At 63.7% G+C, this 49,074-nt stretch carries 46 protein-coding genes and 1 pseudogene; 12 read left to right on the forward strand and 35 right to left on the reverse strand.

What is annotated here, in order from left to right; genetic code table 11:
* A partial coding sequence (locus tag VFJ08_RS06515) for an NAD(P)/FAD-dependent oxidoreductase (protein ID WP_324996386.1) occupies window positions 1–886 on the reverse strand: 886 nt, incomplete at its 3' end.
* Between the two features lie 263 nt (window positions 887–1,149).
* Between VFJ08_RS06515 and VFJ08_RS06520 the strand changes: the two genes are divergently transcribed.
* Entirely contained in the window at window positions 1,150–2,316 is a 1,167-nt protein-coding gene (locus VFJ08_RS06520; protein WP_324996387.1) for a zinc-dependent alcohol dehydrogenase, read from the forward strand.
* A 42-nt stretch (window positions 2,317–2,358) separates the two neighbouring features.
* Window positions 2,359–2,568, forward strand: coding sequence for a hypothetical protein (locus VFJ08_RS06525; protein WP_324996388.1), 210 nt, complete (start codon window positions 2,359–2,361; stop codon window positions 2,566–2,568).
* Window positions 2,569–2,858: 290 nt separating this feature from the next.
* On the opposite strand, the gene VFJ08_RS06530 is transcribed toward VFJ08_RS06525, so the two are convergent.
* The 4 genes from VFJ08_RS06530 to katE all read right to left on the reverse strand — a co-directional run bounded on the left by VFJ08_RS06530 (window position 2,859) and on the right by katE (window position 7,529).
* Window positions 2,859–3,359, reverse strand: coding sequence for a ferritin-like domain-containing protein (locus VFJ08_RS06530; RefSeq protein ID WP_324996389.1), 501 nt, complete (start codon window positions 3,357–3,359; stop codon window positions 2,859–2,861).
* A gap of 148 nt (window positions 3,360–3,507) precedes the next feature.
* Window positions 3,508–4,839 (reverse strand): glycosyltransferase, encoded by a 1,332-nt coding sequence (locus VFJ08_RS06535; RefSeq protein ID WP_324996390.1) that lies wholly within the window; start codon window positions 4,837–4,839, stop codon window positions 3,508–3,510.
* Between the two features lie 193 nt (window positions 4,840–5,032).
* On the reverse strand, window positions 5,033–5,281 hold the full coding sequence (locus VFJ08_RS06540; RefSeq protein ID WP_324996391.1) for a DUF7218 family protein: 249 nt from the start codon (window positions 5,279–5,281) through the stop codon (window positions 5,033–5,035).
* Between the two features lie 103 nt (window positions 5,282–5,384).
* The gene (gene katE / locus VFJ08_RS06545; protein ID WP_324996392.1) at window positions 5,385–7,529 is read right to left on the reverse strand and encodes a catalase HPII; all 2,145 of its coding nucleotides are present in this window, start codon (window positions 7,527–7,529) and stop codon (window positions 5,385–5,387) included.
* A gap of 267 nt (window positions 7,530–7,796) precedes the next feature.
* On the opposite strand from katE, the gene VFJ08_RS06550 reads away from it, so the two are divergent.
* Window positions 7,797–8,939, forward strand: a complete 1,143-nt coding sequence (locus tag VFJ08_RS06550) for an ATP-binding protein (RefSeq protein ID WP_324996393.1) — start codon at window positions 7,797–7,799, stop codon at window positions 8,937–8,939.
* A gap of 17 nt (window positions 8,940–8,956) precedes the next feature.
* On the opposite strand, the gene VFJ08_RS06555 is transcribed toward VFJ08_RS06550, so the two are convergent.
* Window positions 8,957–9,604, reverse strand: coding sequence for a response regulator transcription factor (locus VFJ08_RS06555; protein WP_324996394.1), 648 nt, complete (start codon window positions 9,602–9,604; stop codon window positions 8,957–8,959).
* 183 nt (window positions 9,605–9,787) lie between these two features.
* Between VFJ08_RS06555 and VFJ08_RS06560 the strand changes: the two genes are divergently transcribed.
* The gene (locus tag VFJ08_RS06560) at window positions 9,788–11,566 is read left to right on the forward strand and encodes a thiamine pyrophosphate-requiring protein (protein WP_324996395.1); all 1,779 of its coding nucleotides are present in this window, start codon (window positions 9,788–9,790) and stop codon (window positions 11,564–11,566) included.
* Window positions 11,567–11,617: 51 nt separating this feature from the next.
* Here VFJ08_RS06560 and VFJ08_RS06565 read toward each other — a convergent pair whose 3' ends face one another.
* The 6 genes from VFJ08_RS06565 to VFJ08_RS06590 form a co-directional block, all read right to left on the reverse strand.
* The gene (locus tag VFJ08_RS06565; protein ID WP_324996396.1) at window positions 11,618–14,677 is read right to left on the reverse strand and encodes a type I restriction endonuclease subunit R; all 3,060 of its coding nucleotides are present in this window, start codon (window positions 14,675–14,677) and stop codon (window positions 11,618–11,620) included.
* Window positions 14,667–15,446 carry an HIRAN domain-containing protein gene (locus tag VFJ08_RS06570; protein ID WP_324996397.1) on the reverse strand — a complete coding sequence of 260 codons (780 nt, stop codon included), beginning with the start codon at window positions 15,444–15,446 and terminating at the stop codon, window positions 14,667–14,669. The genes VFJ08_RS06565 and VFJ08_RS06570 overlap by 11 nt, the downstream gene beginning before the upstream one ends.
* On the reverse strand, window positions 15,443–16,357 hold the full coding sequence (locus VFJ08_RS06575; RefSeq protein ID WP_324996398.1) for a hypothetical protein: 915 nt from the start codon (window positions 16,355–16,357) through the stop codon (window positions 15,443–15,445). The genes VFJ08_RS06570 and VFJ08_RS06575 overlap by 4 nt, the downstream gene beginning before the upstream one ends.
* A 2-nt stretch (window positions 16,358–16,359) precedes the next feature.
* The gene (locus VFJ08_RS06580; protein WP_324996399.1) at window positions 16,360–17,589 is read right to left on the reverse strand and encodes a hypothetical protein; all 1,230 of its coding nucleotides are present in this window, start codon (window positions 17,587–17,589) and stop codon (window positions 16,360–16,362) included.
* Window positions 17,582–19,264 carry a class I SAM-dependent DNA methyltransferase gene (locus tag VFJ08_RS06585; RefSeq protein WP_324996400.1) on the reverse strand — a complete coding sequence of 561 codons (1,683 nt, stop codon included), beginning with the start codon at window positions 19,262–19,264 and terminating at the stop codon, window positions 17,582–17,584. Before VFJ08_RS06585 ends, VFJ08_RS06580 begins: the two co-directional genes overlap by 8 nt.
* Window positions 19,265–19,618: 354 nt before the next feature.
* A complete protein-coding gene (locus tag VFJ08_RS06590; protein WP_324996401.1) occupies window positions 19,619–20,803 on the reverse strand; it encodes an FUSC family protein in 1,185 nt (394 codons plus the stop codon).
* A gap of 371 nt (window positions 20,804–21,174) precedes the next feature.
* Between VFJ08_RS06590 and VFJ08_RS06595 the strand changes: the two genes are divergently transcribed.
* Entirely contained in the window at window positions 21,175–21,576 is a 402-nt protein-coding gene (locus tag VFJ08_RS06595; RefSeq protein WP_324996402.1) for an ectoine synthase, read from the forward strand.
* Window positions 21,577–21,614: 38 nt separating this feature from the next.
* Here VFJ08_RS06595 and mdoH read toward each other — a convergent pair whose 3' ends face one another.
* The 14 genes from mdoH to VFJ08_RS06665 form a co-directional block, all read right to left on the reverse strand.
* Window positions 21,615–23,351, reverse strand: a complete 1,737-nt coding sequence (mdoH, locus tag VFJ08_RS06600) for a glucans biosynthesis glucosyltransferase MdoH (RefSeq protein WP_324996403.1) — start codon at window positions 23,349–23,351, stop codon at window positions 21,615–21,617.
* Between the two features lie 103 nt (window positions 23,352–23,454).
* Window positions 23,455–24,507, reverse strand: coding sequence for an EscU/YscU/HrcU family type III secretion system export apparatus switch protein (locus VFJ08_RS06605; protein WP_324996404.1), 1,053 nt, complete (start codon window positions 24,505–24,507; stop codon window positions 23,455–23,457).
* A 4-nt stretch (window positions 24,508–24,511) separates the two neighbouring features.
* The gene (sctT, locus tag VFJ08_RS06610; RefSeq protein ID WP_324996405.1) at window positions 24,512–25,318 is read right to left on the reverse strand and encodes a type III secretion system export apparatus subunit SctT; all 807 of its coding nucleotides are present in this window, start codon (window positions 25,316–25,318) and stop codon (window positions 24,512–24,514) included.
* A 22-nt stretch (window positions 25,319–25,340) separates the two neighbouring features.
* Window positions 25,341–25,610 carry an EscS/YscS/HrcS family type III secretion system export apparatus protein gene (locus VFJ08_RS06615; protein WP_324996406.1) on the reverse strand — a complete coding sequence of 90 codons (270 nt, stop codon included), beginning with the start codon at window positions 25,608–25,610 and terminating at the stop codon, window positions 25,341–25,343.
* Window positions 25,610–26,266, reverse strand: a complete 657-nt coding sequence (sctR, locus tag VFJ08_RS06620; RefSeq protein WP_324996407.1) for a type III secretion system export apparatus subunit SctR — start codon at window positions 26,264–26,266, stop codon at window positions 25,610–25,612. The genes VFJ08_RS06615 and sctR overlap by 1 nt, the downstream gene beginning before the upstream one ends.
* The gene (sctQ, locus tag VFJ08_RS06625; protein WP_324996408.1) at window positions 26,259–27,446 is read right to left on the reverse strand and encodes a type III secretion system cytoplasmic ring protein SctQ; all 1,188 of its coding nucleotides are present in this window, start codon (window positions 27,444–27,446) and stop codon (window positions 26,259–26,261) included. Before sctQ ends, sctR begins: the two co-directional genes overlap by 8 nt.
* The gene (locus VFJ08_RS06630; protein ID WP_324996409.1) at window positions 27,328–27,783 is read right to left on the reverse strand and encodes a hypothetical protein; all 456 of its coding nucleotides are present in this window, start codon (window positions 27,781–27,783) and stop codon (window positions 27,328–27,330) included. The genes sctQ and VFJ08_RS06630 overlap by 119 nt, the downstream gene beginning before the upstream one ends.
* Entirely contained in the window at window positions 27,780–29,147 is a 1,368-nt protein-coding gene (locus VFJ08_RS06635; RefSeq protein ID WP_324996410.1) for a FliI/YscN family ATPase, read from the reverse strand. Before VFJ08_RS06635 ends, VFJ08_RS06630 begins: the two co-directional genes overlap by 4 nt.
* The gene (gene sctL, locus VFJ08_RS06640; protein WP_324996411.1) at window positions 29,144–29,752 is read right to left on the reverse strand and encodes a type III secretion system stator protein SctL; all 609 of its coding nucleotides are present in this window, start codon (window positions 29,750–29,752) and stop codon (window positions 29,144–29,146) included. Before sctL ends, VFJ08_RS06635 begins: the two co-directional genes overlap by 4 nt.
* A complete protein-coding gene (locus VFJ08_RS06645) occupies window positions 29,749–30,417 on the reverse strand; it encodes a hypothetical protein (protein ID WP_324996412.1) in 669 nt (222 codons plus the stop codon). Before VFJ08_RS06645 ends, sctL begins: the two co-directional genes overlap by 4 nt.
* Window positions 30,414–31,241: a type III secretion system inner membrane ring lipoprotein SctJ gene (gene sctJ, locus VFJ08_RS06650; protein WP_324996413.1), complete on the reverse strand. Its 828-nt coding sequence runs from the start codon at window positions 31,239–31,241 to the stop codon at window positions 30,414–30,416. Before sctJ ends, VFJ08_RS06645 begins: the two co-directional genes overlap by 4 nt.
* Window positions 31,238–31,705: a hypothetical protein gene (locus VFJ08_RS06655; protein ID WP_324996414.1), complete on the reverse strand. Its 468-nt coding sequence runs from the start codon at window positions 31,703–31,705 to the stop codon at window positions 31,238–31,240. The genes sctJ and VFJ08_RS06655 overlap by 4 nt, the downstream gene beginning before the upstream one ends.
* A gap of 83 nt (window positions 31,706–31,788) precedes the next feature.
* A complete protein-coding gene (locus VFJ08_RS06660; protein WP_324996415.1) occupies window positions 31,789–32,013 on the reverse strand; it encodes a hypothetical protein in 225 nt (74 codons plus the stop codon).
* Between the two features lie 50 nt (window positions 32,014–32,063).
* Window positions 32,064–32,711 carry a hypothetical protein gene (locus VFJ08_RS06665; RefSeq protein ID WP_324996416.1) on the reverse strand — a complete coding sequence of 216 codons (648 nt, stop codon included), beginning with the start codon at window positions 32,709–32,711 and terminating at the stop codon, window positions 32,064–32,066.
* A gap of 268 nt (window positions 32,712–32,979) precedes the next feature.
* Here VFJ08_RS06665 and VFJ08_RS06670 point away from each other — a divergent pair, with 268 nt between their 5' ends.
* Window positions 32,980–33,696, forward strand: a complete 717-nt coding sequence (locus tag VFJ08_RS06670; protein WP_324996417.1) for a tetratricopeptide repeat protein — start codon at window positions 32,980–32,982, stop codon at window positions 33,694–33,696.
* Window positions 33,697–33,730: 34 nt separating this feature from the next.
* Here the strand turns inward: VFJ08_RS06670 and VFJ08_RS06675 are convergent, their stop codons facing one another.
* The 5 genes from VFJ08_RS06675 to VFJ08_RS06695 all read right to left on the reverse strand — a co-directional run bounded on the left by VFJ08_RS06675 (window position 33,731) and on the right by VFJ08_RS06695 (window position 39,248).
* Window positions 33,731–34,144 carry a CpaD family pilus assembly lipoprotein gene (locus tag VFJ08_RS06675; protein ID WP_324996418.1) on the reverse strand — a complete coding sequence of 138 codons (414 nt, stop codon included), beginning with the start codon at window positions 34,142–34,144 and terminating at the stop codon, window positions 33,731–33,733.
* 181 nt (window positions 34,145–34,325) lie between these two features.
* On the reverse strand, window positions 34,326–35,681 hold the full coding sequence (locus tag VFJ08_RS06680) for a type II and III secretion system protein family protein (protein ID WP_324996419.1): 1,356 nt from the start codon (window positions 35,679–35,681) through the stop codon (window positions 34,326–34,328).
* Window positions 35,682–35,705: 24 nt separating this feature from the next.
* Window positions 35,706–37,859: a type III secretion system export apparatus subunit SctV gene (gene sctV / locus VFJ08_RS06685; RefSeq protein WP_324996420.1), complete on the reverse strand. Its 2,154-nt coding sequence runs from the start codon at window positions 37,857–37,859 to the stop codon at window positions 35,706–35,708.
* A gap of 167 nt (window positions 37,860–38,026) precedes the next feature.
* Complete coding sequence (locus tag VFJ08_RS06690; protein ID WP_324996421.1) at window positions 38,027–38,953, reverse strand: SctD/MshK family protein; 927 nt, start codon at window positions 38,951–38,953, stop codon at window positions 38,027–38,029.
* Between the two features lie 100 nt (window positions 38,954–39,053).
* Complete coding sequence (locus VFJ08_RS06695) at window positions 39,054–39,248, reverse strand: hypothetical protein (protein ID WP_324996422.1); 195 nt, start codon at window positions 39,246–39,248, stop codon at window positions 39,054–39,056.
* Window positions 39,249–40,095: 847 nt separating this feature from the next.
* Here VFJ08_RS06695 and VFJ08_RS06700 point away from each other — a divergent pair.
* The gene (locus tag VFJ08_RS06700; protein WP_324996423.1) at window positions 40,096–40,890 is read left to right on the forward strand and encodes an undecaprenyl-diphosphate phosphatase; all 795 of its coding nucleotides are present in this window, start codon (window positions 40,096–40,098) and stop codon (window positions 40,888–40,890) included.
* 183 nt (window positions 40,891–41,073) lie between these two features.
* Here the strand turns inward: VFJ08_RS06700 and VFJ08_RS06705 are convergent, their stop codons facing one another.
* The 3 genes from VFJ08_RS06705 to VFJ08_RS06715 all read right to left on the reverse strand — a co-directional run bounded on the left by VFJ08_RS06705 (window position 41,074) and on the right by VFJ08_RS06715 (window position 42,891).
* Window positions 41,074–42,018, reverse strand: a complete 945-nt coding sequence (locus VFJ08_RS06705) for an ABC transporter substrate-binding protein (RefSeq protein WP_324996424.1) — start codon at window positions 42,016–42,018, stop codon at window positions 41,074–41,076.
* A 132-nt stretch (window positions 42,019–42,150) separates the two neighbouring features.
* A complete protein-coding gene (locus tag VFJ08_RS06710) occupies window positions 42,151–42,498 on the reverse strand; it encodes a DUF202 domain-containing protein (protein ID WP_324996425.1) in 348 nt (115 codons plus the stop codon).
* Between the two features lie 6 nt (window positions 42,499–42,504).
* Window positions 42,505–42,891 carry a YidH family protein gene (locus tag VFJ08_RS06715; protein ID WP_324996426.1) on the reverse strand — a complete coding sequence of 129 codons (387 nt, stop codon included), beginning with the start codon at window positions 42,889–42,891 and terminating at the stop codon, window positions 42,505–42,507.
* Between the two features lie 446 nt (window positions 42,892–43,337).
* Here VFJ08_RS06715 and VFJ08_RS06720 point away from each other — a divergent pair, with 446 nt between their 5' ends.
* From VFJ08_RS06720 to VFJ08_RS06740, 5 genes are all read left to right on the forward strand, one after another.
* Window positions 43,338–44,327: a ubiquinol oxidase subunit II gene (locus VFJ08_RS06720; RefSeq protein WP_324996427.1), complete on the forward strand. Its 990-nt coding sequence runs from the start codon at window positions 43,338–43,340 to the stop codon at window positions 44,325–44,327.
* A complete protein-coding gene (locus VFJ08_RS06725) occupies window positions 44,327–46,420 on the forward strand; it encodes a cbb3-type cytochrome c oxidase subunit I (RefSeq protein WP_324996428.1) in 2,094 nt (697 codons plus the stop codon). Before VFJ08_RS06720 ends, VFJ08_RS06725 begins: the two co-directional genes overlap by 1 nt.
* Before the next feature lie 10 nt (window positions 46,421–46,430).
* Entirely contained in the window at window positions 46,431–47,066 is a 636-nt protein-coding gene (locus VFJ08_RS06730) for a cytochrome c oxidase subunit 3 (protein WP_324996429.1), read from the forward strand.
* Window positions 47,066–47,410, forward strand: a complete 345-nt coding sequence (locus VFJ08_RS06735; protein WP_324996430.1) for a hypothetical protein — start codon at window positions 47,066–47,068, stop codon at window positions 47,408–47,410. Before VFJ08_RS06730 ends, VFJ08_RS06735 begins: the two co-directional genes overlap by 1 nt.
* Window positions 47,411–47,485: 75 nt before the next feature.
* Complete coding sequence (locus VFJ08_RS06740; RefSeq protein ID WP_324996431.1) at window positions 47,486–48,421, forward strand: ring-cleaving dioxygenase; 936 nt, start codon at window positions 47,486–47,488, stop codon at window positions 48,419–48,421.
* A 199-nt stretch (window positions 48,422–48,620) separates the two neighbouring features.
* Here the strand turns inward: VFJ08_RS06740 and VFJ08_RS06745 are convergent.
* Window positions 48,621–49,074 (reverse strand): annotated as a pseudogene (locus VFJ08_RS06745) (malate synthase G); the annotation flags it as partial.

Consider the following 49,074-nt stretch of genomic DNA (forward strand, 5'->3'; position numbering starts at 1 on the left):
CCCGCCACTGGCGCTTCTTGTTGCTCTCGAGCGCGCTGATCTCGCCGGCTATCGGCGGCCCCACGCGCCCGGTCGCCCATACCGTCAACTGCGAATCGAGCCGCTCGCCGCCCTCGGTTTCGACGTGGTCGGGCGTGACCCGGCTGATCTGGCAGCCGGTGCGGATAGTCACGCCCACATCCTCGAGCCGTTGGCGCACGGCGGCGCGCTCGGGCTCGCCCATCGAGGGCATGAACTCGTCGACCGCCTCCACCAGTGTTACGCGGATCGCCGGGCGGGCATCGCGCGGCGCGACCGCGGCCGGCTGGGCGTCGGTGGCGATATAAGCCGACAGCTCCACACCGGTCAGCCCGGTGCCGACGATGACCACGTCCATGCCCTTGTCGTTGCGGTCGTCGCCGCTGCCGTCGACGGTGGCTTCCAGCGCCGCCAGGGAAAGCCGTTGGAACAGCTTTTCGGCGTCTTCGGCCCGGTCCAGCATGAAGGCATGATCGAGCACGCCCTCGACGCCGAGATCGGGCGTGACGCCGCCCAGCGCGAGCACCAGCACGTCGTATTCCAGATCGCGCGGGTCGACCACGGTCCGCCCCAGGGCATCCGCCATGGCGGTGAGCCGGATACGCTTGGCCTCGGGATCGACGTCGCGCAGGCTGCCCTGCACGAAGGCAAAACCCCAGCGCTCCGCCAGCCCCGCGTATTCCATCTCGTCGACCATGCCGCGCCGCGCGCCGGCCGCCATCTCGTGCAGCCGCGGCTTCCACACATGGGTGGCCGCCTGATCGACCAGGAACACCCGGAGCTCGCGTTCCCGCGACAGCCGGATCGCCAGTTCCAGACCGCCGGCGCCGCCGCCTACAATCACTATGCGTGTCGAAGTCGAACTCATAACCGTGAACTCATTAACCGATTTGCTTTCATCGCAAATACGTCTTGTCGAACATGGTCGCGCACGCACGCCGCCGAGTTGATCCGGGAAAGCACATAGCCGCTTGCGGCGATGACTGCCCCAGCCTGTGCACCGTTATCGCCCGCCGCGCCGGGCAACGGTCCTCTAGGTAAACCCCGTAAGCGCCTCTTCGCACTGCCGTATAGCCGCCGGCCGCGCATTGTCTGAATGCTGGGAGTCGGACTTTGTTTTTAGGAGCCTGTATGCATGCTCTAACCTGGCACGGCACCCATGACGTGCGTGTCGATCGCGTGGCCGATCCGCAAATCCAGGACCCGCGCGACGCCATCGTCAAAGTGAGCGCGACCGCGATCTGCGGCTCCGATTTGCATCTGTACAACGGCGTCATGCCGGGCATGCAGGCCGGCGACGTGCTCGGCCACGAGTTCATGGGCGAGGTGGTCGAAACCGGCGACGGCGTCGCCAATCTGCAAGCCGGCGATCGGGTGGTGGTGCCCTTCACCATCGCCTGCGGCGACTGTTTCTTCTGCAACCGGCGCCTGTACTCGCTCTGCGACGAGTCCAATCCCAATGCCGATCAGGCCGCGCAGGCGATGGGCCACTCGCCCTCGGCGCTGTTCGGTTATTCGCACCTGCTCGGCGGCATTCCCGGTGGCCAGGCGGAGTACGTGCGCGTACCCTATGCCGATGTCGGGCCGCTCAAAATCGAATCCGACTATGCCGACGAACAACTGCTGTTTCTGTCGGACATCTACCCCACCGGCTGGATGGCGGTCGACAACTGCGACGTGCAGCCCGGCGATACCGTCGCCATCTGGGGCTGCGGCCCGGTCGGGCTGTTCGCCATCCGCAGCGCCTGGATGATGGGCGCCGGGCGGGTCATCGCCGTCGACCGCGTGCCCGAGCGCTTGAACCTGGCCGAGCGCAGAGCCGGCGCGGAAGTGATCAACTTCGAACAGGAAGACGTCTACCAGCGGCTACAGGATATGACCCACGGCCGCGGCCCCGACTGCTGCGTCGACGGCGTGGGCGCCGAAGCGCACGGCGCCGGCGATCCCGAAGCGGTCCGGCGCGATCCGGATTCCGGCGAGCCGAATCACCCGGAAGCCGTCAACGAGATGATCAAGTGCTGCCGCAAGGGCGGCCGTCTGTCGCTGGCGGGCGTCTATACCAGCCCGATCGACGGCTTCGCGCTCAATGGCCTGATGAACAAATCGCTGTCGGTCAAGAGCGGGCAGACCCATATGCACGCTTATATGCCGGCGCTGCTGCGCACGATCGAGCAGGGGCTGATCGATCCCTCGTTTATTATCACGCACCGCTACGGGCTGTCCCAGGCCGCCGACGCCTATGCCCAGTTCAACGCCAAGGAAGACGGCTGCGTGAAGGTCGTCCTGACCCCGGATTGATTCTTATTGACCCGATATCAAAACAGCCAATAGGAGCGACTCATGGCTCAATGCGAAACCTGCGGCAACGACTACGAGCACGCCTTCGAAGTCACCCAGAACGGCAAAACCCACACCTTCGACACATTCCAGTGCGCGATCCACGGCATGGCGCCGGCCTGCCCGGCCTGCGGCTGCAAGGTGATCGGCCAAGGCGTCCATCACGGCGACCGGGTCTATTGCTGCAACCACTGCGCCGAACACGCGGCGTGAACCCGGCCCGGGCGGCGCGACCCGCCGCCCGGGCTCTTGTTTGGGCACCGTATCAATGAAAAACCCCGACCCCGCAAGATTCGATTGCGAGATCGGGGTCAAGAAATAATACCAACCGTCACAATGATGTAGCGATAGCCGCTAAGAAAAAGAGCAAGTCCGCAAATAAACGCAATGTACGCAAAATAAAGAAAATTCGTTTTTATTTGCGTTTTTCGCGTTCATTTGCGGATTGCTTTCATCTTCCTTTTGCATCCTTGTTTTACATGTTGGTACAAGCCCGTTTTGCGTTAGCTCTTCAACGCTTTCGGATTGACGTCGCTCTTGGCTATATCGTTCAGCTTGTCGTTGGCCGATTTCTCTTCGTTGAGCGTTTCCTTGAGCCGGTCGACGTCTTCCGTGCGATCAAGCGCTTCCGCGAAGTTGACAAGCGAGCCGTAAGAGGCGATCTCGAAATGCTCGACCTGCTGGGCCGCGGCGATCAAGGCCGCGTCCCGAACGTGTTCGTCGGCACCGGACTGAATCACGGATTCGCCCTGCTGCACCAAGGCCGTCACAACCTCGTTCTCGTTCTCGTTTGACAAGGCCTCTTCGCCCAGGTCCTGCAGGATTTCTTCCAGCCGACTCTGGTGGGTTTCACTTTCGCCGCGATGATCCTGGAAAGCGCTTTGAAGATCGCTGTTAGTAGCGTTCTGCGCCATGCTCGGCAAGGCGTTGACGATTTGCTTCTCACCGTCGTGCATTTTTTTCAGCGCAGCGATGTAAAGGTCTTTTAGATTAGACGCTTGCATAACTATAATCCTTACCGTTTCGTATCGGTCATGTGAAGTTTTCAAGATATCGTCAGGGCGGGATCGGGAGGAATCCGGTGGGCCCTAATGTGACACAAGGGTTCTCCCGGCCCGTGCCGCCAGCTCGAACCGCTAGACGATCGATATCTCAGACCAGCAGATGCGCGGATGCCGCGACCGGCGCCGGCCGCGGTACCGAAACGAGGTCGCGCAGCAGCGCGTGATAGCGCGCGGCGTGTTGGTGCCAGTCGTAGTCCGTGCTCGCGCGCGCGCCGGCCCGCGCGCAGCGCTGCCAGCGCAGCCGGTCGGACAGCAGCGTATCGATCGCGCCGGCCAGCGCGTGCGGGTCGCGCGGGGACACGAGCATGCCGTTGCGACAATGCGCGACGATATCGTTGGGCCCGCCGCTATCGGTGGCGACCACCGGCAGCCCGGCGGCCGCCGCTTCCAGCAGCGTCAGCCCGAACGGCTCGTTGAACGCCGGATTGACGAACACGCCGCCGCGCTCGCGCGCCCAGGCGTAGAAGCCCGGCACGTCGGCGGTCTCGTGCCGTTTCGGGTAGGCGATCCGGCCATGCAGATCGTAATCGTCGATCAGGGCCAGCAGTTCGCGCATGTTGGCCTCGGCCTCGGGTTCGAGCGCCGCCAGGCGCGTGCGCGTGCCGGCCACGATCACCAGATTGGCCTTGGCGCGCAGGTGCTCCGATTGGCCGAAAGCGCGCACCAGCCCGGCCAGATTCTTGCGCGACACGGGGCGCGCGATCGCCAGAATCGCCGGCTTGTCGGGTGCGGCGAGAAAGCGCGCGAGCATCGCCGCGACGCGCTCGCCGGAGGCGCCCGCGGCGAATCGGGGGGCGTCGATCCCCGGCTGTAGGACACGGATACGGCCGGGGTCGTATTCGCGGTAGCCGGCGTACTGGACCTCGGCCTCGTCGCGCGAGCTGGCGAGCACCAGCCGGGCTCGCGCCAGGGCGTTCTCCTCGAACGCGATGCGCCGCTCCAGCGCGGCGTCGGCCGGCGCATCGGTGCAGGCCTGCTTGACCCGGCCCAGCGAGTGCGCGGTGAACACGAACGGAATGCCGTGGCGGGCCTCGATGCCCGCGGCCACCTCGGCGGCGTCGGCGTAGTGGGCATGGATCACGTCGGGGCGCGGCATCACCCGGCCGATTCGTTCGCCGAGCGCCCGGGTGAAGCTGTCGAGCTCGCCGGCCAGCGCCTGTTTGTCGAGATAGCCGGGCGTATCGGTGGGCAGCCGATAGAGCGTGATCTTGTCGTCGATGCGCTCGACCGGGCAACGATAATCGTGCGCGCTGAAGTCGCAGTCGAACGCCCGGGTCACGATATCGATGCGTTCGATGTCGGGATCGGCCGCCGAGGCCGCGACCAGCGCCAGCAGGTATTGAATATGCCCGCCGGTATCGGCGGTAATCCCGTATTCGATGGCGCCCGCTCTCAGGCAGCCTTGCAACGCGATATGCATGATATACATCGTTCAACGCTCCGAAGACATGCAATGACCCCACAACGCCCGCTGCGCATCGCCCAGACCGCGCCCGCCATTCTGCCCGCGCCGCCGGTCGATGCCGGCGGCACGGAACCTGCTGTCGCCAACGAGGACGGCGCCGTTAGCGACTGCCGTGCCCGCGGGCCGGCCGGCCCGCGGCGCCGCCCGATCAATGCGAGCGCAGGGCGCGCTTGAGCTGGGCCTTGTCCATCTTGGAGCGGTCCTCGATGCCGACTTCCTGGGCTTTTTCGTAGAGCTGGTCGTAGGTCCACGCCTCGTAGCGGTCGGCCTTGCCGCCCTTCTTGCCGGGGTTGTCGGCGTTGGCGATACGGGCCGCCTTTTCCTTGCTCGCGCCCTCTTCCCGCAACGCTTCGTACTGGTCGTCGTTCTTGACGGCCTTGCCGTGATCGTCGGCCATAACGGTGCTCCTGCAACAAACGTTCAGCTCTATCTTTATTACGGTGCCAGCCACAGCCAAACGGGCCGCCCATGTCGTATCCGCGGACGGCCCGCCCGGTCGGTCATGCCGGCATATCGTTGGCGACGCAGTTACGCGACCACACCCGGTGGTGCGCCAGCGCGTCCGCGAACTCGTCGAACACGTCGGCGATGTTCTCGCCGCAGAACACGCCCTCGGCCATGCGGAAGAAGCAGGCCTTGGTCATCAGCTCCTCGGCCTGGGTGACGATGGCGATCGGCTTGAGATGCTTGAACGCTTCCTGCAGGTAGTACACCGCCGGCCCTAGATGCGCCAGGCGCTCCACGCTGGCCGCGCCGCCCGGCACGATCACCGCGTCCACGGTCACCGAGGGCAGCCCGTTGAGCATGGCGTCGCTCTCGATCATCTCGCCGTTGGCCGCTTCCACCGGCGCCATGTCGGGCGCGATGATCAACGGCGTGGCGCCGCCCTGGGTCAGCCGATTACTGATCTCGGCGACTTCGCCGGCATCCACCCCGTTGGCCGCCAGGATCGCCACCTTCCGATGCTTGATATTGCCGGGCAGACGCGCCATGAGGCTCAGCGCCTGCGATTTCTCGGTCCGGCCGTGACCGTATTCGCCCTCTTCGGCCGGCGGCGCATCCGGCACCGAAATGCCGTGCTTTTCACCCACGCCGCGGGCGAGGTCCATCGAGATGTTGGGCAGGATCTGCTGGATCACGCGCTCGCGGATATACGGCCGGGCGACCTTCGACAGTTCGAAGGTGTAGGCCGCGACGATGTGCTCTTTCTCGACATCGCTCTGGCTGTTCCAGAACAGCCGGGCCTGCGAGTAGTGATCGCCGAAAGAACCGCTGCGGGCCCGGATCTTGGCGGCGTCGATCTTTTCGTTGACCGACTCGAAGCCGCCGGCTTTCGGCCCCGGCGCAGTCTCGGCCGGCCAGCCGTCGTCGATCGAATTCGGCTCGTAGGCCGCCTGGCCGGTATTGACCGTGTGCCGATGCATGCCGTCGCGCTGGTTGTTGGCGAACGGACAGACCGGGCGGTTGATCGGAAATTCGTGGAAGTTCGGCCCTTGCAGGCGAATCATCTGGGTGTCCAGATAGGAAAACAGCCGGCCCTGGAGCAGCGGATCGTTGGTGAAATCGATCCCCGGCACGATATGCGCCGGGTTGTAGGCGACCTGCTCGGTCTCGGCGAAATAGTTGGACGGGTTGCGATCGAGCACCAGTTTGCCGATCGGCTCCACCGGCACCTCTTCCTCGGGAATAATCTTGGTGGCGTCGAGAATATCGAAATCGAAGCTCATTTCGTCTTCTTCCTCGACCACCTGAATACCGAGCTCCCATTCCAGCGGATCGCCGTTTTCGATGTCGCTCCACATCTCGCGGCGGTTGAAGTCCGGATCGCGGCCCCAGAGTTTCTGCGCTTCGTCCCAGACCAGCGAGCAGGTGCCCGCCACCGGCTTCCAGTGGAACTTCACGAAGCGCGATTTGCCGTGCCCGTCGACCAACCGGAACGTATGCACGCCAAAGCCTTCCATGAAACGATAGTGGCGCGGAAACGCGCGGTCGGACATGGTCCAGAGAATCATGTGCGCCGATTCCGGCATCAGCGAGACGAAATCCCAGAGCGTGTCGTGGGCCGACTGGCCTTGCGGGATCTCGTTGTGCGGCTCGGGCTTGACCGCGTGCACCAGGTCCGGGAACTTGATCGCGTCCTGGATGAAGAACACCGGCATGTTGTTGCCCACCAGATCCCAGATACCTTCCGAGGTATAGAACTTGGTGGCGAAACCGCGCACGTCTCTGACGGTGTCGTTGGAGCCGCGCGAGCCCTGCACGGTGGAAAAACGCACGAATACGGGCGTGGCCTGGTCGGAAAACACCGCGGCCTTCGAATATTTCGCGGCGTTCTCGTAGGGCATGAAATGGCCGTGGGCCGCCGCACCCCGGGCATGCACGACGCGCTCGGGGATACGTTCGTTGTCAAAATGATTCATCTTCTCGCGAAAGATGAAATCTTCCATCAACGTCGGTCCGCGCTCGCCGGCCTTGAGCTGGTTGTGATTGTCGGCGATGCGCACGCCCTGGTTGGTGCGCAGGTCCTCGCCCTGATTGCGATGACGATCCTGTTCCAGATCCGCGTCCTTGCTGCGCGCGTTCAGGTCGGGATTGGCGGTGGACTCGCTGCGATTGGACTCGGTGTACGGATTACGACTGCTCATGACATCGGTTTGGCGGGAACGATACCCGTCATCTGAACACCGGTTTTCGGCTTGTAGTACCGGCGATCTACCGCGACCGCCCTCGGGAAAACCCGCATTCGCCGGGGGCTCCGTCACACTTATGATGGGTGTTACCCGAGTAAGCGGCATCCGGCCATGAGTTGGAAGCCGATGCCGTCAGCCATGCATGATCGATACATCAGGCGCTTGCCGGCAGGCACGCCGACCGACAGCCGGTCGATAGCGACGCGGCAGGAGCATGCGGGAATGCCATCCGTGAACGAGGTGATGGACGACAGCACCGAAACAGAAACCACCCGCCGGCAACTACAGCTGCTCGCCGGCATCAGCGATCCCGCGATCGCTTATCTCGATGCCGGGAGGCGCTTCGAGATCACGAATGAAGCGTTCAAGCGACGTTTCGGCCAGCCGGATCGTGACGCGAACGCGGGCGACTTCTTCGACGGCGTCTGCTCGCCGGCGGTCGGCGAATATCTGACGAACGCGATCGAGCGCCGTCAAACACTGAGCGTACAGCTCGATTGCACCGGGGAGAATGACGATACCGACCGGCTAAGGCTGCGAGCCATGCCTTGCTTTACCCAGAACGAGGTGCGCGGCATATTCGTGGTCTTCGAGGAAATTGAAAGCCGGACCGCCGAGCCCAAGTCCAAGGCCGACGGCGAGGAAGACGACCGCATGGCGCATCTCCAGCGCATGGCCAAGCTCGGCGAAATGGCCGCCGGCCTGGCACACGAGGTGCGCCAGCCGCTGGCCGCCATCGGCAATTACGCCAACGCGCTGACCCGCCTGCTGCGCACGGCCCGGCACGACGAAGCGCTGGTCTCGCTGGTCGAGCAGATCACCGACCAGGCCGAGCGCGCCGACCATATCGTGGCCACTGCGCGCAATATGATCGGTCAGGGCAAGGATCGGGTGCGCAGCTTCGATCTGGTCCGCGTGGTCGAGGAAAGCATAGCGCTGGCCGAGCGCCGGGCCCGCCAACTGGATGTGGACGTTCGTTTCAGCGCGCCTTCCAACCGGCCCTCGGTACGCGGTAACTCGGCACAGATTGAACAGATTTTGGTCAATCTGATGACCAACGCGTTGGACGCGATGGCGGATTGCGGCCGGCGCGTGCTGCAGATCGATATCGAAACCACGCACGCTCACGCGGTGCGCGTGCGGGTGCGCGATTCCGGCGACGGTATTCCGCAAGAAAACCTGTCGTCGATCTTCAACGCCTTCGACACCAGCAAGCGCGACGGCATGGGCATGGGGCTGTCGATCAGCCGCGCCCTGGCGGAACGCCACGGCGGCCAGCTCTGGGCCGAAACCGATGTCGAGGCCGGCGCGAGCTTCGTGCTCGAACTGCCGGTTTGCAATGAGCCGGCCGATAAGACCGAATGATGCATCGAATTATTAGGCTATCGACGCGGTTCCGGGCCGCGATTGTGCGATGCGCTCGGCGCCTCGCCGGTCGCGGTCAGGTGCAGCCGCACCAGTTCCGCCAGCGATCCCGCATGCATCTTGTTCATTACGTTGGCGCGGTGCAGCTCGACCGTCTTCGGGCTGATGCCGAGCCGGCGCGCGATATGCTTGTTTGACCAACCGGCGACCACTTCTTTGAGCACGTCCGCCTCGCGCAGTGTAAGCAGCGCCATGCGCGCACGAACGCTCTCGCAGTGCTGTTGTTCGGCCAGGATTTCGCGGCTGCGCTCGATCGATTCGCGCACCTCGGCCAGCAATAGTTCCGGTTTGACCGGCTTGGTCAGAAAATTGGCCGCGCCTTCGCGCATGGCCGACACCGAGGCCTCGATATCGCCGTAGCCGGTCATGAAGATCACCGGCAGATGCTGCGCTTCGCCGGCCAGCGATTTTTGAATATCGAGCCCGCTCATGTCGGGGATCCGCAGATCGAGCAGGACGCAGCCCGGACAAAGATCGCGTTCGCGTTCGACGAACGCCCGGCCGGTCGGGTATTCGATACTGGAAAGCTGAATCGAATCAAGCAGAACCCGCAGCGAACGACGCACCGCATCGTCGTCGTCGACGATATGTACCTGCGGTTCCATTGCATCCTCCGCTTTATAGGCGTGTACCTAAACTAACAGTAGCCGCGCCTAGTAAAAGCCCGTATTTGCACGCATGTCGCCGTCAGGCGTCACCGCGCGGGCCAAGCGTCAGGATAGTTCCGGATTGGGTTACTCCGCCGTTGTTTATACCGTGGCAGACATTATTCGATCATACCGTGAACCATGTCCCAGACCGTCGGAGACTTCATCGTCGCGCGCCTGCACGCCTGGGGCGTAACCCGCTGCTACGGCTATTCCGGCGACGGCATCAACGGCGTGATGGCCGGTTTGCGCCGGGCCGAGCACGGCCCGCGCCTGATCCAGCCGCGTCACGAGGAATTGGCCTCGTTCATGGCCGCCGCGCACGCCAAGTTTACCGGCACGCCGGGGGTGGCCATCGCCACCTCCGGGCCGGGCGCGATCCATCTGCTCAACGGCCTGTACGACGCCAAGAAAGACCACGTGCCGGCGGTGGCGATCGTCGGCCAGCAGGCGCGCATGAGCCTCGGCACCGATTATCAGCAGGAGATCGACCTGATCTCGCTGTACAAGGACGTCGCCAGCAACTACATCCACATGATCGCCGATCCGCGTCAGGCGCGGCATTTGGTGGACCAGGCCATGCGTATCGCTACGGCCAAGCGCGCGGTGACCGCGATCATCGTGCCGTCCGATATCCAGGACGCGCCGATGGAAGAGCCGCCGGCCGCCCACGGCGCGACGTTTTCCGGCATCGGCTACAGCGCGCCCGTGGCCACGCCGCGAGAAGCCGATCTGGACGCGGCCGCGAAGATCCTCGACGAAGGCAAACGCGTGGCGATCCTCGCCGGCGCCGGGGTCAAGGACGCGGTGGACGAGGTGCTGGCGCTGGCCGATACGCTCGGCGCCGGCCTCGCCAAGGCGATCCTGGCCAAGACCATGATCCCGGACGACGTCGATTATGTGACCGGCACGGTCGGCCTGCTCGGTACCGAACCCAGCGCCGACATGATGGCCGGCTGCGATACGCTGCTGATGGTCGGCACCCGCTTTCCCTACGCCGAGTTCCTACCGGCCGACGACCAGGCGCGCGGCGTGCAGATCGACATCGACGCCGAGGCGCTCGGCCTGCGCTATCCCACCGAAGTGAACCTGGCCGGCGACGCCAAGGCCACGCTCGCCGAACTGAACCGGCGCGTGGCGCGCAAGACCGACCGCGACTGGCAGAACAAGCTGATCGAGAAAACCCGCGACTGGTGGAATACGCTGGCCGAGCGCGCGCAGATCGCGGCCGATCCGGTCAACCCGCAAGCGCTGTTCGCCGAGCTGTCCCGCCAGATGCCGGACCACGTCATGCTGACCTGCGACGTCGGCTCGGCCACCAACTGGTACGCGCGCCATCTCAAGATCCGACGCGGCATGATCGGCTCGGTGTCGGGCGGGCTGGCCAGCATGGGCAACGGCGTGCCCTATCTCACCGCCGCCAAGCTCGCCCATCCGGATCGCCCCGGCGTGGCCATGATCGGCGACGGCGCCATGCAGATGAGCGGCAACCAGGCGCTGCTCACCATCGCCAAATACTGGCGGGAATGGGCCAACCCCACCGCCATCGTGCTGGTGCTCAATAACCGCGACCTCAATCAGGTGACCTGGGAACAGCGGGTGATGGAGGGCGACCCCAAGTTCGAAACCTCGCAGGACCTGCCCGACTTCGCCTACGACCAGTACGCCCAGCTGCTCGGGCTGACCGGCCTGCGGATCGAATCGCCCGACCAGATCGAGGGCGTCTGGCGCGAGGCGTTCGCGGCCGATCGGCCGGTGGTGATCAACGCCTATACCGATGCCGAAGTGGCGCCGCTGCCGCCGCATATCAGCTTCGAGCAGGCCAAGAGCTTCATGTCGTCGATGGCCAAGGGCGACCCGGAATCGGCGCATATCGTGCGCGAATCGTTCCGCCAGATGTGGGCGAAATGGCGTAGCTGAGGGCGCTGTTATTTTTGTGCGCTTGCCCACGGCACGTGTTGCAACCGTCCGCTACCCTGCATTCGCCGTCGAAAGTTCCGCCTGGCGTAATACGAGTCGCGTCGCACCTTCCGCCAGATCGGGCGGATAACCGTACCGGGCCAGCATTCGGCGCACGTTGCGCCGTAGCGTCGCCCGCACCGACTCGCGTTGCGCCCAGTCCAGCTTGGGCATCTTTTTGACCATTTCGGTCAACTCGCGCGCCAGCAGACGCAAGGTGTCGTTTTGCATCGCTTCACGCGCCGATTCGTGGTCGGCCAACGCGTCGTAGAACGCGGTTTCCTCGACGCTCAGACCGAGTTCTTCGCCATGTTTTTTCGCTGCGCGCAGGTTTTTCGCCAGGTCGATCAAGCGAGCGATCATCTCGGCGGTGGAAATCGCCTTGTTGGTGTAGCGCAGCATGGCGTCCTCCAACGCCTCGCGGAACTTCCGGCTTTGCACGATATTGCTGCGCTCGGTGACGCGAATCTGGTCGTTGAGCAGCTTGCGCAGGGTTTCCAGCGCCAGATTTTTCTGTTCCAGGGCAGCCACGCGCTGGAGAAAGTCGTCGCCCAGAATGTCCAAGCGGGCTTCTTCCAGGCCCGCCACCGCGAACAGGTCGATCACGTCGTCGGCATCGACCGCGCCGCCGATGACTTGCCGTACGGCGGCGTCCACGTCGCGTTGCCGGCTGTGGGTAACGTGGCGTCCGTCATCGTCGGCCAACCGCTTGCGGATCATGGCCGCGCAGCGCTGGAAGAACGCCAAATGCGGCGTGATTGCCGTGGTTTCCGGCCGCGGCACGGCCAGCGCGAACGCGGTCGAAAGCTCCTTCACCAGCGCGCGGAAGCGCTGCCAGCCGTCGTTCTGGCCCAGAACGTGGTCGATGGCGCGCAGGTAAATCGGCAGCACCTTCTGCGGTTCAGCATCCAGCGCCGCCGCATAATCGCAGCCGTGGAAAAAGTCGCGCAGCTTCTCGAACGCGGCCTGCATGGCGGGCACGGCTTCGCCTTGCACTTGCCGCACCGCTTCCCCGGTACCACCGGCCTGGGTATAGATGGCCAGCGCATCGGCCAGTTGGTCGGCCAGCCCCAGCAAATCCACGATCAGCCCGCCGGGCTTGTCGCCATACACGCGGTTCACGCGCGCTATAGCCTGCATGAGGTTATGACCGGCCAGCGGCTTGTCCAGATACAGGGTGTGTGCCGGCGGACAGTCAAAGCCGGTCAGCCACATGTCGCAGACGATCACCAGCCGCAGTTCGTCGGCCGGGTCCTTGAAGCGTTCCGCCAGACGCTTGCGGGCGGCCTTGGTACGCACGTGGCTGCGTAGCGGCTCCGGATCGTCGCCGCTGCCGGTGATCACCACCTTCATGGCACCGCGCTCGTCGTCGCCGTCGTGCCAGTCCGGGCGCAGTTCACGAATGGCTTCATACAAACGCGCGGCGATGTCGCGGCTCATGGTCACCACCATGGCCTTGCCTTCCATAGCGGCGCGGCGCGCTTCCCAATGGTCGACGATGAAAGCGGCCACGCGATCGATGCGTTCGGGTGCGCCGACCAGCGTTTCGAGCGGCACGCTGAACCTGTTCTCGGGTTCCTTACCGTCGCGCTCGGCGTTGACGACGTATTCCAGCTCGTCTTCGGCGATGCGGGCGCCCTCATCGTCCACGCGCAGCTTGACGATGCGCGACTCGTAATACAGCGGCCGGGTGGCGCCGTCCTCCACCGCCTGACGGATGTCGTAGACGTCGACGTACTCGCCGAACACGTGAATGGTGTTCTTGTCGTCGCCTTCCAGCGGTGTACCGGTGAAACCCACGAAGGTGGCATTGGGCAATGCCTCGCGCATCCAGCGCGCCCCACCCTCGACGAAGCCGTATTGGCTGCGATGGGCCTCGTCGGCCATCACCACCACGTTGCCGCGTTCGGAAATCACGCCGTGGGCTTCGGCAAATTTCTGGATGGTAGTGAACACCACGCCTCCGGCGGCGCGATCGAGCAGGTCTTTCAGGTGCTCGCGGCTGGCGGCCTGCACCGGTGGCTGGCGCAGCAGCGCGCGACCAGCAGCGAAGGTATCGAACAGCTGGTCATCCAAATCGTTGCGGTCGGTGATCATCATCACCGTCGGATTGGCCAGGCGCGGCTCGCGAATCAGTGCGCCGGCCAGCATCAGCATGGTCAGCGACTTGCCCGAGCCCTGCGTATGCCAGATCACGCCGCCGCGACCGTCGCCCTCGGGCTTCAAGTGCGCCAGCACGCTGGCGCGCGCCTTGCGCACGGCGCGGAACTGGTGATACCCGGCGATCTTCTTGACGATGTCGCCGCGCTCGTCTTCCTCGAAGGTGACGCAGGAACGCAGGTAATCGAGCAACGCGCGCGGTTCCAGCAGCCCGTGGATCAGCGCTTCCAGCGTCGACGCGCCGCCGTCATCGGCCAGCGGCCGCCACGGCATGAAGCGGCTGGGGCCGGCGGTGATGGAGCCCACCCGCGTCAACAGGCCGTCCGACGCCGCGCACAGGACGTTGGGCACGAACAGGTCGGGCGCGCTGTCCATGTAGCGCTTGAGCTGGTCGATGGCCACGCCAAGATCGGCCTGCTCGTCTGTCGGGTCTTTCAGCTCGATCACCACGAACGGCAGGCCATTCAGGAACAGCAGCAGATCCGGGCGAATATGCTTGTTGGACGCGCCCGTGACGGTGAGCTGGCGCACCGCCAGCCAGTCGTTGGCCGCCGGATTGTCGAAATCGATCAGGCGGGCGCGATCGCCGCGCATCTCGCCGGTTTTGGCGTTTCGGTATTCTACCGGCACACCATCGACCAGCAAGCCGTGGAACCAACGATTGTTCTGGATCAGCGTCGGGTGCGGCGGATGCGCCAGCGTGCGCGCTACGCCTTCGAGCGTGTCATGCGGCAGATCAGGATTCAGGCGTTGCAGCGCGACGGCAAGGCGCGTCGTGAGCAGGCATTCGGCGTGCGTCGCACGTTCCGCGCCCGGCGCATCCGGGCCAAGCTCGGGGCCGTGGCGCAGGTCGAACCCGGCGTCACAGAGCTGCCCCAGCGCCGCCAGCTCCACCTCCTGTTCATGCACCATGGGCAGCCCGTACCGGGTGCGCAGCCTCCGCAATCGGCTGGAACTCGGCCCCCGCACAGGGCGCGAAATTTCGCGGCCACGGCGTCTGCAAGGTACACAGCAGCCGCATCTGCAACGGTGCGCCATGGTTCACCCGGGCCACGCGCAGATCGATGGACTGCACGCCATTGCGCGCCACCAACCCGCGCACGTCGCGCGCCAGGTAACGCGGCACGTAGCCCAGCCGCAGCGGCTGCACGCCATCATCCAGAACGGCAACAGCGTGCGGATCGTATTCGTTGGCGTCTTCCAGCTCCACGCGCAGGACATTACCCGCGCGCAGCCCGGTCAATCGTTCACGGGCTTGGGCCGAGGCATGCCGCAGCCCATGCAGGAAGAAGCGCGTCGCGTAATTGCCTTGCGCATCGGCAACCGGCATGGGAAATACTTCCAGCGCGTCGGTCTGGCGAATGCCTTCGGTCACACCCAATACCGCCAACGGATCGGGTGGGTTTTTCGGATCAAAACCACTCCAGGTCAGCCACGCCTCATACTCCGGACGCGACCGGGAAAGCAGACGATTGGTCAACATCGGAAACAGGGCGCGCGACCGATATACGCTTTGCAGGTCGCCCATGCCGGGGAACGGGTGAAACCCCGGCAACAGGCGGGCGCCTTTCGTATAAACGAAGCGATATTCGCCTTGAGCGTACTCAAGGCGCGCCACCGGCGACCAGGCCCCGCGTTCAATGCCCCCGCTGCGCCACGCAATGAAAACAGTCGTGTTCATGGCTCCTCCGACGTCAGTATCCGTCGCCGGTTCTCAATCAACAAGTTTAGCGTAAATTGACGGCAAATGGCCGACATTCGATCCGGTGGCACCTGTTTCAGAATTTCGCGTAGCGCGTCTTCCGAAACGCCGGCCAGCCGCCCTTGCCATGTCTGGGCCGCCTCCGGCACCCGTTCGGCCCACGCGCGCCAGGCCTCCAGCGTGGGCAACGGCTTGCCTGCCGATACAGCCGCGTACAGGGCCGAACGCGCACGCCGGGCAAAGTGCGGAATCCGACGACCACGGTCATGCGAGGTGAGCCGTTCGGAACGTTCCTCATCGGACAGGTTACGCGCCAGCGACGCGCCATGGTCAAAACTGGGCGCCAGAGAAAAATGCTCGCCATTCCACACGGCGCCCCAGTTTTGATGGTGACGATCCTGATTGGCCGCCCAGGCGTCCAGCATCAGATAGCCGGCAAAGGTATCCTCTGCCCGCATCACCACCGCCGGCAAATCGCTGCACCAGGCCCGGGACGGCGGATCCAGCAACCGCACTGCGTCAAAAACCGCATCCACCGTGTGCTCTCGGCAGTGATAGTGCCGCTCCGGCCCATTCGGGTACTCAGGGTCGAGCGCCAGCAACAGCTGGTTACCATGCACCAGCGACAAGGGCGGCGGCGCCAGCGAAGCGCAAATGACGCCCGGCTGGTCGCGGTCATCATCTCGTGCCAACTCGTACTGCACATGCGGCAGGCCCAGCAGCGCGGCCAACTCGCAGACCACTTTCTCCGCCCAGTCCTCGCCGGTACCGCGTTCCTCGGCCTTGAACAGCATGGACGTATCGTCGTCGCGATACCAGAACTTGGCCTTGCTGCCCAAGTCCTCCAGCGCCTCGGCCCGCGATGAGCGGATGCGGATGACGGGGAACACGGCTACGCCACCGTGGCGGCCTGCGCCTCGGCATCACGGACGCGGATTTGGCCGCTCAGGAGTTTGGGGAGCAGGTAGTCGCGCATTTGGGCGAGTTTGCGGGATTCATTCACTCCTGACCGGATACTGTCAAACATCGGCTCGACAACGCTTGCAAATGCCATAGCGGGATCTTCCGGCGGAACTGCCAGAAGGTAATAATCCATCGCTGCCGCAGAGACCCGTTGCCGCCCGCTGGTGCCGCTCATGTTCTGGATGGCGAAGTCACGAAATTCTGAGGTTCGTGCAAGGCAATAGGCGAAAATCGGCGGCAGAGGCGTACGCGGGCGCAACACGATGTATTCCGTTGACCCCCAGCCAATCTCGTTGTCAGCCAGAAAGTCGACAAAAGCCGTCTTGCCGTTCTCCAGACATGGCGTGATGCGAGCCACCAGCGTGTCACCATTCTGGAACCTCATGCCCGAAACAAACTCACGCTCGCCCCAGAAAACCGGAGCGTGCCCGGTCGTTGGCATGCTCTTCATGTCGAGGTAAGGCGCAACCATGCCTTTGCGAAGCGAACGCTTGGGGTTCACTTCAAAGGCATCCGACAGGCGATTCACATCCCACCCTTCCGGGACGGGGCCGATGGCGGAATCGGTGAAGCGGGTGGTCAGCGCGTCGAAGACGGGCTGGGGCATGGAGGGGAAGCTGGTGGACCCGGCGGCCTTGGCCTTGACCGGCTCGAAGTCCACGAACCAGGCGCGGAAGATGGCCCGCGCCAGCTTTTCCAACGCCTGCGCCGTGCGCCGGTTCTGCTCGATCTTGTCGTCCAGCGCGCCGAGGACACCGGCGATGGCGCGCTGTTCGTCTGGGCGAGGCACGGCAAGTTCGCGAGGGTAAACAGCCGCACGAGTTGTTGACGGGATTGGGGAGCCGTCGTCTATTTGACCGAGTTGGTGGTGAATGACCGCGTAGTACAACCACCGCATGTTGAGATCGGTCTTTGGTGAGCAATAGTACGCAGTGTCGATTACAAAAAATGGATCGGGCGAGTACTGGACACCTCGATAGGCGCCTTTCCGACCAAGGATGACGCCGGGACCGGGTGCAAGAGGCGTGGCAGTCCAACCAATCGGGCCGTTCGCACCGAATACGCGGACTTCGCCAACGAGTTTGGAGTAGTCGCGCAAGGCTTTCCCGTACTCAAGCGAGATTTCATCGCCCCATGTCGATTCACGCCACTCAGCCATTCGAGCCAACCTCTTCCATCTTGGCTCGCACCAACCCCATCAACCGCTCGCCTTCACTGAAGCACGCCTCCAACTCCGCCAGCAACCGTGGATATTTCTCCTCGAACGGCTCGCCATCGTCCTCCTGTTCTTCTGCGCCGACATAGCGTCCTGGCGTCAACACGAAGCCATGCTTGCCGATGCCTTCGATGGTGGTCGCCTTGCGGAAACCGGGTTCGTCCTCGTAGTACCAGCCACCGTGATCGTTTTCGCTCCACCATTCAGGGGCGGGCTCGCCGCGCCACTGGCGATAGGCATAGACGATGCGACCGATGTCGGTGTCGGGGTTCGGTTCGCCCATGCCATCGGCCAACAACGTTTCACCATCGTCGCCGCCAGTGAGCACGCGCAGGGTGCGGGTCTGCAGGGTGCCGAGCTTGCGGGCGTCGATGAACAGGGTTTCGCCCGCGCGGTTGCGGCCGCCGTGCTTGAGGTTTCTGCCGGTCTTGTCGCGGGTAAGGAACCACAGGCAAGCGGGGATGCCGGTGGTCAGGAAGAGCTGCGCCGGCAGGGCCACGATGCAGTCGACCAGATCGGCTTCGACGATCTTCTGGCGAATCGCGCCTTCGCCGCCGCTGTTTGAAGACAGCGAGCCGTTGGCCATGACGAAGCCGGCCACGCCGCCGCCGTGGCCGTTGGGCGGCGCGAGGTGATGGATGAAATGCTGAATCCAGGCATAGTTGGCGTTGCCGGCCGGCGGCGTGCCGAAGCGCCAGCGCACGTCGCCTTCCAGCAGCTTGGCCGACCAGTCGGAAATGTTGAACGGCGGATTGGCGAGGATGTAGTCGGCCTTCAAATCCGGATGCAGGTTGCGCAGGAAGGAATCGGCCGGCTGCGGGCCAAGGTTGGCCTCGATGCCGCGGATGGCGAGGTTCATGTGCGCCAGCCGCCACGTGGTGGGGTTGGATTCCTGGCCGAAGATGGAGATGTCGGTGGTCTGCCCGCCGTGCGCGGCGACGAAGCGCTCGGACTGCACGAACATGCCGGCCGAGCCGCAACACGGGTCATACACGCGGCCGTCGTAGGGTTCCAGCATTTCCACCAGCAGGCGCACGATGCAGCGCGGGGTGAAGAACTCGCCGCCGAGCTTGCCTTCGGCCTGGGCGAACTTGCCGAGGAAATATTCGTAGACCCGACCCAGGGTGTCGCGCGCGCGGCTGCGGCTGCCCTTGAAGCCGATGTCGGCGATCAGGTCGATCAGGCCCATCATCTTTTCCGGCGCGATGCCGCGGCGGGCGTAGTCGCGCGGCAACTTGCCCTTGAGATTGGGGTTGTCGCGCTCGACGCTGAGGATGGCATCGTCGATCAGGGTGGCGATGTCTGGCCGCGTGGCCTGGTTCTGCAGGTTTTGCCAGCGTGCCTCGGGCGGCACCCAGAACACCCGCTCGGCGGTGTACTCGTCGCGGCTTTCCAGCAAGCCTTCCAGTTGGGCACCGGTGATGCCGTCGGCTTCCAGTTCGGCCCTGAGCTCGTCCCGGCGCGCCGCGAACGCATCGGAGATGTATTTCAAGAACAGCAGGCCGAGGACGACGTGCTTGTATTCGGCGGCGTCGATCTGGCCGCGCAGGGCGTCGGCGGCCTTCCAGAGGATTTCGGCCCGGCTTAAGTCGGAGTCGTTCGGGTTGTTGCTCGACATTGCGTTTCCTGGACAATCTCAAGGGCGCCGCGCCTTACGGCGAGGCTCGTTCGGTATTGCGCCGGAGGCGCCGCGGTTACGCGGCAGCGGCGCCCCGCTTGCTGCAAACAACCGGCTGCGGATGTCGCGGACAAAAGAACGCCGCGCACGATGGGTGCAGCAACGGTGGCCGAAATATACCCGACATGACAACCAGAACGATGATTGATCTGGCCGGAGCAGCCAATATCCGGCTGTTTCAACGCCTGCCAGCAGCCGGGGCTGACGCCTGTCCGGCTCTTATGCTACGAGGCTTCGCCGGCAACGACGGCGACCGTGTTTAGCGCGAACGATGGCGCCGCCGGCCCGGCCCGCTCAGGCGCCGGGGTTTTCGCGATCGGCCTCGCGGGCCCGGCGGGCCGAGGCGACGTCGTCGATGATCAGGGCGATGTGGCGCATGCTCGTGATCAAGGCGCCGTAAACCGGCCAGTATTTGTTCGGCAGGTCGTGGGCGGCGCTCATCGTTCGGGCCAGCGCATTCAATCGGTCTCCGATGGGCTCGACCTCGGCGTCGGGGTCGGCGATTGCGTGGCCGGCGTCCTTGACGAGGGTGGCCCAGCGGTTGCGAAAGTCGTCGTCCCAGCGGCTGTCCTCGTAGGTGGCCTCGCGCACGGTGCGCACCATGTTGCGCAGATGGGAAATGCCCTCGCCGGTGCGCTGGAGAATATCCTCGTAGCTGGCCTCGCGGCCGGTTTGGCGGCGTTGTTCGCGCAGGCTTGCGGGCTTGCGGAACCGGGCCATGGCAACCCGCGGGTTCCACTGCGAGCTTTCGCGCGCAAAGCGCACCGTTTTCCACGCCGAATCGAGTTCGTTATCAATGGATAGCGTTTCGGAGAGCCAGGCATTGGCCCGATCGGTGTCCCACGAGTCGGAGAACTCATCGGCCATGTTGATCATGATCCGGCCGATCCGCCGGTTGATGCTATCGACATAGCGCGCGGCCTGCCGGTGGCGCACCGGCGGAATCAGCAACAAATTGACGCCGACCCCGATCGCCACGCCCAGAAAGACTTCTTCGAGGCGATCCAGCAGGATCACCTCGTTGCCGGTCCAGCCGCCGCCGAGCACGAAAAGCGCGGTGGTGGCGATCGCCACGCCCTGCTGGCGCAGCGCGCCGATATACGGCGCGCTCACGCCGACCAGCAGGGCGAGCGCCATGGTGAAGACGTTCACGCCCAGAAAATGCCCGATCAGGTACGACACCAGCACGCCGATGGTCGAGGCAATGGCCATCTGAACGCCGTTCGTGAGCGAGCGGTACGCGGTCGCGTGCACCGTGAGCAGCGCCGTCCACGGGGCCAGAAACGGCATCGACGTGTGCTCCCAATGCACGGCCAGCCACCAAGCCAGCGTGCTGGCCACCACGGCCTTGACCACCTGCAACGATTCGGTGACGACGTCTGGCCCGCGCAGCCAGCGGCCGAATGCCACCAACCCTGATGACGCGGCGGTACCGTCGTTGCGCCCTCGCCGCGGCCTGAAGCGTAGTCGAAAGTTCATTTATCTACGGCCTTAAAACTTACAGCATTCTGGCGCAATGGCGCGACGAGGTCGCCGCCTCCGGCGAGGTCACGCTCGTCGAGGCGCTTTCACGAGACGAGTTTTACGACAATATCCCAATTTTCCGGAACTGCCCTGCGTTCGGCTGCACGACCAGGCCGAGGCGCGGGCGCGCGATCCGGAGCTCGAAATCGATTCGGCATCCGGACGCGGCAGCTTGTTTCGCGCGCAACTGCCGCTTTGCTTTGGGCCGTCGGCCGCCGAAGGCTAGCTCCGGCGTTTATGCTACGCACAAACCCGGATTTCGTCCGCTTTCAGCCTCAGCCATCCTCGCCGCTTCTTGATTGTTTAAAATCGCCGAGGAGGCTTTTATGATCATCCGCACCCATAAGGACGCCGAAAACACCGAAGTCGACGAAGAAAAATTCATCAGCCGCCGCTACACGCTGCGCGCCGATGGCATGGGCCATTCGTTTCACGAAACAGTGATCAAACCCGGATGCGCCCTACATATGTGGTACAAAAATCACAAGGAAACCGTGATTTGCATCGAGGGTGAGGGCCAGATCGAGGACTTGACCGAAGGCGGCAAATGGGATTTGAAGCCGGGCACGCTATATGCGCTGGACAAGCACCAGCAGCACATCCTGTCCAGTGAAAAAGGCATGACCGTGCTATGCGCCTTCTCGCCGTCGCTGGTCGGCCCCGAAGACCACGACGAACAGGGCAGCTACCCGCTGTACGACGACGACGGCAGCATAATTCAGCGTTAGTACGGCTCCGGCGGGACGCCGCTCGGCCGACGGGACAGTCAGCTATTTTCTCGCCGAGTGAATAAAACTGCCGGCATACGCAACTCCTCGGGAACGCTGAACAGCCCGAGGCGCGCCAAGCCGCGGCCCAGCGCCGGGTCGGCGCTGAGCACGGTATAGGGAGCGGCCAACGCCAGACCGGCGATCACCGGCGCGGCCCAGACCACGGCCGTCGGCCCGCCGACCCACCACAGGCCGGCCGCGATTACGATCCCGGTCAGCGTATGCGGCGCCAAGGCCACGGCGGCATCGCGCCACGCGATGCCCAGCCGGTCTCGGTTCTGGCCGTGCCATCCCATGTGTTTTCCAAACGGCAGGCCGATCAAAAACAACGTGATCGACAACGCCACGATAGGCGCCACCAGCATCGACGACACCAGTTCCACCAGCACCGAAACAGCGAACACGCCGGTGCCACCGTAGCGCGCCGTGCCCTGCTCGGACAGCCATACATCGAGCGCTCCGGCGAGCCGGGGCGCCGCGGCCAACAGGAACACACCGCCAAACAGCGCCATGCCCAGCGTCCAATCCTGAATACGAAAGCCACCCGCCAACGCGCCGGCGCAGGTGGCGCCGATCATGCCGATCCAGGCCGCCGGCGCGATATACATGCCGATCGCGAGCAGCAATTGCACCCGGCTGACCGGCTTTAACCCCGGCGTGGCGAGCAGGCGCAGATACTGCATATTGCCCTGGCACCAGCGCAGCTCGCGGCGGATAAAATCCAGCAGCGTGGGCGGATTGATCTCGTAACTTTCGGTCTCGACCGGCACAACGCGCACTTCAAAGCCGGCGCGCCGCATGAACGCGGCCTCGATCTGATCGTGGCTGAGCACGGCGCCGCCGAGCGGCGGACCGCCGGACAACTCCGGCAAACGACAATAAGCGCGAAACGGGGCTATGCGGACCACGGCGTTGTGGCCCCAGTACGCGCCGCAGTCGGCTGTCCACCATGCAGACCCGGCGGTGAAGCTACGCATGGCGTGGCGCATACCGAACTGAAATATGCGCGCGAAGCCGCTGGCGCTCGGCATACCGACCGCCAGGCTCTGCAGAATACCGATTTCGGGCCGCTGTTCCATGACCGCCACCAGGCGCACGATCGTCTCGCCCGACATCAGGCTGTCGGAATCCAGCGGCAGAAAATAACGGAAATCGGCGCCGTAGGCATCCAGAAACTCGCCGATATTACCGGCCTTGTAGCCGCGGTTACCGGTACGCCGCCGATAAATCGGCTCCGGCTCGCCGGGCGCTTTGCGCGCGCAAAAATCCGCGAATGCGCGGGCTTCGGCCTCGATGATCTTCGGGTCGTCGCTGTCGCTGGCCACCGCGAACGTAAAGCGCGCCAGCCGGCCGGTGGCCGCCAGCGAGGCCCGCATGCTCGCCAGCCGCGCGAAGGCCGGTGCCGGCGCCTCGTTGCGCAGAGTCATCAACAACACCGTATCGCAATGTAGCCGCGGCACGGGCCCGTGGTCGCGAATTGGCGCCACCCCGGGCATGGCGGCCAATACCGCCGGCCGCCGATGACGCAGCCAGACCCCGATCAACGCGTTCCAGAAACCGATCACGGTATAGGGCATGGTGAGCCCGAAGCCGAGCCCCACGGCCCATTCCCAAGGCGTTACCCCGCCGGCCGCGAACAGCACCGCCAGCGCGGCCGCGGCGAACACGAGCGTAATCAGAACCAGCGCCAAGAAAACGACGCGCCGGCGTCGTGTTTCAGCAGTCGTGGACATGCCGGGCATCGACCGTGGGAAACAGCGAAATGGCCAAACCGATGATTGGCCAGCCCGCAATGCTTTTCAAGCGGCAGCCGAGACGGCCGTGGCCTGCGATCGTTTACAGCAGCCCGGCGGCCATCAATATATTGGCGATATCCTGAAAGGTTTCCTGCGGCGCCGGGTCGCCCGGCGCGGCCCCATCGGCGATTTGCGCGGCAAGACGGCCGTCATAGGCCATCGGCAGGCGATAGCGGCTCGCTTCGACGATCATGCCGTTGGCCCGCTCGGGCGCGCTCTTGCAGGTCACGAACGGCACCCCGGCCTCGTCGGCGACATAGCGAATGCCCACCACCCACTCGTCGCGATCCCCGATCACAATCGAGGCGTTGCGCAGGCCGGTCTTGCCCGAGGTCAGCGTTTCTTTGCGTTTCTGGCGGCGCGCGCGGTTGAACGTCGGGTCGCCCATTTCGTCCTTGGTTTCGCGCTTCTGCTCGGTCTTGGACATGCGTTGATCGCGCCGGAACAGCCACCTTTGCATAAAGATATCGAGCACCCCGACGATGATGAATGCGAACAACGCGGTGAGTACCAGCGGCTTCATCAAGTCGAAAAAAGTAGCCCGTATACAACTGGCGCCGCACAGCGAAGACTGCATGAGTTCCGGCAAGTGGATGCGATACACGATGACCAGCCCCGCCAGCAACGCCGTCATCTTGACCAGCGATTTGACGAACTCGATCACCTGACGCAGCGAGAACAGGCGCTTGAACCCTTCAACGGGGTTGATCTTTTCGGGTTTCGGTACGATCGGCTCGCCGGAAAAAACCATGCCGCGCATGACCCCGATGTTGACCACCACCACCGCGAGCGCAATGATCAGGACCAACGGCCAAACCGCATGAATGCCGATATTCACGCCCGCGGCCACGATCTGCGGCCACAGCGTGGCGAACGGCTGATCGTATAATCGTGAAACCTGATCCAGCAGGTGTTCGATGCGCGCGACGGTGTCCGGCACCACGATAAAAATATATAGCGTGCAGGTGACCATGACGGCCGCCGTGGTGGCGTCGCGGCTCTTGGCGACCTGTCCTTTCTCGCGCGCTTTCTTAAGTTTGCGCTCCGACGGCGGCAGGGTTTTTTCTTCGCTGTCGTTTTTTTGACCGCTCATCCGATCAGCTACCGGAGAATTGCTTCAGTTCGGCGAACGCCGCGCCGAGCGAACCGAGATCCTCGATCATCCGCGGCATGAGAAACATGATATAGATCACCATGAGCACCGCGAACACCAGATTTTTGAGCGCCAGCGACAACGAGAATACATGCAGATTGGGCGCGATGCGCGCCAGATACGCCAGCGCCAGGTCCCCCGCGAGCACGGCGATCACCAGCGGCGCCATCATGCGCACACCGATGAACATGATCCGGTCGAGCATATGCAGCACCGCCATCGCCGCGTCTTGATCCAGCGAGGGGCCGAATTGAAAAATCGGCCATAGATGATAGCTGCGATACAGCACATCGAGCAGACCGTCGAAACCGCCCGAGGCAAAAAACAGCGCGACCATCAAAATACTCAGCAGCGTCGCCGTGAGCCCGGCCCGGGTCACCGCGTTCGGGTCAAGCAGCTGCGCCATGGTCGATCCACGCTGCAGATCGATAAGCGATCCGGCGACCTCGGCCCCCCAAAACGGCAAGCCGAAAAGCAGGCCGATAACCAGCCCGATGAGCATTTCCTTGATCACGATCCCGGCGAGAAACAGCACCGTGAACTGCGTCTGACCGTAGCTCGCCAGCACCAACGGCAACACCGGCAGCGACAGCACGATGGCGACCGAGGTGCGGATCGTGCCGTTCAGCCCGAGCCGGTTGAAAGCCGGAAAAATGAAGACCATGCCCAGGCTACGCGCGGCGGCCAGTCCGAGCGCGATGAAGACCGGGTACACCACATGGGATAAGAGATGAAAGAACGATTCCGACATCTGAACCGCGGCGCCGCGCTCTCTAGCGCACCCACTCGGGGAAATGCTCGAACACTTGACTGGCGAGCTGCACGATCGGCTGGGCGAGCAGCGGCCCGGCCAGAATCATGACCAGCATGATGCCGATCAACTTGAACGCCTGGGGCAGCGCCTGATCCTGAATTTGTGTGAGCGCTTGCAACAAACCGATCCCAAGCCCGACCACGATCGCCACGAGCAGCGGGGCCGAGGACACGATAAGCACCACCGTCAGCGCGCTTTGCAGATAGGACAGAAACAGATCGCTCGACATCAGGTTACATAACTTAAAATAAGGCCGTGCATGAGATGCGACCAGCCGCTTACCGCCACAAAAAGAAAAATTTTGAGCGGTGTCGAAATCAGCGTGGGCGAGACCATGATCATGCCCATCGCCATCAGCACGTTGGACACGATGAGATCGATAACGAGAAACGGGATATACAGCAGGAAACCGATTTCAAAGGCGCGCGTCAGCTCGGAACTGACGAACGCCGGCACCAGCACGAGCAAATCGTCCCTCTGCAGATTCTGGCGCGCCTGTTGGGACCACAGGCCGCGGGTCGCATCGAGAAAGAACGTCTGTTCCTTCGGGTTGGCATAGCGCGCCAGATAACCTTTAAGCGGCTTGGTGAGGGCCTTACTTGCCCGTTTGTAGTCGGCAACCGTCTGCAGCGGATTGTGCTGTGCCTGGAAGTTTTGATACATATTGCCGATCAACGGCGAGGTGATATAGACGGTGAGAATAAGCGCGATGCCGTAGAGCACGATGTTCGGCGGCGTCTGTTGGATGCCGAGCGCGTTGCGGATTAAAAACAACACCACCGAAATCTTGAGAAACCCGGTCATGGTCACGACCGCCAGCGGCACCAGACTGACGGACGCTCCCAGGACGATAATCGCGACCAGATTGGGGTCGAAATTATTCATCGAGGTTTAAAACGTCGATACGCACGCCGATCGATTCGCCGATTCGCACCAGACTGCCTCGGCCCATGCGCCTGCCATTGAGCAAAATATCCACGGCGGATTCCGGCGGCTTGTCGAGCGCCAGTACGCTGCCCTCGCCCAGCTCGCGCACATCGCGCAGTGGCATGTCGAGCCGGCCCAGTTGGCACGTCAAGCGGATCGCGATGTCGTCCAGCCGTTGATCGGCGCCGGATTCCGGATCGTGCGCCTCGTCGCTCTCCTCGGGTTCGCTAGGCTCGGCCATAAAAATATCTCCGTCTCGGATCATGGGTTGCAGGGCCGTCAGCAGCTGCGGCCGATCACCGGCGGCCCGCGCCGTTAAATGATCGCCGATTACGATCTGCGCGGTATTTCCACCGACCAGCATCACCGCGTCGCCACGCCGTAGCGAACGCAGTTCGGCCAGCGTCAAATCCTGATGGCCGCCGATCCAGCGCGCCGCCAGCGGCACGGCGTTCGCGCTCGCGGTGCGCGCCGGCCAGAAACGCGCAAGCAGAGCGGCGAAGGCTTCGGCATGTGCGGCACCCACGGCGCACGGTATAAAAAAAGAATCGTCATCGAGCTCCAACTCGAAAAAGGCGACCGGCGTACACGTTCTTTCGGTAGTCGCCGAGCGCAGCGTGACCGGTTCGCCCAGAGCCGCTTCCAGGCGCTCGATGAGCGCTAAAAAAGCGTATTCCAGCCATAAAAAAATGCGTTCGACGGTGTCCTCGGCAATGACAACCTCCGGCATCAACTGCCGGGCCGCCCTGGCCAACACCGCCGCATCACAGCACAGATCGAGGCCAATGCCGCCCAGATCGAGACGCGCGACCGGCGAGCACGGCGCGCGATCGGATGCTTTGGGCCCACGACAATATAGGCGGGCCGATCGATCTCCCGGCAATTCGAATGCCCAAGGCCGGCGCGACCGGCAAAGCGCGTTGCGCAAGCGCGCGTCTTTGGCGGTCAGCGCTTCTTGCCAAAGCCGGGGATCGGCTTCGGGCTGCAACCGCGCGTTGGAATTTAGGTAGCACGCCGCGTCAGTCATCGGCCGAGCCGTCTCCACGCGCCTCGGCTCGGCGCCGGCCGCGCTCGGCGGAGCGCGCAACGATTTTGTCCAGCGCGCGGGTTTGCCATTGCCGTGCGCGGTAGGCGGCATCGAGTTCGGCCAGCCGGGCATCGGCTTGAGCGAGCGCGTTTTGATCGCTCGCGCGGGCGCGCGTCAGGCGGTCGATTTCGCCGTCGCGCTCGGATTCGGCGCGCTGCGCGGCCAACCGCTCCGCGTGGCTCAGAGGCCGTTGTTCGGCATCGGCCAAAAACCCCCGCGCCGCATCTCGCCTTGCCCGCCGCTCGGCGTCGCATCCGGCCTCCAGGCTTTCGATCCGCGACCGAATCGCGTTGCGGTGCGCGCGCTGCTCGGCCCGGGCGCGGCGCGCGCGCTCTTCGCGCCGCGCGCGCAACGCGCGCAGTTGCCGCCATTGTTCGGTATCGTTCATGCGACGATCTCCTGCATCGCCGCGATCGCGCCGGTCAGATCCGCGGCTTCGTCGGGCGCTTGCCGCAGGAACGCTTCAACGGCTTCGTGCTTGTCGATCGCTTCGTCGGTTTCGGCGTCTTCGCCGCGCGTATATTCACCGACCCGCAGCAAAAACTCGACCTCCCGATACCGGGCGATCAGGTTTCGGACGTGCGCGGCCAACTCCCGGTGGCGCCGCGACACGACATGATTCATGAGCCGCGAGCGGCTGGCCAGCACGTCGATTGCGGGAAAATGATCGCGCTGCGCGAGCTCGCGGGCCAGCACGATATGGCCGTCGAGGATCGCTCGGGTCTCCTCGGCCACCGGGTCCAGCTCGGCATCGCCCTCGGTAAGCACCGTGTACAGGCCGGTCATACTGCCGCGTTCACCCATGCCCGCACGCTCGAGCAGACGCGGCAGTGCGGCGAACAACGACGGCGGATAGCCTCGGCGCGTCGGCGGTTCGCCGGCCGCCAGGCCGATCTCGCGCTGGGCGCGCGCGAACCGCGTCACGCTGTCCATGAGCAGCAGCACATCGGCGCCCTGATCGCGAAAGTGCTCGGCGACCCGGGTGGCGACCGTGGCCGCGCGGGCGCGCTCGATCGCCGGGCGGTCGGAGGTGGCGACCACGGCCACGGTCCGGGCGCGTTGCGCGGCGCCTAGCTGCACATCGAGCAACTCGCGCACTTCGCGGCCGCGTTCGCCCACCAGCGCCAGCACGATCACATCGGCCTCGGTGTTGCGCACGATTGCGGCCAGCAACGAGGATTTGCCAACCCCCGGCTCGCCGAAGATGCCGACGCGCTGGCCGCGGGCGATGCTCACCAGCCCGTCGATCGCGCGTACGCCGACCGACAGCGGCCGATCGATCAGGGCACGCTCCAGCGGCGCCGGCGGCGGCGCATTGACCGAACAGTATTCCAGATCCCCGTCCGGCGCCTCGGCCGGGCGGTCCAGAAACGCGCCGAGCGGGCTGATGACGCGCCCCAGCAGGCTCCGCCCGACAGCGATTCTGGGCGGCGCACCGGTGGCGATGACCTCCGTACGTGTCGACAGGCCGGTTAAATCGCCGATCGGCGTAAGGACGGCCTGTTCATCCTCGAAACCCACGACTTCGGCCGGAACTCGTTGGTCGGTCAACGGATCGCGCAGGATGCACAGCTCGCCGATCGCGGCCGCACTCAGGCTGGCATAAACGAGTACGCCGCGAATGCGCCGGATACGCCCCCGTACCTCGCGGACGTTGGCCTGCTCCAGGCGCTGGCTGAGGCGCTCGGTCAGCGCGCCGACGGATGGCGCCGCGAAACGGGTCTTGGAGCCGAACGCCTCGGGTTCGCTCATGTCGATCGCGCCTCAGGGCCTGCGTCGCCCGCGACCAGCGCCTGGCGCAGCGAATCGAGCTGGGCGTCGAGGCCGATATCGACCACCGCCAAGGGGCTGACCAGCAGACACTGCGTCGCTTCCAGGGATTCGTCGGCCTCGACTTGGCGAACGCGGGCGCGCACGGCTTCGCTCAAGGTGGCGATCGCATTCTCGACCGCGGCCACGCAATACGGCGCGACCCGCACGACCACACTAATCTCGTTGCGCAGGTCGGCGAGTGCGTTGTGTACGCAGCGGGCGACCAGTTCCCGATCGTCGAATTCACCGAGCACGCGGTTGACGATATCCAGGCTCAACTCGGCCACGGTATCGGCCAGCGAATCAAAGTATTGCTGAATATCACCGGTAGCCGCGGTGAGGATCTTGCCGGCCTCGATGCGCCCCTCGCGCCGACCCTCCGCGTAGCCGGTACGGCGGGCCTGTTCGTAGGCGCCGCGGGCTTCGGCATCGGCTTCATCGGCCTGGCGCCGGGCCCGCTCAAGCAGCGCGAAACCGTCGGTCCACGCCTCGACCTGCGCGGCGCGCACGATTTTACCGGCCGGCCGGTCGGGCAGCTCGTTCATGCGCGCGTCGCCTCGTCTGCCGGAAGGCTTTCGATATCGAACAAGGCCCGCGCGGCTTTGCGCACGACGGCCGAGCCGTTCAAATCGTCGCCGGCGCCGCCGCCATCCGGCTCGAAACCGTCGAACAGGCCCAGGTCGAGCCAGGCGGTCAGCGCGGCCGCATGGGCCCGATACCACGCCGTGACACAGCGCCGGCCGTCGCGCCGCACCCGCTCGATCAACGCATCCGGGCTCGGATTGTCGTTCGTAGCGGGGGCCGCGAGTTGCCGATTCGAAAGCGCGGTTTGCATGGCATCGGCGCCGATCGCGGCCTTGAGCGCGGCGACCGCCTCGGCTTGAATCTGGGCGGTCAACGCGGCTGCGTTCACGATCGCGCCGGCGTGGCGGATCAAATCGTCACGCCAGCCCGGCGGCAAGCCCAGCACCGGCATATCCGCGATATTGACGGGCGCGAGCGCGCTCGGTGGCCGTAATTCATAGTATTCACAGACAATGGCCTCCACGCGCCAGACAAACCGCCGCTGCGCGGTCACCGCCGCCAGCGCCGGACTGTCGGCGGCGAGCCCCAGCGCCTCGGCGATGCGATCCCGGCGCAGGTAAGCCAACGGCGTTCGCAGCCATTGGCCCCAACTCGGCACCTGGGTTGCCGCGCACGACGCGCTCATGAATCGGACCGGGTTTTCGACGGCGTCAGGGAATATGGCTCGCGCTCCTGGCGCTCCTTCCATATCAGCCACGCGATCACGCCGCCCATGGCCAAAATCACCACAATCAGAATGCCGAACAACCAGCGCGCCGCGCCGAGGCTCGATTGCGCGATCGACAAGCCCAAAAACGAGGTATTGATAACCACCGGTTGCGAGCGATCTTGGTCATTGTCGGCCGTGGCCGATTTGATGGCCACCACCGAGACATGGTTGTAGTCGAGCCCGGCGACCCCGTTGGCCACCAGCTTCTTGATCCGCGGCGTGAGCTTGGCCACGTCGAACGGATCGCTGTAGCGGATAAACACCGAGGCGGACGAAGGCTTGGCGTTTTTATGCAGCAAATCGTTGTTCGGAAGCACGACCTGAACCCGCGCCGTCAACACACCGTCGATATCCGAAATCGTATGCGCCAACTCTTGGCCCAACGCATAGATCATGCGCGCGTGTTGCTGGGCCGGTGACGAGACCAGACCGGTGTCCTTGAACACCTGGCCCAGATTGGTGAACTGCTGATCCGGCAGACCCGCCCTGCGCAACACATCCACGGCATCCGCGAACTGGCTTTCGGCCACCGTCAAAGTCACGGTGCCGTCGTCCTGGTAATGGCGTTCGGCGGCGATGCCATGATGCGCGAGCGTGGCCGCCATTTCATTGGCCTGGCGCTCGCTCAAATTCTTGTATAAATCGGTCTGGCAGGCTGCGAGGCCCACCACCAGAATCAGGCACAGCAGCAATCGGCCGATTTCACGGATGCCGGCCGAGCCGGCCATTTCGTCCTTCACCGGCCGCGCAGCAGGGAACGCACCGCGCCGGCCGCCTGGGTTGCGCCGCGTGACACCAGACCGATCTCCAGAGCGTGCGTATAGCTTGACTTGAGCCCGTCCAGGGCTTTGAGCGCATTGTCCATATCGCCGGCTTTGCCCTGGTCGTAGCCACTGCCGCCGGCGTTCTGCGTTGGCCCCGAAGCCGACGGTTCGAACTGAACCTCGGACAGCTTCTGCGGCCCCGTGCCGTCGTCTTGCGGCAGCGATAACGGGATATCGGCCGACTCGAAATCATGAGTGCGCTGGACGAAGCCGCGCATATAGCCCATGAAATCGGAGCTTAACTGCGGTGCGCCGCCGTCCGCCGCATTTTGCGCCATGAACTGAAAGAGTTGCTCGGCGTGGGCCGGAGCGTCTTCGATTTGCGTCTGCGACGCCTGCGACGCCGGTAAGGCGCCGGGATCGATTCCGGGAACGGGCATGGGCCACCTCCTGTACAAATCGGACCGATCGCGACCGCCGCGCCCTGGGGCCCGGCGTACGCAATCGTATCCGGTCGGCGATATTAGCCTTTGGTGGAGTTCCTGATCATCGGCATAATCACCATCTGGCCGAACAGTACACCGGCCTTGACGGCGTACTTATTGAGCATCTGATCGGAAACGCCGCCGTCTGCCGAGGTCTTGCCCGCATTCGAGATCGCCTGGTTGAACCGTTCTGCGTCACCGCCGCCGGAAGTGTCGGTCGGGGGGGCGGATTGTTGATTATTGATTCCGCTCACATCCGTCATGATTTTTCTTCCTTTCTCTCTGTATTATTCATTATGCCGCAATAAGCGGCCTATTTCGAGTTTTTCTCCGGGGGCGTCGTGTGCCGAACCGGCGCGCCACCACCCCGAAAAACACGAACCTGAGCCGTGCCGGCCGGCGCGCGGCGCGAGTCATCGACGACACTCTGCACCGCGGAGAGCCAACTATCGGGGCCGGTCGCCCGCAAGGTGTCGCCAACCAGGCGCGCGGTCAGCGGCTGGCCGACCTTGAGCCGGTCGATGCGGCGCATCAACTGCTCCCGATCGACATCATCGAGACTGAACGCCTGGGTTTTAAGATTGGATCGTTTTGAGACATAGAGCGCACTGCCATCGTAAAACCAGGCCAGGCCGCTGGCTTGACAGAGCTGCTCCAGAAACTCCTTGGCCGTGCGCGCCTTGATACGGCCGTGGACCTGGCCGCTGACCATATTGGCCATCACGACCGGAATCGAAAGATTACGCCCGAACTGTCGAAGTGCGGATCGAACGCCTTGATCCACAATCACATACGGGTAGGGACGATCGGCCCAGGCCGGGCGGTCGGCGGCGAATGCGGGCAAGGTTGGCGTCAGCATCATGAGCATCGCCACCAGCCAGGACCAGCACCACGGCCCGGCCCGATGCGCAACCTCGAAACGGCCGATCCATGCCGATGGCGGGTTCGCCCGAAACCACATTCGGTTATGATTCGGCCTGGTCGAGCGCAATTTACGGCGCGACCATGCGATTTGCAATTTCGGACCGCCCTTCATGACCGATACGTTTTCCGCCCTCCGGGCGACCGATGCCGATACGCCTTCAAGCCGCGACATAGTATTCACTTTGCAGCGGTGGGCGTACCATCAACAACGGGCGCCGGCATATCTTGCGGGGCGCATCGGCCGATTTCTTTGTCCGGCTTTCTGCCTGGTGCCGATCTGCCTCGGAATCGCCGGGTGTCAGGCCTTGCGGCCGAACGCGGCGCCCGGCGAGGCGCCCGGGCTTAACCATATCGCCGGCCAAGTAGCGGATCAGGGCGATCTGGCGCTGGCGGCCTCGCTGTACGCGCGCGCCGCGAAACAGTCGCCGACAGCCGAGAATTTCGTCGCACTGGGCAACGCGCGTCTGGCAATTGACCGTCCGCATGATGCGGCCGAGGCTTTTCGGTCCGCGCTCAAGCGGGACCGCGACAACGCTCGCGCCCTGCTCGGCCTCGGCGAGGCCAGGCTGCGCCAGGGGCAATTCGAGTACGCCCTGCAAGTACTGAAACCGGCCGCGGCGCGCCTGAATAGCGTGCATGCCTGGAGCCAGCTCGCGATCGCGCGGATCGCCAGGGGTGACGCCGAGGGCGGCGCCGCCGCTTTCGGCATGGCCGCCGCCGAGACCGACAATCTCGATGCACAGGCGAATTACGCGCTGGCCGAAGCGTTGGCCGGCCATGATCAAACCGCGATCCAACTCATGCGCCGGATCTGTGACTCGCCGATAGCCGAAACACGGCACTTTCGCAACTTGTTGCTGATACTCGTGCTCACCGGCAACGACACCGAAGCGCGCGCGTTGTCGATCCCGGGGCTGGCCGCGACGCGCAAACAGGAATTGCTGGAGCGCGCCGAGCAGATACGCGATCTGCCCGATGTCGCCGCCCGCGCCCGGGCGATCGGCATCGCGAAAGCCGGCTGACGCTAAACGCAATCCGGTCATCGCCCGAGAGCCGTTATTCCGAGGACGGCAGCGCATAGCCGAGAATCTCCGTCCGGGAATCACGCCACAAGCGTTTATGGCGCCGCTTGGCGCGTTGCTGACTCTGAGCGATCGCCGCCCGGGCGGCGCGCGCGACCGGCGCGGCGCGCGCCGGCCCCGGCGTACGGCCGCGGATCAAATCGCTCGGCCGGGCCACCATGCGCGCCAGGTTCAAGTCATTGGCGCAGCCCGGCGGCAGCAGCGAACTGTCATCGGGCGCTTTTTGCATACAGCGCGAGGGCGCCACGGCCATCGCCGAAGACGCACCCGCCGTATCTTGGCCCTCGGTCCCGTTCGCGAGCGATACCACTTGATAGCCGCCCCGCCAGGAGTCTTCACCGTAATCCGGAGCCACACAGCCACACAGCACGGCCGCCACGACCGCCAATGTCGCCGCCGGTGCGAATCGCCTGCAAATCGAATGTCTTTCGACCACGCGGTATGCAACCGCGCGGTCGACCAAAGAGGAAAGCTCACGCCTCTCCCCTTTGCAAACCCCATTGCCAAGGCGCCCGCGGCGAGCCGCGGGGTATTGGTTAATAAAATGGCTTGACTGCTTCACCGCGCCCTCAATGCAGATAAAAACCGAAATCGCTGTCGGCGGCGACGCGCCGCGCCAGCGGTTGTGTTTCCGGCGTGGTCTTTTGCTTTTCGTCGAGCGGCGTGGCCGGCTCGCGGGCCGACGAAGGCTTGACCAAATACGGCGTGATCAGCAGCACCAGTTCGGTTTCCCGGTGCTGAAAGCTACGCGACCGAAACAACTGCCCGATGATCGGAATATCGCCGATCACCGGCAACTCATGTAGCGCGTTGGAGTCGCTGCGTTGAAACAACCCGGCGATGGCGAACGTCTGCCCGCTGGCGACCTGGACCACGGTGTTCGCGCTCCGCACCTGAATAGCGGGGATACTGTAGCCGGCGATCTCGACGTTGCTGCCCGCAACGAGGCTGCTCACTTCGGGTTTGACCTGCATGGAGATTCGCCCATCGGGCAGCAGGGTCGGCGTGCACAATAACGAAACACCGTAACGCTTGTACTGGATGCCGACGAGATCCTGGTTGACGGGCACCGGGATGGGGATTTCTCCGCCCGCCAGAAAACTCGCGGTCTGGCCGGTCACGGTGGTGATATTCGGTTCGGCCAGGATCTTGACCAGGCCATCGCTCTGCAGAGCGTTGATCAATGTCTGGACGCTGTCGCCGCCGTTGGTGTAGCCGACCGAGGCCACATTGCTCGCCCCGCCGGACAACGCGCCCCCGGTGAGCAAACCGAACGCGAACGAACCGCTATCGACCAACGCGTTCCAGTTGACGCCGTAGCGGCGCAACTTATTGCGCGAGACCTCGGCGAACCGCACCCGGATATTGATCTGGGTGGCGCCTTGATAGGTACGCCGATCGATAGCGGAGCCGCCCTTGGGGGTATTCTGCTCGATTACCGACTGGCCGAGCATGGCCTGACCGACGTTGTCGACGCGGCCGTCCACGATCAGTTGATTGCCGACGGCGCGTACCCGCACCGCCTGCCCGGCGCCGGCTGCCGCGAGTGTGTTGCGGGCTGTCTGCCGATCGATGCTGACCTGGAGCTGCATGGAAGCGCGCACGTGCTGATCGCCGTCCAGCGCGATCAGGTTGGTGCTGCCAGGCTGAGTGCCGAATACATAGACCCAGGTCGGCGAAACCACCTTAACGTCCGCGATCTGCGGGTCGCCCACGAATACCGAGGTCACCGGCTGCGCGAAATTGATCAACCGCCCCTGGCCGGCCTGGATCGACAACGAGGATTGCTGGCCGCCCACCATACGAGCGGCCTGTACCACGCAGCCACTGCCCACGATCGACCAGATCAACCCGACCCAGAGCGCGCCTCGGCCCATCGCCGCGATGCGCCGGGTCGCGCGACCGCGCAAAAACCGTCGATTCAAGAAAGAATCCAATACCGCCCCCGTTTACGAACCAAACTGCGCCACGCCGTGCGGCGCGGACTCTTCATAGGAAGGCGCGTTCGACGACGACGCCTCCTCTTCCCCGATCGTGCCACGGGACTGAAAACGGTACTCCTCGGCGATCTCGGACCACGCCAGGACGGCCAGATCGATACCGTTGCGGCGGCCCCAATCGTAGAGCGGCCGCCGCAGGTTCGGCGAACAGACCACCACCGGCCGCTCGCCGTCGTCCAGCGACTCGAACGCCTGCTCAAAGCTGATTTGAAGACGGTTGGACAGCTCGCCCGGAATGGCTTGCAGCTCGCCCTCGCGAATACGCGCCCCGATATAGGCCAGGCGCTGCTCCAGTTCCGGCGCGACCGCCCAGGCCCGCAGCAATCCGGCCTCGTCGGCGTAGCGATGACAGATCGAGCGCCGCAGGGCATGCCGCACCGCGGCGTTCAAAGCGGCAATATCCGGATCGCCGCCCTGCTCGGCGAACGCCTCCAGCACGCTGCGCATGGGCTGAACCGGCACGTCTTCTTCGACCAGGGAACGCAGCGTCGCCGCGATTTGCGGCGTGCTCAGCGCCTGCGCGACCTGACCGACCAGATCGGGATGGCTTTTTTGCATTTCCCCGAGCAGATTCTGGGTTTCCTGGATGCCGACAAACTCGGCAGCGTGCCGACGCAATACGTCACGCAGCGCCTGGAGCAGAACCTCCGGCAAATCGTCGTAAACTAGGTCCGCGGCCGCCAGCGTCTCAGTATGCTCCGCGTCGACCCATTGCCGGTTTCGACGCAATAATTGCTCGCCGCCGGCGTCCTGCCGAACCGGGATGTCCAGCTCATCGAGCGCTGTTTCGGCGGCCCGCACGAACACGCAGTCCGGCGGTACGCGCCGATGAACGACCGGCGCGTCGTCCAGGTCGATACGCAGACAATCGGCCGGGATTCCCGGCGCCACCCGCCAACCGATGCCGGGCGTGTCGATGCCCAGCCGCCGCTGCAGCAACGCGCCTTCCTCGCGCAGCCGGGGCAGCAGGGCCTCGGCGTCGAGCCGCGCCGCGATCGCATCACCGACGCGGACCATCACGCGATCGGCGGCGGCATCCGCGGCCCCCGCGGTCTCCGCCCCGGGCTCGGCATCGGCCGGCGAGCCGGCGGCCTCCGAAGCGTGGCGCGACTCGGCCCGCCGATTGCGACGGTGCACGTACCACGCCGCGCCGCCGAAAGCGGCCGCGAGCAGTAGGAAAACCGCGGTCGAGAACCCCGGGATCATCGCCATCGCGGCGAGAATGACCGCGGTCAAGCCGAGCGCGCGATCACTGCGGCCAAGTTGGTCGACAATTTCGGCGCCCAGGTCGCCGCCGTTGTTCGAGCTGACCCGGGTGACCACGGTGCCGGCACCGACTGAAATCAACAGGGCCGGAATCTGCGCGATCAGGCCGTCGCCGACGGTCAATAGAGAATAGGTCTGGATCGCCTCGGAAAACGGCATGTCGTGCTCGACCATGCCGACCGTCAAACCGCCGATCAAATTAATAAACAGGATCACCAGCACGGCGATCGCATCGCCCTTGACGAACTTCATGGCGCCGTCCATGGCACCGTAGAGCTGGCTTTCGCGCTCCAGCAGGGCACGCCGCCGCTTGCCTTCGGCGGCATCGATATCGCCGTTACGCAGATCGTTGTCGATACTCATCTGCTTGCCGGGCAAGGCGTCCAGCACGAAGCGCGCCGCCACTTCGGCCACGCGCTCGGCGCCCTTGGTGATGACCACGAACTGGGCGATCGCGATGATGAAAAACACCACCAGGCCGATCACCACCTGGCCGGCGATTACGAAATGACCGAAAGCGGAAATGATTTCGCCGGCATCGGCCTGCAACAGGATGAGGCGCGTGGTCGTGATCGCCAGCGCCAGCCTGAACAAGGTGGCCAGCAAAATCACCGGCGGCAGCGCGCTGAACTCCACCGGGTGGGTGATATAAAAAGTGACCAGCAGAATCAGCAGACTGACCGCGATGTTGATCGCGATCAACACATCCACCAGCGGCGTCGGCAGCGGAATGATGATCATCACGATCGCCAGCACAATGAAGCTGGCGATCACCACGTCGCTGCGCTGGGACGCTTGCAGGGCGAGCGCGTTAACACGCGCGAGCAGGCCTTTCATTGCAGCCTCCGTGCCCGGCGACATGCTACGGCGCAACACGGTTTATCCGGGGTGCCGCCCCGGCCTTGCCGCCCCCGCCGTCCGGCAAAAAACCGGGGCGAACAAGCACAAAGAAGCGCTCCGAGGCCGGGTTCGGCCGGCCGATGTTCCACGCTGCGGCGCATCACCTAGAACCTGTACGTGTATCGACGGTCTCCACGACGGATAGTCACGGCGTCGGATTGTATAGAAGCCACGACCCAGCCGTCGCCGATCGCGCTCCCCGGATAGCGCCGGCGTCCATTCTTATCGACCACGTAAGGATGCTCGCCCAGCCAAATCGCGCTGAAATGCACGTTGGGCGGCCGCACGGGGTTCGCCTTGACCGAACTGACCAGCATGACCCGATTGCCGTAGTGGCCGTCGAACCATTGATGAATTTGCGTCCACTTCGATTGGTCGGCCGTGGTTATGTGGCCGCTCGCGCGGACGTTGGCGCCGTCGACCGCCACCGTCACTCCGGACAAGTTAGCCTGATCGATTCGATCGCGCAGATTCCGCACTGCCTCATTGCGCGCCGCCAGTCGCTCTTTTTTCGCCGATTGCGCGGCTTTCGCGGCGTTGTCTTTACTATCCGCGGCATGGAAGATCGGGGCCGCGATATGCGCCAGGGCGCTCTGTGCGTCCAGCGTGCTACTGAGCGCGATGATGCCGAACACGGCAACCGCGCCGGTGATCGAGCCGGCTCGCTTGATCTTTGCGACCATAGCGGACGGCAACTCAAAACGGGCCTCCGATTCGAGCCTCAGCGCGGCCTGCCCGATCCGGATATCGACCGGCAGGGAGGTCCGCATACCGGTCTTCGATTCCAGCCGCGCTCCGTTGAGCTGTATTTCGCCGCCGCTGGCCTCGACCGCCACACGCTGGCCGTAGGTACGAATAGTCAGGTGATGCGCTACGACACCGGCATCCGAAAGCACGATATCGTCATCGTCCGCCGATCCAATTCTGCAGCCCGAATAAGCAAGCTCGGAAGCCGCTCCGGCGTGCGCACCCCCAGTCACACGCAACTGGGGCCGGCGATTCAAACCATTTAAAAATTTTTTATTAATCATAGCTTTAACGCGAGGAAAACATGGGCCGGGCGATGACTAACCACGCATCGCCCAGCCCAAAAAGCACGATTGCTCATGCTCCCGCTAGGCTACAAGCCCGCTAGTGAGGCGTTTTCTTATCGGCGTTCAACTCGGCCTGCCCCTGCACGACCACTTTACGGGTCGCGATAGCCATGGCCTGAGCGTTTTCGAACGCGCCTTTGAGTTCCGAAATACCACTCTTCTCATCGGATGTCAGAGTGCTATCGAGGCCTCCCGCGCCACCGACGCCACTCGCTCCTGAAGTATCAGCCATCATTTCTCTCCTATGGACAGCATTACAAGGCAATGCTGGTGAACCAACAGCGATTGAACATTTGTACGTTTTCGCCAGAAAATTGAACATAACATCGAGCATATGACTCTTAGTGATGAACAAACAACCTCGAAAAGCAATGTATTAATTTGGGCAATCGCACCACTTAACCTAGCGAAATTTTAAAACACCTGCAAGCCATAATAGTTAATTTAAGCCCGCATGCCGCGTCGCAAAATGATTTTCATCATAACCATCACAAAAAAATATATAATTAAGTATATGATTTTAATAATTTAATATAGTAATATTTATTACTTTAGAAAGAAGTATTTTCTTAAATCCTCATACTAATAGCTATGTCGCTTACCGACGACATGGCTATTTTGGCGTATTCCATGCCATTGCGGCCCGGTATTCGAAAAAGGCTGACTAAGCCCAAATTTACGCTGCCAATGCTCGGCCGACAAAATAGCCCGGCCCCCGAGGCGATCTTTGGTTCTTTCAATATCCCGGAATGCCTGAACGACACTTTACGCGCACGCCGAAACAACGCGATGTCACGCGCGGTTCAGAGAGGATGCACGGGTTGTCATACGCCGGTCGTCGCACAGTCATCGGGCCGTCGCACAACGCCGCGACCCTCGTCGAAACCAGCGAATGAAAGGACAAACCGCCATGTCGACGCGGCCAAGCCGCCGCCGCTGATCAAGGCTTATCTGCGACGCGGCGCGTGGGTCGGCGGGCCGCCTGTTTCAATCCCGATGCAAGGGTGGCGGGCATGCCGCGTCTCACGCCGACGGCCGACTCTCGGTTAAGCTAGTCGTTTTACACAAGGCGAGTCCGCGTGGCCGACCTACTCAATGTCATTCTGCTCGGCGTCATCGAGGGCATCACCGAGTTCCTGCCCATTTCCAGCACTGGTCATCTGTTGATCGCCGAACGCTGGCTCGGACAGCGCACGGACCTGTTCAACATCGTGATTCAGGCCGGCGCGATTCTCGCGGTCTGCCTGATCTATCGGCACCGCCTCATCGATCTGTTCACCAACCTGCACGACCGGGCGCAGCGCGTTTATCTGGCCAAGCTGAGCCTCGCCTTTCTGATCACCGCGGTGCTCGGCCTGATCGCGGTCAAGGCGGGTTTTCAGTTGCCGACCCAACTGCACGGCGTGGCCTGGGCCCTGATCATTGGCGGGTTCTGGATGATCGCGGCCGAACAGATCGCGGCTACCCGGCCGGAGTCGTCGAAGATTACGTGGACGGTGGCGATCCTGGTCGGCATCGCGCAAATGATCGCCGGGCTATTTCCGGGCACCTCGCGTTCGGCCTCGACCATTTTCGTTGCCCTGCTGGCCGGCACCAACAATCGCGGCGCAGCCACCGAGTTCGCTTTTCTGGTCGGCATTCCAACCATGTTCGCGGCCAGCGGCTACGAATTGTTCGACAAGATCCATCACGGCCAAGTGGGCCAGGTGGACTGGGTCACGGTGGCGGTCGGTTTCGTCGTGTCCACCATCGTGGCCTTCATCGCGGTGAAATGGCTGCTGAACTTCATCCAGAACCATCGCTTTACCGTCTTCGCGGTGTACCGCATCATCTTCGGCGCGCTTCTGCTCGCACTGCTGCCCGCCGCCGGCTGAGTCGCTTGGGCTTGTTTGCGGCGCGCGCGTAGCGAGTGTCACGAAAGCGCGGTACGGGCACGTGCCGGGCCGCGCGCACGAAATCGCGACGTTTTGCGTATTTCGTCGCGCACACAAAAAAGCCGGAGCCCGCAATGCGGTTTCCGGCTTCGGTCAGCCTCGGCTGGCGGCTTTAGCAGCGCATCAACCGCCCAGTTCCTTCTTGACTGCTGCCAGCGCCGGGCCCGAACCATCGGCGGTCTTCACGCCGTCCAGCCATTGGGCGACCATATCCATATTGTTCTTGATCCACCGGTCGACAACTTCGTCGGCCGATTCGTGTTTATAGCCGTAATCGTAGACCCAGTCACTCTGGATATCGGACGAGACCACCATCTGCTTGAGAAAGCGGATGACGTTCGGGTTTTTCTTCTCGAACGTCGGATTGACGGCGGTATACACCACCGAACCACCGCCCCAGATCTGCTTCGGGTCCTTCAGATACTTCAGATCGTACTTGATGTTCATCCAGTGCGGCTTCCAGCCGAGGAACACGATCCACTCCTTGTCGTCGATCTTACGACCGGCTGCGGTGAGCATAACCGCGGTCGACGACGGGCGCAGGGTCCAGTCGCCCAGGTTGTAGGTATCGTTCTTGATCGCATCGATCATCACCTGGTTGCCGTCGTTACCGGCCTCGATGCCGTAGATGCGATGGTCGAACTTGTCGGCGTACTTGTTCAGATCGGCGATGCTATGCACCCCGGCGTTCCAGACATAGTCCGGCACCACCAGGTCGTACTGGGCGTCGGGCACGTTCTTGACCAGCAGGTCGATCTTGCCGGATTTGACCATCGGTTCGACGGTGGACTTCTGGGTCGGCATCCAAATGCCCAGATCGGCGTCGATATCGCCGCGCGCCACGCCCTGCAGGGCAATGGTCCAGCTGGCGTTGGTCACATGCGTGTCGTAGCCGGCCGCTTCCAGAATCCGCTGGGCCATGGCGGTCTTGACCGTCACCCCCGGCCACGGCGGGGCGGCGAACTTCACGGTCGGCGCCGCCAGGGCGCCGCCCGTGGAGACCATCCATAGCGCCAGTGTCAGCGCGCTTATACCTACACTTCTCGTCCAGCCTTTGAAGACGAACATAATAAACGCTCCTGCCTCTGTCTCGATGATAAACCCGGTCGGCGCAGCATAAGCACGCCGCCCTCGTGGAAGAATAGTTTACCGGCAGCCTGCCCCCGAAGCGAATGCGCCCCGCCCCTACCAGCGGCGTTTTCAGCCCGCGACAATGGCCACGAGCGTCATCGCGCCGAGGCCCACCGTTCCCACGCCGACCAAAAGCACGGGTACGGGTGCAGCCAAGGCTTCGGGCAGTAGCCGCACGGCCAGGGTGCGGCGTCGATGAAAAGCCACGCCGGTGGTGAACAGCGCCAGCAGGAAGGCTATTCCCCCGGCGATCAGAAGCACCATGCTGGGCTCGGACAGCGCGTGGCGAAGCAATAGGGCGCCGTTGACCAGCAAGGCCAGGCTGGTGCGGGTCCACGACAGGTAGGTGCGCTCGGCCTGCAGGCCGGGCAGTTTGGCGATCGCGCGTCGGCTCGGCGTGCTTTGCGAGGCGGCCATGAGCGGCTAATTATTGCTGAAAAGCAAGGTCAGAACGAGCACCAGCACGCCGACGCCGGCCACCCCCGCCGCCAACAGCCACGGCATCAGCGTCGCGGGCAGCGGCGCGTGGCGGCGCATCGCCTTTTGCGAGCCGTGCCAACGCAGCGCGCTGCCGACCACGCTGGCGATGCTGATGGTCGCGAGCAGTCCGGCGAGCAGTTTGCTGGCCCCGGGAATCGAGAAATCCGGCGCGAACTGGACGACCGCGACCGCGCCGGCCAGCACGGCCAACGCGGTACGGATCCAGGCCAGAAAAGTCCGCTCGTTGGCCAGCGTGAAGCGGTAGTCCGGCTCGTGTCCGCCGGCCTCACGCTTATCGTCCTGTACGTTGTCTTCGTCTTGTTCGCTCATCGGGATCGACGCTGACGATTTGGCTTCATGACGATTATGGCTTATGGCGGCCGGCGGTGGCCGCGGCGCGCCGAAGTCACGGCGGCCATCGCGGCGCGCGCCTCGGCTTTCAAGGCGCGCAGCTCGCGCGACAACAACGCCGGCTGGGGAATAGCAGGGCCTCGCCGGCCCGCGACAGACGCCCGGTTCAGATGGTGCAGATTCATCATCGGCGAACAACTCCGGTTGATGCATACGCGGCGGCCGCGATGGACGCGCGCCTTGATCTCGTGCAAGAATACAGGCGGCTCGTCCAACTAAGGTCTTATGCGCGTATCGGCGCACAGGCCGCAGGCTGGAACGCCTAGCCACTTCGTGCCTGCTGCCGGCAGCCCGCGCTGCCGACCCACGGAATGCCGGGTGCCCGGCCGCGCACGGTCGCCGCCCCACAGTGGAACCGATCGCCCATGAAAACAGTTAATTATCGACGCGCGCCGAGGATTCTGCTTGTGACGGGGGTGGCGCTGTCGCTGGCCGGCTGTACCGACTCCAACGCCTGGCTGTGGATTCTCAACCCCAACGGACCACTGGCCGATGCGTCCGTCTATTATCTGATCATCCAGGTGCTGCTGCTCGGGGTGGTGATCTTACCGGCGACCGTACTGGTGATCTGGGCGTTTTTCCGCTACCGGGACGGCGGCACGGGCAGTTACGATCCGCGCTTCAACCACTCGGTCTTGGTCGAGTTCATAGTTTGGGGCATACCGCTGCTGGTGGTGGGCGTCATGTCCTATTTCACAATCCAGGGCGCCTTCGCGGTCGGGCCGTACAACCCCGAGGCCGTGAATAAAGTGGTTGCCCAGACGCCGAGCAACCAGAAACCGCTCAAGATCGACGTGATCGCCACCGACTGGCAGTGGCTGTTCGTTTATCCGCAACTCGACATCGCCGCCGCCAACCGGCTGGTGGTGCCGGCCGACCGCAAGGTCGAGATGCGCCTAACCTCGGTGGGTATCACCAACGACTTCTACGTGCTCAAGGTCATCAATCAGATCTACGTGATGCCGGGGATGCGGACCAAGCACAACTTTTATCTTGAACGCCCCGGCGAATATCGCGGTTTCTCCACCGAGTTCAGCGGGCCCGGCTTTGCCTGGATGAATTACAAGATGAAGGTGGTGACGCCGGACGACTTCAAGCAGTGGGTCGCCAAGGCGAAGGCATCCCCGCAGCGCATGACCTGGTCGCATTTCAAACAATACGCCGAACCCACGATCAACACCGGCAACATCTGGACGCTGTACAGCCATGTGGACCCGAACCTGTTTTCCCAGGTGATCAAGCAAGTGCGATCGGGCGAACTCGCCTATCGGCGACCGATGCGCTTTTCCGAGGAAATGGATTCACCGGAGTTCAAGAAGCATTCCACCGGCGAACCCAAGCGAGGCAATAACTGATGTTCATGGATCTGCAAGGGCCGTGGAATCCGCTGCTCGGCCGGCTGCCGATGCTGCTGAATCTGAAGTACACCAATCCGTTTATCGCGGCCGCGTTCGCGATGGTGGTCATCGGCGGCATCGTGGTGGTCGTCGCGCTGACTTATTATCGGCGTTGGGGCTGGCTGTGGCGTGAATGGCTGACGACCGTCGATCACAAGAAGATCGGCATCATGTACCTGATCGTCGGTCTGGTCATGCTGTTCCGAGGCTTCTTCGATGCCTTCATGATCCGCACCCATCAGGCGATCGCGGTCGGCGCCTCGTCGCCCGGCTTTCTCAGTGCCGATCACGGTTATCTGCCGCCGTTCCACTTCGACGAAGTGTTCACCGCCCACGGCACGATCATGATTTTGCTGGCGGTCACCCCCATGCTGGTCGGGTTCATGAATCTGATCGTGCCGATCCAGATCGGTGCGCGGGACATGGCCTACCCGTTTCTCAACGCGGTCGGACTGTGGCTGACCGCGGTGGCGGCGGTACTGGTGATGGTGTCCCTATTCGTGGGCGATTTCTCGCACGCCGGCTGGGTCGGGCTAACGCCGCTCACGGAATTGGCCAACAGCCCGACCGTCGGCGTCGATTACTGGTTATGGCTGATACAGATCAGCTCGATCGGCACCACCGTCGGCGCGGTGAACATCATCGCGACGATCCTCAAGATGCGGGCGCCCGGCATGACGCTGATGCGAATGCCGATCTTTTCCTGGACCGCGCTGGCCACGAACATCGTCGGGCTGACGTCTTTTCCCGTGCTGACCGTGGCCCTGTTTCTGCTCACCCTGGACCGCTACATCGGCACGCATTTTTTTACCGCCGACGGCGGCGGCAACTTCATGATGTACACCAACCTGTTCTGGATCTGGGGCCATCCGGAGGTGTATTTCGTGGTGCTGCCGGCGTTCGGCATGATTTCCGAAATCGTGCCGACGTTCTCGCAAAAACCGTTGTTCAATCACAAGGCCATGATCGTCGCCACGATGGCCATCGCCGGCGTGGCTTGGTCGGTCTGGTTGCATCACTTCTTCATCATGGGCTCGGGGCCGGTAGTCAATTCCTTCTTCTCGATCTCGACCATGCTGGTGGGCATTCCGACCGGGGTGAAGGTGTTCAACTGGGCATTCACCATGGTTCGGGGCCGCGTGCGCCTGGAGACGCCCATGCTGTGGGCGCTGGCCGCGGTGCTGCTGCTGATCGGCGGCGGCATGACCGGCATGATGGTGGCGATTCCGGCGATCAACTACGTCACGCACAACAGCGTGTTCGTGGTCGCCCATTTCCATAACATGTTCCTGATCATCGCCTTCGCGCTGTTCGGCGCGGTCACCTTCTGGTGGCCCAAGGCGTTCGGCTTCCGGCTGGACGAGCGCCTGGGCCGGATATTCTTCTGGCTGTTCTGGGGCGGCTCGGTGTTCGTGTTCGTACCGATGTACGCGCTCGGTTTTCTCGGCATGACGCGCCGCCTGGCCTATATCTCGCATCCATCCTGGTGGCCGCTACTGCTGCTCGAGGTGGTCGGCATCGGTCTCTATATCGCCTCGCTCGCCGCCTTCGTGCTACAGCTCGTGGTGTCGATCCGGGATCGCGAGAAGAACCGGGTGCGCGGCCCCGACGCCTGGGGCACCTCGCGCAGCCTGGAGTGGGCGACGCATTGCCCGCCGCCGTTCTACAACTTCGCGGCCACGCCGGTGGTGCATTCCTACGACGAGTGGGCCTGGCGCCGTGAACGGAATCTGGTTTCGCTGGTTCCGGATTACTATGCCGACATCCATATGCCCAAGAACAGCATGGTGCCGCTGGTGCTGGCGTTCTTCGTCGGCGTGTTCGGCTTCGCCGCGGTGTGGCGCATCTGGTGGCTGGCCGGCCTGGCGCTGGTCGGGGTGATCGCGTCGCTGATCTTCCGCATGTTCCAAAAGGACGTCGACTACACCGTGTCCGCCGAAGAGGTTGAGCGCATCGAACGGGCGCATCTGGCCGAAATGGCGGACGAAGACACGGAAGCCGCGCACCGATCGGCAGACGTGGCCTCCAACGCCCGGCCGTTGACACAGTAAGGCAATCGCTATGTCCAAGCACGACACCCAGCACTCGCCCGAACCGGTGGCCAGCGGTCTGTGGCAACCGGAACCCGAACACCCCGACAGCATTGGGCTGCGGACGCTCGGCTTCTGGCTGTACATGATGAGCGACGCGATGATCTTCGCCGGGCTGTTCGCGGCCCACGGCGTCTATCTGCGGGCTTACGGCGGCAGCGATATCACCGCGGCCGAGGTGATCGATCCGGCCAAGGGGCTGATCCCGACGCTACTGCTGTTTACCAGCGTGCTGGCGTTCGGCCTGGCCAGCGTGGCGCTGAAAAACGACGATCGCAGCCGCATGCTGCGCTGGATGGGTGCTTCCTGGATTCTCGGGCTCGCCTTCCTCGGCGAGGAGGTCTGGGAGTTTTCCGGCCTGGCCGGCGAAGACGCCGTTCCACAGGCCAGCGCTTTCCTGTCCGATTTCTGGACCATCGTCTGGGTACACGGCGCCCACGTCGCCGTCGGCCTGATTTGGATGGCGGCGATGCTGGTCCAGATCGCACGCGAAGGCTACACCGAAGCGACGGTCGGCCGCTTCCTCAATCTGCGGATATTCTGGTTCTTTCAGGCCGTGATCTGGGTGTTCGTCTACACCTTCGTTTACCTCATGGGAGTGAGCTGATGGCGCACGATGAGCACAATCCGCTGACCCATCCGGAAGTCCGCAACGCCAGCACCGGCCTATACGTGGCCGCCTTCGTGCTCGGCATGGCGGCGATGGGCATCGCCTGTCTCGTGACCGTCGGTTTCGATCTGTCGCAGGTTACGATACTGACTTGGCTGGCGGTGCTCGCCGCGGTGGCTTCGCTCGGGCAGCTCTATCTTCTGTTCAAGCTCGACCTATCGCGGGCGATGTTGTGGCACACCGTGTCGCTCGTGCTGACCATACCGCTATTCTTCATGGCCATCGGGCTGACGATTTTTATGTTCCATTATCTGGAAGCAAGGGTGATGCTCGGTAGCTGACCTCGCTGCGGTTCGGGTGGGCCATGCTGTTGACGACGGCGACAGCACAACTGAACTCGGATAAGGAGTAAAACCATGAGCCCAATCCAGGTTGGTGGCCTTCACCACGTCACCGCGATCGCGGCGGACGCGCAGCGCAATGTCGACTTCTACACCGGCGTGCTTGGCCTGCGCTTCGTCAAGAAAACCGTCAATCAGGACGACCCGTTCACCTATCATCTGTACTACGGCGACACGCTCGGCCGCCCGGGCACCGCAATGACGTTCTTCCCGTTTCCGGATCTACCGGCCGGGCAGCCGGGCCAACGTCAGGTTTACGAGACCGCCTTCTCGGTGCCGGCCGCGTCGCTCGGCCATTGGCGGGATCGGCTCGAGCGCCACGACATCACCGCGCTCAGCGAAGAGGAGCGTTTTGGCGCGCCCATACTGCGCTTCGCCGATCCCGACGGCCTTATCGTGGTGCTCGTCGGCGATGCGGCGGACGCCAGCGAGGCGGGCTGGCCCGAAGGCCCCGTCCCGGTCGCCGAAGCGGTGCGCGCCTTCTCCAGCGTGCGGCTGGCGAGCGCCGCAACGGAGGCGACGGCGCGGGTGCTCACCGAGTTGCTCGGCTACACCGAAGCCGGCGAACAGTCGGGCACGACGCGCTTCGCGATCGCCGATGCCGAGCGCGCCGGCGCAATCGACCTGATGGCTACGCCGCCGCCCGGGCGGCGCGGGGCCGGAACCGTGCACCACGTCGCCTTCCGAGTCCCCGATCGCGACACGCTGACAGCCATGCGACAGCAACTGGTCGACGGCGGCATGCAGCCGACGCCGGAAATCGACCGCTTCTATTTCCGCTCGGTCTATTTCCGCGAGCCCGGCGGCATTCTGTTCGAGATCGCCACCGACGAGCCGGGCTTTGCCGTCGACGAAGATATCGCGGCGCTGGGCAGCGAACTCAAGCTGACCGCCGAACACGAGCCGCAGCGCGCGCGCATTGAGGCGCAGCTGCCGCCTATTCACGTATAGAAAGGGGGTTCACCGTGGTTAAGATTACCGGCGCCCTCGGCGGTGGAAGTCGTGAACGTTGGCAAGACCATCGTCAACACGGTCAAGAGTGCTAGTTAGTGCCCTGTAACGTAAATTCACTGCACGATTTCGCCGCGCCGCGCCTTGTCTGGCACCAAAAATCGCTCGTAGTTATGCTGCAAACTCACGTTACAGGGCCCTAGCCCGCCATTCGCTTTGCCTTGATTTCCCGACGCCGTGCATGCAACACCGGCTCGGTATAACCGGACGGTTGCTCGCGACCCTTGAAGACCAGATCGCAAGCGGCCTGGAACGCGATCGAAGCATCGAAGTCCGCCGACATCGGCGTGTAGCCGGGGTCGTTCTCGTTTTGCCGGTCGACCACCTTGGCCATGCGCTTGAGGGTTTCACGCACATCGTTTTCGTTGGCGATGCCGTGGTGCAGCCAGTTGGCGATATGTTGCGACGAGATGCGGCAGGTCGCGCGATCCTCCATCAGCGCGGTATCGGTGATATCGGGCACCTTGGAGCAGCCCACGCCCTGATCCACCCAGCGCACGACATACCCGAGAATGCCCTGGCAGTTGTTGTCCAGTTCCTTGGCGATCTCGTCGGCCGATAGCTCACGATCGAGCAGCGGGATCGTCAGCAGG

The sequence above is a fragment of the Salinisphaera sp. genome, assembly GCF_035690525.1.
Lineage (GTDB): Bacteria > Pseudomonadota > Gammaproteobacteria > Nevskiales > Salinisphaeraceae > Salinisphaera.

Bases quoted from the DNA above. Each gene is read 5' to 3' on its own strand.
- VFJ08_RS06520 (WP_324996387.1), top strand. From the start codon at position 1,150: ATGCATGCTCTAACCTGGCACGGCACCCATGACGTGCGTGTCGATCGC.
- VFJ08_RS06525 (WP_324996388.1), top strand. From the start codon at position 2,359: ATGGCTCAATGCGAAACCTGCGGCAACGACTACGAGCACGCCTTCGAA.
- VFJ08_RS06530 (WP_324996389.1), bottom strand. From the start codon at position 3,359: ATGCAAGCGTCTAATCTAAAAGACCTTTACATCGCTGCGCTGAAAAAA.
- VFJ08_RS06535 (WP_324996390.1), bottom strand. From the start codon at position 4,839: ATGCATATCGCGTTGCAAGGCTGCCTGAGAGCGGGCGCCATCGAATAC.
- VFJ08_RS06540 (WP_324996391.1), bottom strand. From the start codon at position 5,281: ATGGCCGACGATCACGGCAAGGCCGTCAAGAACGACGACCAGTACGAA.
- katE (WP_324996392.1), bottom strand. From the start codon at position 7,529: ATGAGCAGTCGTAATCCGTACACCGAGTCCAATCGCAGCGAGTCCACC.
- VFJ08_RS06550 (WP_324996393.1), top strand. From the start codon at position 7,797: ATGCCATCCGTGAACGAGGTGATGGACGACAGCACCGAAACAGAAACC.
- VFJ08_RS06555 (WP_324996394.1), bottom strand. From the start codon at position 9,604: ATGGAACCGCAGGTACATATCGTCGACGACGACGATGCGGTGCGTCGT.
- VFJ08_RS06560 (WP_324996395.1), top strand. From the start codon at position 9,788: ATGTCCCAGACCGTCGGAGACTTCATCGTCGCGCGCCTGCACGCCTGG.
- VFJ08_RS06565 (WP_324996396.1), bottom strand. From the start codon at position 14,677: ATGGTGCATGAACAGGAGGTGGAGCTGGCGGCGCTGGGGCAGCTCTGT.
- VFJ08_RS06570 (WP_324996397.1), bottom strand. From the start codon at position 15,446: ATGAACACGACTGTTTTCATTGCGTGGCGCAGCGGGGGCATTGAACGC.
- VFJ08_RS06580 (WP_324996399.1), bottom strand. From the start codon at position 17,589: ATGGCTGAGTGGCGTGAATCGACATGGGGCGATGAAATCTCGCTTGAG.
- VFJ08_RS06585 (WP_324996400.1), bottom strand. From the start codon at position 19,264: ATGTCGAGCAACAACCCGAACGACTCCGACTTAAGCCGGGCCGAAATC.
- VFJ08_RS06590 (WP_324996401.1), bottom strand. From the start codon at position 20,803: ATGAACTTTCGACTACGCTTCAGGCCGCGGCGAGGGCGCAACGACGGT.
- VFJ08_RS06595 (WP_324996402.1), top strand. From the start codon at position 21,175: ATGATCATCCGCACCCATAAGGACGCCGAAAACACCGAAGTCGACGAA.
- mdoH (WP_324996403.1), bottom strand. From the start codon at position 23,351: ATGTCCACGACTGCTGAAACACGACGCCGGCGCGTCGTTTTCTTGGCG.
- VFJ08_RS06605 (WP_324996404.1), bottom strand. From the start codon at position 24,507: ATGAGCGGTCAAAAAAACGACAGCGAAGAAAAAACCCTGCCGCCGTCG.
- sctT (WP_324996405.1), bottom strand. From the start codon at position 25,318: ATGTCGGAATCGTTCTTTCATCTCTTATCCCATGTGGTGTACCCGGTC.
- VFJ08_RS06615 (WP_324996406.1), bottom strand. From the start codon at position 25,610: ATGTCGAGCGATCTGTTTCTGTCCTATCTGCAAAGCGCGCTGACGGTG.
- sctR (WP_324996407.1), bottom strand. From the start codon at position 26,266: ATGAATAATTTCGACCCCAATCTGGTCGCGATTATCGTCCTGGGAGCG.
- sctQ (WP_324996408.1), bottom strand. From the start codon at position 27,446: ATGCCGCCTACCGCGCACGGCAATGGCAAACCCGCGCGCTGGACAAAA.
- VFJ08_RS06630 (WP_324996409.1), bottom strand. From the start codon at position 27,783: ATGAACGATACCGAACAATGGCGGCAACTGCGCGCGTTGCGCGCGCGG.
- VFJ08_RS06635 (WP_324996410.1), bottom strand. From the start codon at position 29,147: ATGAGCGAACCCGAGGCGTTCGGCTCCAAGACCCGTTTCGCGGCGCCA.
- sctL (WP_324996411.1), bottom strand. From the start codon at position 29,752: ATGAACGAGCTGCCCGACCGGCCGGCCGGTAAAATCGTGCGCGCCGCG.
- VFJ08_RS06645 (WP_324996412.1), bottom strand. From the start codon at position 30,417: ATGAGCGCGTCGTGCGCGGCAACCCAGGTGCCGAGTTGGGGCCAATGG.
- VFJ08_RS06655 (WP_324996414.1), bottom strand. From the start codon at position 31,705: ATGCCCGTTCCCGGAATCGATCCCGGCGCCTTACCGGCGTCGCAGGCG.
- VFJ08_RS06660 (WP_324996415.1), bottom strand. From the start codon at position 32,013: ATGACGGATGTGAGCGGAATCAATAATCAACAATCCGCCCCCCCGACC.
- VFJ08_RS06665 (WP_324996416.1), bottom strand. From the start codon at position 32,711: ATGTGGTTTCGGGCGAACCCGCCATCGGCATGGATCGGCCGTTTCGAG.
- sctV (WP_324996420.1), bottom strand. From the start codon at position 37,859: ATGAAAGGCCTGCTCGCGCGTGTTAACGCGCTCGCCCTGCAAGCGTCC.
- VFJ08_RS06690 (WP_324996421.1), bottom strand. From the start codon at position 38,953: ATGATTAATAAAAAATTTTTAAATGGTTTGAATCGCCGGCCCCAGTTG.
- VFJ08_RS06695 (WP_324996422.1), bottom strand. From the start codon at position 39,248: ATGGCTGATACTTCAGGAGCGAGTGGCGTCGGTGGCGCGGGAGGCCTC.
- VFJ08_RS06705 (WP_324996424.1), bottom strand. From the start codon at position 42,018: ATGTTCGTCTTCAAAGGCTGGACGAGAAGTGTAGGTATAAGCGCGCTG.
- VFJ08_RS06710 (WP_324996425.1), bottom strand. From the start codon at position 42,498: ATGGCCGCCTCGCAAAGCACGCCGAGCCGACGCGCGATCGCCAAACTG.
- VFJ08_RS06715 (WP_324996426.1), bottom strand. From the start codon at position 42,891: ATGAGCGAACAAGACGAAGACAACGTACAGGACGATAAGCGTGAGGCC.
- VFJ08_RS06720 (WP_324996427.1), top strand. From the start codon at position 43,338: ATGAAAACAGTTAATTATCGACGCGCGCCGAGGATTCTGCTTGTGACG.
- VFJ08_RS06725 (WP_324996428.1), top strand. From the start codon at position 44,327: ATGTTCATGGATCTGCAAGGGCCGTGGAATCCGCTGCTCGGCCGGCTG.
- VFJ08_RS06730 (WP_324996429.1), top strand. From the start codon at position 46,431: ATGTCCAAGCACGACACCCAGCACTCGCCCGAACCGGTGGCCAGCGGT.
- VFJ08_RS06735 (WP_324996430.1), top strand. From the start codon at position 47,066: ATGGCGCACGATGAGCACAATCCGCTGACCCATCCGGAAGTCCGCAAC.
- VFJ08_RS06740 (WP_324996431.1), top strand. From the start codon at position 47,486: ATGAGCCCAATCCAGGTTGGTGGCCTTCACCACGTCACCGCGATCGCG.